The 52,385-nt window shown below is 64.4% G+C and carries 55 protein-coding genes; 30 read left to right on the forward strand and 25 right to left on the reverse strand.

The genetic code is table 11. The features are described 5' to 3' along the window. The first annotated feature begins 339 nt into the window (after nucleotides 1-339). A complete protein-coding gene (locus ACODS1_RS20640; RefSeq protein WP_489087135.1) occupies nucleotides 340-681 on the forward strand; it encodes a PilZ domain-containing protein in 342 nt (113 codons plus the stop codon). An 83-nt stretch (nucleotides 682-764) separates the two neighbouring features. On the opposite strand, the gene flhA is transcribed toward ACODS1_RS20640, so the two are convergent. From flhA to ACODS1_RS20675, 7 genes are read right to left on the reverse strand one after another with little or no spacing between them, the layout of a single operon-like run. Further along, nucleotides 765-2,861 (reverse strand): flagellar biosynthesis protein FlhA, encoded by a 2,097-nt coding sequence (gene flhA, locus ACODS1_RS20645; protein WP_322981731.1) that lies wholly within the window; start codon nucleotides 2,859-2,861, stop codon nucleotides 765-767. 3 nt (nucleotides 2,862-2,864) lie between these two features. Next, entirely contained in the window at nucleotides 2,865-3,995 is a 1,131-nt protein-coding gene (flhB, locus tag ACODS1_RS20650; RefSeq protein WP_489087136.1) for a flagellar biosynthesis protein FlhB, read from the reverse strand. After that, nucleotides 3,988-4,782, reverse strand: coding sequence for a flagellar biosynthetic protein FliR (gene fliR / locus ACODS1_RS20655; protein ID WP_489087137.1), 795 nt, complete (start codon nucleotides 4,780-4,782; stop codon nucleotides 3,988-3,990). The genes flhB and fliR overlap by 8 nt, the downstream gene beginning before the upstream one ends. A gap of 3 nt (nucleotides 4,783-4,785) precedes the next feature. Continuing rightward, nucleotides 4,786-5,058: a flagellar biosynthetic protein FliQ gene (locus tag ACODS1_RS20660; RefSeq protein ID WP_322981734.1), complete on the reverse strand. Its 273-nt coding sequence runs from the start codon at nucleotides 5,056-5,058 to the stop codon at nucleotides 4,786-4,788. 13 nt (nucleotides 5,059-5,071) lie between these two features. After that, nucleotides 5,072-5,827 (reverse strand): flagellar type III secretion system pore protein FliP, encoded by a 756-nt coding sequence (gene fliP / locus ACODS1_RS20665; RefSeq protein ID WP_489087138.1) that lies wholly within the window; start codon nucleotides 5,825-5,827, stop codon nucleotides 5,072-5,074. Then, nucleotides 5,824-6,192 (reverse strand): flagellar motor switch protein FliN, encoded by a 369-nt coding sequence (gene fliN, locus ACODS1_RS20670; RefSeq protein WP_322981736.1) that lies wholly within the window; start codon nucleotides 6,190-6,192, stop codon nucleotides 5,824-5,826. Before fliN ends, fliP begins: the two co-directional genes overlap by 4 nt. Continuing rightward, nucleotides 6,189-7,028, reverse strand: a complete 840-nt coding sequence (locus tag ACODS1_RS20675) for a FliM/FliN family flagellar motor switch protein (protein WP_489087139.1) — start codon at nucleotides 7,026-7,028, stop codon at nucleotides 6,189-6,191. Before ACODS1_RS20675 ends, fliN begins: the two co-directional genes overlap by 4 nt. Nucleotides 7,029-7,501: 473 nt before the next feature. Between ACODS1_RS20675 and ACODS1_RS20680 the strand changes: the two genes are divergently transcribed. The 15 genes from ACODS1_RS20680 to ACODS1_RS20750 all read left to right on the forward strand — a co-directional run bounded on the left by ACODS1_RS20680 (nucleotide 7,502) and on the right by ACODS1_RS20750 (nucleotide 21,653). Then, nucleotides 7,502-8,911: a sigma-54 interaction domain-containing protein gene (locus ACODS1_RS20680; RefSeq protein ID WP_489087140.1), complete on the forward strand. Its 1,410-nt coding sequence runs from the start codon at nucleotides 7,502-7,504 to the stop codon at nucleotides 8,909-8,911. A 12-nt stretch (nucleotides 8,912-8,923) separates the two neighbouring features. Further along, nucleotides 8,924-9,259 carry a flagellar hook-basal body complex protein FliE gene (gene fliE / locus ACODS1_RS20685; protein WP_489087141.1) on the forward strand — a complete coding sequence of 112 codons (336 nt, stop codon included), beginning with the start codon at nucleotides 8,924-8,926 and terminating at the stop codon, nucleotides 9,257-9,259. A gap of 19 nt (nucleotides 9,260-9,278) precedes the next feature. After that, the gene (gene fliF / locus ACODS1_RS20690; RefSeq protein WP_489087142.1) at nucleotides 9,279-10,994 is read left to right on the forward strand and encodes a flagellar basal-body MS-ring/collar protein FliF; all 1,716 of its coding nucleotides are present in this window, start codon (nucleotides 9,279-9,281) and stop codon (nucleotides 10,992-10,994) included. Further along, nucleotides 10,969-12,039 (forward strand): FliG C-terminal domain-containing protein, encoded by a 1,071-nt coding sequence (locus ACODS1_RS20695; protein ID WP_489087143.1) that lies wholly within the window; start codon nucleotides 10,969-10,971, stop codon nucleotides 12,037-12,039. The genes fliF and ACODS1_RS20695 overlap by 26 nt, the downstream gene beginning before the upstream one ends. Nucleotide 12,040: 1 nt before the next feature. Next, a complete protein-coding gene (gene fliH / locus ACODS1_RS20700; protein ID WP_489087144.1) occupies nucleotides 12,041-12,733 on the forward strand; it encodes a flagellar assembly protein FliH in 693 nt (230 codons plus the stop codon). Nucleotides 12,734-12,749: 16 nt separating this feature from the next. After that, entirely contained in the window at nucleotides 12,750-14,066 is a 1,317-nt protein-coding gene (gene fliI / locus ACODS1_RS20705) for a flagellar protein export ATPase FliI (RefSeq protein ID WP_489087145.1), read from the forward strand. Continuing rightward, nucleotides 14,063-14,488: a flagellar FliJ family protein gene (locus ACODS1_RS20710; RefSeq protein ID WP_489087146.1), complete on the forward strand. Its 426-nt coding sequence runs from the start codon at nucleotides 14,063-14,065 to the stop codon at nucleotides 14,486-14,488. Before fliI ends, ACODS1_RS20710 begins: the two co-directional genes overlap by 4 nt. A 76-nt stretch (nucleotides 14,489-14,564) precedes the next feature. Next, complete coding sequence (gene flgM / locus ACODS1_RS20715; protein ID WP_322981745.1) at nucleotides 14,565-14,846, forward strand: flagellar biosynthesis anti-sigma factor FlgM; 282 nt, start codon at nucleotides 14,565-14,567, stop codon at nucleotides 14,844-14,846. Further along, complete coding sequence (gene flgN / locus ACODS1_RS20720; protein ID WP_322981746.1) at nucleotides 14,843-15,289, forward strand: flagellar export chaperone FlgN; 447 nt, start codon at nucleotides 14,843-14,845, stop codon at nucleotides 15,287-15,289. The genes flgM and flgN overlap by 4 nt, the downstream gene beginning before the upstream one ends. 245 nt (nucleotides 15,290-15,534) lie before the next feature. Next, nucleotides 15,535-16,086 carry a chorismate--pyruvate lyase family protein gene (locus tag ACODS1_RS20725; protein ID WP_489087147.1) on the forward strand — a complete coding sequence of 184 codons (552 nt, stop codon included), beginning with the start codon at nucleotides 15,535-15,537 and terminating at the stop codon, nucleotides 16,084-16,086. Between the two features lie 145 nt (nucleotides 16,087-16,231). Beyond that, the gene (gene ubiA / locus ACODS1_RS20730) at nucleotides 16,232-17,125 is read left to right on the forward strand and encodes a 4-hydroxybenzoate octaprenyltransferase (protein WP_489087148.1); all 894 of its coding nucleotides are present in this window, start codon (nucleotides 16,232-16,234) and stop codon (nucleotides 17,123-17,125) included. Nucleotides 17,126-17,226: 101 nt separating this feature from the next. After that, the gene (gene phoB, locus ACODS1_RS20735; protein ID WP_322981749.1) at nucleotides 17,227-17,916 is read left to right on the forward strand and encodes a phosphate regulon transcriptional regulator PhoB; all 690 of its coding nucleotides are present in this window, start codon (nucleotides 17,227-17,229) and stop codon (nucleotides 17,914-17,916) included. A 48-nt stretch (nucleotides 17,917-17,964) separates the two neighbouring features. Continuing rightward, nucleotides 17,965-19,275, forward strand: a complete 1,311-nt coding sequence (phoR, locus tag ACODS1_RS20740) for a phosphate regulon sensor histidine kinase PhoR (protein WP_489087170.1) — start codon at nucleotides 17,965-17,967, stop codon at nucleotides 19,273-19,275. Between the two features lie 62 nt (nucleotides 19,276-19,337). Continuing rightward, nucleotides 19,338-20,678 carry a hemolysin family protein gene (locus tag ACODS1_RS20745; protein WP_489087149.1) on the forward strand — a complete coding sequence of 447 codons (1,341 nt, stop codon included), beginning with the start codon at nucleotides 19,338-19,340 and terminating at the stop codon, nucleotides 20,676-20,678. 219 nt (nucleotides 20,679-20,897) lie between these two features. Next, entirely contained in the window at nucleotides 20,898-21,653 is a 756-nt protein-coding gene (locus tag ACODS1_RS20750) for an outer membrane beta-barrel protein (RefSeq protein ID WP_489087150.1), read from the forward strand. A 90-nt stretch (nucleotides 21,654-21,743) separates the two neighbouring features. On the opposite strand, the gene ACODS1_RS20755 is transcribed toward ACODS1_RS20750, so the two are convergent. After that, a complete protein-coding gene (locus ACODS1_RS20755) occupies nucleotides 21,744-22,619 on the reverse strand; it encodes a DMT family transporter (RefSeq protein ID WP_489087151.1) in 876 nt (291 codons plus the stop codon). Between the two features lie 329 nt (nucleotides 22,620-22,948). Here ACODS1_RS20755 and scpC point away from each other — a divergent pair, with 329 nt between their 5' ends. The 6 genes from scpC to ACODS1_RS20785 all read left to right on the forward strand — a co-directional run bounded on the left by scpC (nucleotide 22,949) and on the right by ACODS1_RS20785 (nucleotide 27,901). Beyond that, nucleotides 22,949-24,442 carry a succinyl-CoA:acetate CoA-transferase ScpC gene (gene scpC / locus ACODS1_RS20760; RefSeq protein WP_322981752.1) on the forward strand — a complete coding sequence of 498 codons (1,494 nt, stop codon included), beginning with the start codon at nucleotides 22,949-22,951 and terminating at the stop codon, nucleotides 24,440-24,442. A gap of 96 nt (nucleotides 24,443-24,538) precedes the next feature. Beyond that, entirely contained in the window at nucleotides 24,539-24,706 is a 168-nt protein-coding gene (locus tag ACODS1_RS20765; RefSeq protein ID WP_489087152.1) for a rubredoxin, read from the forward strand. 226 nt (nucleotides 24,707-24,932) lie between these two features. Beyond that, on the forward strand, nucleotides 24,933-26,081 hold the full coding sequence (locus ACODS1_RS20770) for an NAD(P)/FAD-dependent oxidoreductase (RefSeq protein ID WP_489087153.1): 1,149 nt from the start codon (nucleotides 24,933-24,935) through the stop codon (nucleotides 26,079-26,081). Between the two features lie 187 nt (nucleotides 26,082-26,268). Next, nucleotides 26,269-26,541, forward strand: a complete 273-nt coding sequence (locus ACODS1_RS20775; RefSeq protein WP_322981755.1) for an HU family DNA-binding protein — start codon at nucleotides 26,269-26,271, stop codon at nucleotides 26,539-26,541. A 152-nt stretch (nucleotides 26,542-26,693) separates the two neighbouring features. Next, a complete protein-coding gene (locus ACODS1_RS20780) occupies nucleotides 26,694-27,089 on the forward strand; it encodes a helicase (RefSeq protein ID WP_489087154.1) in 396 nt (131 codons plus the stop codon). A 59-nt stretch (nucleotides 27,090-27,148) separates the two neighbouring features. After that, the gene (locus tag ACODS1_RS20785) at nucleotides 27,149-27,901 is read left to right on the forward strand and encodes a hypothetical protein (RefSeq protein WP_489087155.1); all 753 of its coding nucleotides are present in this window, start codon (nucleotides 27,149-27,151) and stop codon (nucleotides 27,899-27,901) included. Nucleotides 27,902-27,996: 95 nt separating this feature from the next. On the opposite strand, the gene ACODS1_RS20790 is transcribed toward ACODS1_RS20785, so the two are convergent. From ACODS1_RS20790 to exbB, 6 genes are all read right to left on the reverse strand, one after another. Continuing rightward, on the reverse strand, nucleotides 27,997-29,403 hold the full coding sequence (locus tag ACODS1_RS20790; protein WP_489087156.1) for an aminoacyl-tRNA deacylase and HDOD domain-containing protein: 1,407 nt from the start codon (nucleotides 29,401-29,403) through the stop codon (nucleotides 27,997-27,999). Nucleotides 29,404-29,494: 91 nt separating this feature from the next. Then, nucleotides 29,495-31,570, reverse strand: a complete 2,076-nt coding sequence (gene recG, locus ACODS1_RS20795; protein ID WP_489087157.1) for an ATP-dependent DNA helicase RecG — start codon at nucleotides 31,568-31,570, stop codon at nucleotides 29,495-29,497. Nucleotides 31,571-31,577: 7 nt separating this feature from the next. Then, the gene (locus tag ACODS1_RS20800) at nucleotides 31,578-32,504 is read right to left on the reverse strand and encodes a hydrogen peroxide-inducible genes activator (protein ID WP_074918722.1); all 927 of its coding nucleotides are present in this window, start codon (nucleotides 32,502-32,504) and stop codon (nucleotides 31,578-31,580) included. Nucleotides 32,505-32,618: 114 nt separating this feature from the next. Next, a complete protein-coding gene (locus ACODS1_RS20805; protein ID WP_322981760.1) occupies nucleotides 32,619-33,338 on the reverse strand; it encodes an energy transducer TonB family protein in 720 nt (239 codons plus the stop codon). Continuing rightward, nucleotides 33,335-33,757: a TonB system transport protein ExbD gene (exbD, locus tag ACODS1_RS20810; RefSeq protein WP_489087158.1), complete on the reverse strand. Its 423-nt coding sequence runs from the start codon at nucleotides 33,755-33,757 to the stop codon at nucleotides 33,335-33,337. Before exbD ends, ACODS1_RS20805 begins: the two co-directional genes overlap by 4 nt. A 3-nt stretch (nucleotides 33,758-33,760) precedes the next feature. Next, nucleotides 33,761-34,861, reverse strand: a complete 1,101-nt coding sequence (gene exbB, locus ACODS1_RS20815; RefSeq protein WP_489087159.1) for a tonB-system energizer ExbB — start codon at nucleotides 34,859-34,861, stop codon at nucleotides 33,761-33,763. Between the two features lie 187 nt (nucleotides 34,862-35,048). On the opposite strand from exbB, the gene ACODS1_RS20820 reads away from it, so the two are divergent. From ACODS1_RS20820 to ACODS1_RS20830, 3 genes are all read left to right on the forward strand, one after another. Beyond that, nucleotides 35,049-35,906 (forward strand): NAD-dependent epimerase/dehydratase family protein, encoded by an 858-nt coding sequence (locus ACODS1_RS20820; RefSeq protein WP_489087160.1) that lies wholly within the window; start codon nucleotides 35,049-35,051, stop codon nucleotides 35,904-35,906. Nucleotides 35,907-35,908: 2 nt separating this feature from the next. Beyond that, entirely contained in the window at nucleotides 35,909-36,709 is an 801-nt protein-coding gene (locus ACODS1_RS20825) for a helix-turn-helix transcriptional regulator (protein WP_489087161.1), read from the forward strand. A 68-nt stretch (nucleotides 36,710-36,777) separates the two neighbouring features. After that, nucleotides 36,778-37,398 carry a LysE family translocator gene (locus tag ACODS1_RS20830; RefSeq protein WP_489087162.1) on the forward strand — a complete coding sequence of 207 codons (621 nt, stop codon included), beginning with the start codon at nucleotides 36,778-36,780 and terminating at the stop codon, nucleotides 37,396-37,398. Nucleotides 37,399-37,415: 17 nt separating this feature from the next. Here the strand turns inward: ACODS1_RS20830 and ACODS1_RS20835 are convergent, their stop codons facing one another. The 6 genes from ACODS1_RS20835 to ACODS1_RS20860 form a co-directional block, all read right to left on the reverse strand. Then, nucleotides 37,416-38,147, reverse strand: coding sequence for a hypothetical protein (locus tag ACODS1_RS20835; protein WP_489087163.1), 732 nt, complete (start codon nucleotides 38,145-38,147; stop codon nucleotides 37,416-37,418). A 59-nt stretch (nucleotides 38,148-38,206) separates the two neighbouring features. Then, the gene (locus ACODS1_RS20840) at nucleotides 38,207-38,587 is read right to left on the reverse strand and encodes a RidA family protein (protein WP_322981767.1); all 381 of its coding nucleotides are present in this window, start codon (nucleotides 38,585-38,587) and stop codon (nucleotides 38,207-38,209) included. Nucleotides 38,588-38,656: 69 nt separating this feature from the next. After that, nucleotides 38,657-40,768, reverse strand: coding sequence for a bifunctional GTP diphosphokinase/guanosine-3',5'-bis pyrophosphate 3'-pyrophosphohydrolase (spoT, locus tag ACODS1_RS20845; RefSeq protein ID WP_489087164.1), 2,112 nt, complete (start codon nucleotides 40,766-40,768; stop codon nucleotides 38,657-38,659). A gap of 63 nt (nucleotides 40,769-40,831) precedes the next feature. Then, on the reverse strand, nucleotides 40,832-41,095 hold the full coding sequence (gene rpoZ, locus ACODS1_RS20850; protein WP_036998775.1) for a DNA-directed RNA polymerase subunit omega: 264 nt from the start codon (nucleotides 41,093-41,095) through the stop codon (nucleotides 40,832-40,834). A 94-nt stretch (nucleotides 41,096-41,189) separates the two neighbouring features. Continuing rightward, a complete protein-coding gene (gene gmk / locus ACODS1_RS20855; protein ID WP_489087165.1) occupies nucleotides 41,190-41,810 on the reverse strand; it encodes a guanylate kinase in 621 nt (206 codons plus the stop codon). A gap of 52 nt (nucleotides 41,811-41,862) precedes the next feature. After that, nucleotides 41,863-42,726 carry a YicC/YloC family endoribonuclease gene (locus ACODS1_RS20860; protein WP_322981769.1) on the reverse strand — a complete coding sequence of 288 codons (864 nt, stop codon included), beginning with the start codon at nucleotides 42,724-42,726 and terminating at the stop codon, nucleotides 41,863-41,865. Nucleotides 42,727-42,901: 175 nt separating this feature from the next. On the opposite strand from ACODS1_RS20860, the gene rph reads away from it, so the two are divergent. Continuing rightward, nucleotides 42,902-43,621: a ribonuclease PH gene (gene rph, locus ACODS1_RS20865; RefSeq protein WP_489087166.1), complete on the forward strand. Its 720-nt coding sequence runs from the start codon at nucleotides 42,902-42,904 to the stop codon at nucleotides 43,619-43,621. A 28-nt stretch (nucleotides 43,622-43,649) separates the two neighbouring features. Then, complete coding sequence (locus ACODS1_RS20870; protein WP_322981771.1) at nucleotides 43,650-44,021, forward strand: DUF4870 domain-containing protein; 372 nt, start codon at nucleotides 43,650-43,652, stop codon at nucleotides 44,019-44,021. A gap of 52 nt (nucleotides 44,022-44,073) precedes the next feature. On the opposite strand, the gene crc is transcribed toward ACODS1_RS20870, so the two are convergent. After that, on the reverse strand, nucleotides 44,074-44,853 hold the full coding sequence (crc, locus tag ACODS1_RS20875; RefSeq protein ID WP_489087167.1) for a catabolite repression control protein Crc: 780 nt from the start codon (nucleotides 44,851-44,853) through the stop codon (nucleotides 44,074-44,076). A gap of 80 nt (nucleotides 44,854-44,933) precedes the next feature. Here crc and pyrE point away from each other — a divergent pair, with 80 nt between their 5' ends. Together pyrE and ACODS1_RS20885 are read left to right on the forward strand one after the other, a co-directional pair. After that, nucleotides 44,934-45,575: an orotate phosphoribosyltransferase gene (pyrE, locus tag ACODS1_RS20880; RefSeq protein WP_013717752.1), complete on the forward strand. Its 642-nt coding sequence runs from the start codon at nucleotides 44,934-44,936 to the stop codon at nucleotides 45,573-45,575. Between the two features lie 21 nt (nucleotides 45,576-45,596). Further along, nucleotides 45,597-46,193, forward strand: a complete 597-nt coding sequence (locus ACODS1_RS20885) for a DUF4124 domain-containing protein (protein ID WP_489087168.1) — start codon at nucleotides 45,597-45,599, stop codon at nucleotides 46,191-46,193. Nucleotides 46,194-46,316: 123 nt separating this feature from the next. Here ACODS1_RS20885 and argB read toward each other — a convergent pair whose 3' ends face one another. From argB to coaBC, 4 genes are all read right to left on the reverse strand, one after another. After that, the gene (gene argB / locus ACODS1_RS20890) at nucleotides 46,317-47,222 is read right to left on the reverse strand and encodes an acetylglutamate kinase (protein WP_322981775.1); all 906 of its coding nucleotides are present in this window, start codon (nucleotides 47,220-47,222) and stop codon (nucleotides 46,317-46,319) included. Between the two features lie 24 nt (nucleotides 47,223-47,246). Next, nucleotides 47,247-48,641, reverse strand: coding sequence for a phosphomannomutase/phosphoglucomutase (gene algC, locus ACODS1_RS20895; protein WP_322981807.1), 1,395 nt, complete (start codon nucleotides 48,639-48,641; stop codon nucleotides 47,247-47,249). Between the two features lie 1,236 nt (nucleotides 48,642-49,877). Continuing rightward, nucleotides 49,878-50,333, reverse strand: a complete 456-nt coding sequence (dut, locus tag ACODS1_RS20900) for a dUTP diphosphatase (RefSeq protein WP_322981776.1) — start codon at nucleotides 50,331-50,333, stop codon at nucleotides 49,878-49,880. 2 nt (nucleotides 50,334-50,335) lie between these two features. After that, on the reverse strand, nucleotides 50,336-51,544 hold the full coding sequence (gene coaBC / locus ACODS1_RS20905; RefSeq protein ID WP_489087171.1) for a bifunctional phosphopantothenoylcysteine decarboxylase/phosphopantothenate--cysteine ligase CoaBC: 1,209 nt from the start codon (nucleotides 51,542-51,544) through the stop codon (nucleotides 50,336-50,338). 140 nt (nucleotides 51,545-51,684) lie between these two features. Between coaBC and radC the strand changes: the two genes are divergently transcribed. Next, nucleotides 51,685-52,359: a RadC family protein gene (gene radC / locus ACODS1_RS20910; RefSeq protein ID WP_489087169.1), complete on the forward strand. Its 675-nt coding sequence runs from the start codon at nucleotides 51,685-51,687 to the stop codon at nucleotides 52,357-52,359. Nucleotides 52,360-52,385: the final 26 nt, after the last annotated feature.

Genomic DNA, 52,385 nt, shown 5'->3' on the forward strand with positions numbered 1-52,385 from the left:
GTCAAGCTCCTATACGAAACCCCAGATCGCCTAGCGGTCTGGGGTTTCTTCTTTGGGCACGAAAAAAACACGCTGCGCGCACCGTACCGCACAGGATGCGCTCATGGCGTTACGCGGCGTCGCACCTTGGGTTGAGTGGATAGGCTTCGCGAGCAGAGCTCGCTCCTACAACTTCTCCGCGTCAGCATTGGCTTTGGATTTAAGTACCTGATCGCTATGGTCGTCCTGTTCTGATGAATCACAGGTCATCAATGCGCGACTTCCTTCTGAACGATCTCGATTGATGAGTCCTGATCCTTGCGATCCAATCAGGCGTGGCGAGCACTAAGGCATTCTCCTATGCGTCAATCGAGTCGTATCACCTTCCGCTCCACTTTCCGCATCAAGATCAGTGATCGCGAGCGCGACACCTTGATCGGTTACGCCGGCGACGTTTCCGAGTGCGGGATGAAGTTGCTTGGGGACGAGCCCATTGAACCTGGGAGCGAGCTGAAGCTGCGGGTCAGGATGCGTGATCGTGACGGTGAGATGCGCCAGGTGGACGTCGATATGATCTGCCAGTGGTCGCAAGAGAATGTGCGTACCGGTTTCTTCGAGGCCGGGTTGGCGTTGCTGGGTGAGTCGGCCGACTACATCGACCTTATCGAGGGTATGCGCAAGGGGCGCAAGGAGCAGGCATAGCTGCCGCTCCAGGTATTTGCCGGGAGGTGTAGTGCGGCACGCTGAGTCAGCGCAGCCCTGCCGCTTTACTTACGGAATTTCCTTTAGCCCAGCGTGCCGAGGATATTCACCCCAACGCGATCCGGTATCTCGTTCTGCGACAGCACATGCAACCCCGGGCTGAAGACGCGCGCATAGCGGGCCAGTAACGGGCGCAACTGTGGCATCACGGTAAGGATCGGCGGGTGGCCGTCCTTGCGCAGTTTTTCCTTCACCACTGGCATGGTGTTCTGCAACTGATTGAGCAGACTGGGTTCGACCGGGATATTGTCCAGGCTTACCGGGCCAGCTTGCTGCGCGATGGCCAGGGCATTGAGTAGCGTGTTCTCCAGTGCATTCTCGAGGATGAACACCGACAGCTCCTGGCGCTCTCCGGCAATCATGCTGACGATGCTACGACGCAGGGCATAGCGCACGTCCGATGCCAGCAGCACGGGATCCTTGGTCGATTCGCTGGCTTCCAGCAGGGTCGTGGCGATGGTGACGATGTCCTTGAGTGGCACCTGCTCCTGCAGCAATTGACGATAGACGCGATGCTGCTGGGTGTAGCTGAGCTGGCTCTTCAGGCTTTCGGCCAGCTTCGGTGCCTGAACCTGCAGGCGTTGCATCAGGTGGTCGACATCGTCGTGCTTGAACACGTCGGGCAGGTGTTCGCGGATGACTTTGTTCAGGTGCGTGGCGATCACGCTGGCGCAATCGATCACCTGATAACCGAGGTTGAGCGCGCGCGACTTGTCCTCCGGGTGAATCCACACCACCTGCATGCGGTACGCCGGGTCGATGCCGAGGATGCCATCGATTTCGCCATACAGCTCCGGTGACGGAATGGCCATCATGCGGTCGGCGTGCAACTCGGCGCCGTCGATCTTCTCACCGTTGATCTGGATGCTGTATTGCGATGCTTTCAGGCGCAGGCTGTCGCGGATGTGCACCTCCGGCAGGAGGAAGCCGAGGCTCTCTGACAGGGTCTGGCGCACGCCGCGCACGCGCTGGGTCAGCGGTGCACCGGCTGCTTCATTGACCAGCCCGACCAATTTGTAGCCCAGCGACACCGAGAGCCGCTCGACCAGAGGGATGTCCTCCCACAGCAGGTTCTGCGCGCGCTCCTGCTCCATCGCCTTGCCCAGGGCTTCCACCTGTTGCAGGTCGGCTGCCTCCTTGGGTGGGCCGTTGCGCGCGACCGTCCAGCCGATGAAGGCGACCAGCGCGGCGAAGCTGATGAACGCCAGATGCGGCATGCCCGGCACCAGGGCCAGGGTGAACAGAATGCCGGCCACCGTGTAGAGCAGAGCGGGCTGGGCCAGCAGTTGGCGATGCACCTGGTCGGTGATCTCCGACGACTCGTTGACCCGGGTGACGATGATCGCCGCTGCTGTGGACAGCAGCAGCGCCGGAATCTGCGCCACCAGGCCATCACCGATGGTGAGCAGGGCGTATTGCTTGAAGGCGTGGCTGGCATCGAGGTCATAGATGAACATGCCGATGGCGAAGCCGCCGAACAGGTTGATCAGCAGTACCAGAATGCCGGCGATGGCATCGCCGCGGACGAACTTCGAGGCGCCGTCCATGGCGCCGTAGAAGTCGGCTTCCTTGGCCACTTCCGAGCGGCGGCGCTTGGCTTCGTTCTGGTCGATCAGGCCGGCGTTGAGGTCGGCGTCGATGGCCATCTGTTTGCCGGGTAGGGCGTCCAGGGTGAAACGCGCGGTGACCTCGGAAATACGCTCGCCGCCCTTGGTGATGACGATGAAGTTGATGATCATCAGGATCACGAATACCACCAGACCGACGATGAAGTTACCGCCGATCACCACCTCGCCGAAGGACTCGATCACCTTGCCCGCCGCACCGGTGCCGGTATGGCCCTCGAGCAGCACCACGCGCGTGGAGGCCACGTTCAGGCACAGGCGCAGCAGGGTGGTGATCAGGATCACCGTAGGGAACAGGGAGAAATCCAGCGGGCTCTTCGACGACACGCTGACCAGTAGCACCAGGATGGCCATGGCGATGTTGAAGGTGAACAGGGCATCGAGCAGCACGGGTGGCAACGGCAGGATGACCATGGCCAGGATCGACAGGATCATCACCGGAATGCCGATGCGGCCGCTGCGGAAGGTGGGCGCGAGTTGCTGCAGAAGGTTCATGAATCAGCCCCTGTTGGCCAAGCTGTCGGGAATCGGAAGGTTGCTCGCCAGTTGTGGCTTGCTTCTGCGGCCCTGGCGCCAGGCCTTGAGCTGCAGGATGTAAGTCAGTACGTGGGCCACGGCGGTATACAGCGGTGCCGGGATCTGCTGGTTGACCTGGGTGGTGAAATAGATGGCACGCGCCAGTGGCGGAATCTCCACCACTTCGAGTTCGTGCTTCTGCGCCATCTGGCGCATGTACAGGGCGGTTTCGTCGACGCCCTTGGCCAGTACGAAAGGTGCCTGGGCCTTCTTGCTGTCGTACTTGAGGGCCACGGCGTAGTGCATCGGGTTGGTGATGATCACGTCGGCTTTCTTGATCACCCGGCTGATCTGTCGTTGCAGCATCTGCCGCTGCAACTGCTTGATGCGCGCCTTGACCTCCGGGCGGCCCTCCTGGTTCTTGTGCTCCTCCTTGCGCTCCTGCTTGGTCATGCGCATTTTCTTGAGGAAGAAGAAGCGCTGCAGCGGGATGTCGATGAAGGAGAACAGGACGAAGATCAGCAGCAGCCAAAGGATCAGATTGAAGGTCAGATCCAGCGCCGCGCTGATCGCCTCGACCACGCTGGTGCGCTGCAAGGCCATCAGCTCGGGCATGGCGCTGCGCACCAGCAGGTAGCCCACGCCCAGCAGCACCAGCACCTTGAGGATCGACTTGAGCAGCTCGCTCCAGTTCTGCGCGGAGAAGATCCGCCCCAGGCCGGTGATGGGATTGAGCTTGCTCGGCTTGGGCGCGAAGTTCTTCGCGGAGAACACCCAGCCGCCGGGGATCAGCGACAGCACCACGACCAGCAGCGAGGTGAGCAGCAGCGGCGCGAGCAGCTTGATGAATACCAGCATGTTGTAGCCGAGCAGGGTATCCAGATCATCCAGGCCGATCTCGCTGTGGCCGAACTGGATGTAGGACAGGCGGAAGCTGTCGTGCAGGCCTTCCATGAACATCCCGGCGCACAGTTTGAGGATGAACAGCGTGGCCAGCAGGGAAATGGTGGTCGCCAGATCCTTGGAGCGCGCGACCTGGCCGTCCTCCTTGCTCTTCTTGAGCTTGTGCGCGGAGGCCTCTTCGGTCTTTTCCTGGCTGCTGTGCTCAGACATTGCCGCCCTCGCGCAGGATCACGCCGATGCCGTTGAGCAGCTCGCGGGTCAGATGCAGATAGTTGTCGGGCAAGTCCGGCAGCGTCAGGTATACGCACAGCAGGCCCATCAGGATGCTGATGGGAAAGCCCAGCGAGAACAGGTTCATCGCTGGCGAGATGCGGTTGAGCAGACCGAAGCAGAACTGCACCAGGGTCAGGCAGAAGACGATGGGCAGGGTCACCAGCACCGCGGCGGCCAGTACCCAGGCGAAGGCCTGCACGAAGCTCTGTGCGCCCAGGTAATGCAGGCCGCTGCCCACCGGCCAGAACAGAAAGCTCTGGTACAGCACGCTGACCGTCACCAGGTGGCCGTCGATGGCGAAGAACAGCAGCACCAGTGCGATGAAATACAGCTGGTAGAGGATGGACGAGGACGACACGCCGTTCACCGGGTCGTTGTAGCGCGCCATGCTCATGCCCATCTGCGTCGACACCACCTCGCCGACCAGCATGAAGATGGTGAACACCAGTTGCAGGGTCAGCCCCAGCAGCACGCCGAAGCTGATCTGCTCCAGGGCGGTGAGCAGCCCCTTGAGCGACAGCGGATCGATCAGCGGCATGTCCGGCAACGACGCGCCGAGTGCGACGGTCAGCGCCAGGGCGAGCAGGATGCGTACGCGCACCGAGACCGCGCGGTGATTGAACAGCGGCGCCATGCTGAACAGCGCCAGGATGCGGCAGAACGGCCACCAGTAGGCCTGCAGGCTGGTGAGGTAGCTGGTGGCGTGCAGCACGGGTTCGGACATGGCTCAGCCCACCAGATGCCCGGCCTGCCTGAAGGTCTCGATGAACAGGTCGCTGAGGGTACGCAGAATCCAGTGCCCGGCGAAGATCAGCATGCCCAGGGTGATCAGCAGGCGTGGCAGGAAGCTGAGCATCTGTTCGTTGATCTGCGTAGCCGCCTGGAAAATGCTCACCAGCAGGCCACCGAGCAGGCTCGGCACCACCAGCACACAGACGATCAGCCCAGTGATATAGACGGCATGAGCCACCAGCTCGGCGGCGTGTTCGGGCGTGAGCATCGCGCGGGCCTCGCTAATAGGGCTGGATACTGGTGGTAAGGGTGCCAATCAGCAGCGTCCAGCCATCGACTAGCACGAACACCATCAGCTTGAAGGGCAGCGAGATCATCATCGGCGACAGCATCATCATGCCCATCGCCATCAGCACGCTGGCCACCACCAGGTCGATGACCAGGAAGGGCACGAAGATCATGAACCCGAGCTGGAAAGCGGTCTTCAGCTCGCTGAGGACGAAGGCCGGCAGCAGCAGGGCGAAATCCAGTTGGGCCAGATCCTCGGGCATTTTCTCGCCGGCCAGGCTGACCATGGTTTCCAGCGAGTTCTTGTTGGTCTGCGCCAGCATGAACCGGCTGATGATCCGCTTGCCTTCGCCCAGACCCTGCTCGAGGCTGATCTCGTCGGCCTCGAAGGGCACGTAGGCCTGGGTGTACATCTCCTGCCACACCGGGCGCATCACCAGCAGCGTCAGGCACAGGGCGATGCCGATGAGGATCGGGTTGGGCGGGCTCTGCTGCAGGCCGATGGCTTGACGCAGGATGGCCAGGACGATGATGAAGCGGGTGAAGCAGGTCATCATCATCAACATCGCCGGGAGGAAGCCCAGCAGCGTCATCATCAGCAGGATCTGCAGCTTGACGCTCAGGGTCTGGCCGTTCTCGGTGTCGTTGAAGTTGAACAGGGTGATGTCGCCACCGGCGGCCTGGGCCAGCAGCGGGCAGCCCAGGGCTACCAGCAGCAGGGCCGTGTGCAGCAGGCGGCGAGCGATCATGCGCCGATCCCGTTCAGGCCGGTACCGGACAGCTCGACGATGCGCAGGCCGTAGTTGCCGTTCATCACCACCACTTCGGCCTTGGCGAACAGCGCGCCGTTGACCTTCACGTCCAGCGGCTCGCCGGCCAGCTTGTCCAGCGCGATGACGCTGCCGGCATCGACGTCCATCAGCTCCTTGAGGGAGATCTCGGTGGAGGCCACTTCCAGCGTGACGTTGACCGGGATCTTGCCGAAGAAGCTCAGATCCTGATGCGGCAGGGTCGCTGCGGGCTCGGCGGCGGGCTCGCTGAAGGACTCGTCGCCGCTGAGGCCTGCGTCGTTGATCAGGCTGTCGAAATCGTTATCGGAAATGGAGCTGCTCATGGGGTCTTCACGCTCTCAAGAGATGTCAGGAACAGGGAGCCGTCCTCTTCGAAGATGACGCCGCGAAACAACTTCTGCTGGTTGATCTGCACCTCGCAGCGCTCCAGCAGGCGCATGCTCAGCACGTCGCCCGGACGCAGGGCGAGCACCTGCGACAGCGGCATCTGCAGGTTGGCCACCACGCAGTCGAGGCGTACCGGCAGTTCGCGGATCTGGTTCAGCGAGTTACCGGTCTGCGACGAAGGCGCCGGAGGGGTCAGGCGGCTGGTCAGTTCGTCGACCAGTTGGGTGTCCAGATAAATGAAGATCGACGCCTGGCTGCCGGTGATGTGGCTGGTGAAGTGGAACTGCGCCACGTATTCCCAGACCGCCTCGTCGTAGGCGTTGTCATGAGGTTCCAGCTTGCCGAAGGTGCTGCCGGCGAGGATCGAGCGGGCGAACAGCTGGGTCACGTCCATGCCCAGGCGCGTGCGCATGCGTTGCTCGGAGGTGCTGATCGGCGGCGCTTCGTGGTTCGGCAGGCAGGTGCCACCGTAGTAGCACTCCAGCGCTTCGGTCAGCAGAGGACGGTCGATGGAGAAACCGACCTTGCCATACGGCGAGCGATAGACGCATTCGGCGTCCAGTTCTACCGCTTCGTGAACGTCGACCTTGAGCAACTCCAGATTGATTCGGTAGTTGCGCAGGAAATAGTCGCTGATGATCCGCGGATACTTGCTGGAAAGCTCGCGAATATAGTGAGGAATCTTGTGGTAGTGCCGGCCGAGTTTCTGCGGTTTCAACCGGGTCAGACTGTCGGCGGGCACGCCATGATGGACTTTTTTAATGCCAGTCATGTTGTGGGCTGTATTCCTGGTTGTAACGGCGTGGGCCACCGAAGATGCCCAGCGGGCAGCGCAGGCGACATTGACAGGCAACCAAGCGGGTGTCGTGAACGTGACGACCCAGGCGCCAGAATCATCCTGGCAGCAGCGCGCAGGCCAGTGATGACGAGGGGGAGTCTAGGGGGCGAGGGGGCGGGAAATTAAATCAATAGATATCAAATGCTGTTTTTGATGGCAGCTGGGGCGCATTGACAGCAATTAACGCAAAGTAATTCGGCGGTTTTCTGTGCGCTTGTTAACGTCCGCGCCGTGACTTGCCGCGCAGAAACGAAGAGGGTCGCCGAGGTGCCCCTGTTGACCATCAAGAGCGACGGAAAGTTTCGAAAGATTAAGGGGCCGAGTGAAAAAAATCTGTCACCGAGTTGGCAGTTTCAAACGCTGGTCGAATGAATCGACTGGCAGATAAAGACAACGGGTGATTTACCTTGAAGCACTCAACTCAAACGGTAAGTTACGCCTGCGAGGAACTGTTCGTACAACAGTTGCAGCAGCCACATATTGTCGTGATCGGTCAGGCCGACGCTGCCAGCGAGCGCCTGTTGACCGGTGGTCTGCAGCGTCAGGGCTTTCCGGTACGGCGCTTTGCCAGTTGCCTGGAACTCGACCCGTCGGCACTGGAGGGGGCCAGCCTGGTGCTGGTGTTCGTCAGCAGCCTGGCGGGCAACACCTTGTATGCCCAGGTCGGGGCGATCCTGCGCCAGTCCGGACGCGTGGGCGTGGTGCCTGTCGTCGAGTATGCCGACCAGGAAAAGGCTGCTGCCCTGCTAGAACTGGGCTGCGTCGATTACCTGCTGGCGCCGTTCAGCGAAGCGCAATTGAACGCGCTGCTGCGCCGCCAGGAGTCGGCCAGTACGGGCGAGGAGGGCTTCGTCTCCTGTTCGCAGGCCGGTCGCCGCCTGCTGGCGATGGCCCAGCGCGTCGCCATGACCCGCGCGCCCATTCTCATCACTGGCGAAACCGGTACGGGCAAGGAGCTGATGGCGCGCTATATCCATCGCTTCTCGGCACAGGACGGTGCGCCCTTCATCGCCGTGAACTGCGCGGCGATTCCCGAACAGATGCTCGAGTCCATTCTTTTCGGCCATGAAAAAGGCGCCTTTACCGGCGCGGTGAGTGCCCAGCCGGGCAAGTTCGAGCTGGCCAATGGCGGCACCCTGCTGCTCGACGAGATTGGCGAACTGCCGCTCGCGCTCCAGGCCAAGCTGCTGCGCGTGTTGCAGGAGCAGCGCGTCGAGCGCCTGGGCGGGCGTCGGGAAATCACCCTGGACGTACGCATCATTGCCGCCACCAACCGTGATTTGCAGCAGGAAGTGGCCGAGGGGCGGTTTCGCGCCGACCTGATGTTCCGCCTCGATGTGCTGCCGCTGCACATCAGCCCGCTGCGCGAGCGCAAGGACGACGTGCTGCCGCTGGCGCGCCGCTTCATCCGTCAGTACGCCCCACATGATGCTGGCCAGGAATTGCTCACCGAGGACGCTTGCCGCGCGCTGTTGGCGCATGACTGGCCGGGCAACGTACGCGAGCTGGAGAACTGCCTGCAGCGTGCCCTGGTGCTGCGCAACGGCCTGTACATCCAGGCGCAGGATCTCGGCCTGGCCGTGCCGCCAGCTGCCAGCCTGGAGCCGACCCTGCGTATGCAGCCGCAGGCGCTAGAGGGTGGCAAGGCGGCGTTGCGCGCCAGTGGCAAGTGGGCCGAATACCAGCATGTCATCGACACCATCCGCCGTTTCGGCGGGCACAAGACCAAGGCTGCCGAAAGCCTGGGCATGACCCCGCGCGCATTGCGCTACCGCCTCAACGCCATGCGCGAGCAGGGCGTACAGATTCCCGTCTAGGAGAAGCGAAGGATGAACTCGATCAGCCAGGTACAGCAGGATCTGCTGGGCCGCATGGAACAGCTCAAGAGCCTGAGCGATGCGGCGGTCATCAAGCCGGCGCAGGACTTCGCCACCCAGCCGGGGCATTCCGGTTTCGCGGTGGCCTTCGATGAGGTGGTGCGCGCTGTCGACAGCCAGCAGCACGCTTCCAGTGCCGCCATGGCGGCGGTGGACAGTGGCAAGAGCGATGACCTGGTCGGCGCCATGATCCAGAGCCAGACGGCCAGCGTTTCCTTCAGTGCCCTGATGCAGGTGCGCAACAAGTTGGCCACGGCCTTCGACGACATCATGAAGTTGCCGCTGTAAGCGGTTCGGGGAGCCTCGCGTGCTGCAGACCATCAAGAGCAAGCTGCCCGTCGGCGGCCTGAAAATCGATCCGCGCATCGCCCTGTTCGGCCTGGCCGCCGTCGCCGCCTTGCTGGCGGTCAGCGTGGTGTTCTACCTCTGGCGTGACTCGGGCAGTTTCCGCCCGCTCTATGGTGCCGGCGAAGCCTATCCGGCGGCCGAGGTGATGCAGGTGCTCGATGGCGACGCCATCAGCTACCGCCTGCACCCGCAGAGCGGCCAGGTGCTGGTGCGTGAGGATCAGCTCGGTCGCGCACGCATGCTGCTGGCGGCCAAGGGCGTGCAGGTCAAGGTGCCGGCTGGTTATGAACTGTTCGACAAGGACGAGCCGCTGGGCACCAGCCAGTTCGTCCAGGACGTGCGCCTCAAGCGCAGCCTGGAGGGCGAGCTGGCGCGCACGGTGATGGCGCTCAAGGGCGTGCAGGGCGCGCGCGTACACTTGGCGCTGCAGGAAAGCAGTTCCTTCGTGGTCGGCAAGCGCGAACCGGGCAAGGCCTCGGTGATGCTGCAACTGGCGCCGGGCTACAAGCTGGCGCCGGAGCAGGTCAGCGCCATCGTCAATCTGGTGGCTGGCAGCGTGCCGCAGTTGGACGCCGCCAATGTGCAGGTGGTCGACCAGTACGGCGCGCTGCTCTCGCGCGGCATCGACACCCTGGGCGGGCCGCTGCAGAACTGGCAGGTGGTCGACGATTACCAGAGCAAGGCCGTGGCCAATGCCGAGTCGGTGCTGGCGCCGATCGTCGGTGGCGGCAACTACCGCATCAGCGTGTCCGCCGATATCGATTTCAGCCAGAAGGAAGAGACCTTCCAGGCCTATGGCGAGAACCCGCGCCTGCGCAACGAAGTGCTGCGTGACGAAAGCGTACTCGACCAACTGGCGCTCGGCGTGCCCGGCTCCCTGGCCAACCGCCCGCCGCCCGCTGCCAATGCCCAGGGCAACCAGGGCGCCAACGCCGCCAATGCAGCCAATCAGCAGCAGGGCCAGGCCGGCGCGCAGGGCAATAACGCCAACCAGGCCGCGACCTCGTTGCGCAAGGAATCCAATCGCCAGCTGGACTACGACCAGAGCGTCACCCACGTCAAATACGCCCCTTTCAGCCTGCGTCAGCAGAGCATCGCCGTGGTGCTCAATGCCGCTGCCGCCCCCGAGGGCGGCTGGACACCGGAGGCGCGCACCGAGATGGAGGCGATGATCAAGACGGCAGTCGGTTTCAACCAGGCCCGTGGCGATCTGCTCACCCTCAGCGTATTCCCCTTCACCGCCGACAGCATGGGCGAGTTCGGCGCCGATGGCCTGGCCTGGTGGGAAAACCCCAAGGTGCATGACCTGGCCAAGCTGGTCGTGTTCGCCCTGATCAGCGTGCTGTTGCTGCTGATGGTGGTGCGCCCGGCCGTGCGCAGCCTCAGCCAGCGCAGCCTGGCCACGCCGGTGGCGGCCACGGATGACGATGCGCTGGCGCTTCAGGGCGAACGCAGTGGTGAGCGTCTGCTGACCCGCGTGGGCGACGACGCCCCGGGCGCGCGCATGCTGAGCGAGCTCAGCCCGCTGTCGGAAATTCGCCTGCCAGCCCCGGGTTCGGGTCTGGAAATGCAGATCGAACACCTGCAGATGCTGGCCAAGAACGATCCCGAGCGCGTCTCGGAAGTCATCAAGCAATGGATAGGGCGCAATGAAAGAGACCTCAAACCAGCCTGAAGGCCGTAGCGGCACGGCGTCCACCGCCAAGGAAATGCGACTGCGCGTGCAGAATCGCTCGCTCAGCTCGTCCGAGCAGGCGGCCATCCTCATGCTGAGCATGGGTGACGAGATCTCCGCCGGCGTGCTCAAGCATTTCTCGCGTGAGGAGATCGTCGCCATCAGCCAGGCCATGGCGCGCCTGTCCAACGTCAAGCAGCCGATGGTTTCCGACGTCATCGGCCGCTTCTTCGAGGACTACAAGGAGCAGAGCAGCATCAAGGGCGCCTCGCGTGGCTACCTCGATGGCATGCTCAGCAAGGCGCTGGGCAGCGAGATCACTCGCTCGCTGCTCGACAGCATCTACGGCGAGGAAATCCGCGCCAAGATGGCCAAGATGGAATGGCTCGACCCGAAGCAGTTCGCCGCGCTGATCGCCAAGGAGCACGCACAGATGCAGGCGGTGTTCCTCGCCTTCCTGCCGCCGGGCATGGCCAGTGAGGTGCTCGAATGCATGCCCAAGGAGCGCCAGGACGAGCTGCTCTATCGAATCGCCAACCTCAGCGAGGTGAACAGCGACGTCATCGCCGAGCTGGAGCAGTTGATCGAACGCAGCCTGGCGGTGCTCAGCACCCAGGGCTCGCAGGTGCGCGGCATCAAGCAGGCGGCGGATATCATGAACCGCTTCAAGGGCGACCGGACGCAGATGTTCGAGCTGTTGCGTGCCCACGACGATCAGCTGGTCGAGCGCATCGAAGACGAAATGTACGACTTCTTCATCCTCTCGCGGCAGAACCAGGACGTGCTGCAGGCGCTGCTCGAAGCCGTGCCGCTGGAAGAGTGGGTGGTCGCCCTCAAGGGCGCCGAGCCCGAGCTGGTGCGCGCCATCCAGGGCGCCATGCCCAAGCGCCAGGCGCAGCAGATGGAGTCGATCAACCGGCGCCAGGGCCCGGTGCCGCTGAGCCGCGTCGAGCAGGTACGCAAGGACATCATGGCCGTGGTGCGCGAGATGTCGGCCAACGGCGAACTGCAGGTGCAACTGTTCCGCGAACAGACGGTGGAATGACATGACGGTCAAGATGATCAAGGGTGATACCCGCCACTGGCGCCCCTACCGCTTCCCACCGCGCATCAGCCAGGCATCCGCGGACTGGAGCGCCGACCCCGCCGGCCTGCAGCGGGCCATCGCCGATGGCTTTCAAGAGGGCATCGAGAAGGGCTACCAGGACGGCCTGCAGCAGGGCGAAGAAGCCGGGCGCCAGGCCGGCTTCGAACAGGGCCGTGACGAGGGCCTGCGTCAGGGGCGCGAGGAAGGTCGCAGCGAAGGCCGACGCGAATTCGAACAGGCCGCGCAGCCGTTGCAGCAGATCAGCGAGAATGTCGAGCAATACCTCGGTGAGCTGGAGCACAAGCGCCGTCAGGAGCTGCTGGAGCTGGTGAAGAAGGTGGCGCAGCAGGTCATCCGCTGCGAACTTACCCTGCACCCGACGCAGTTGCTGGCGCTGGTCGAGGAGGCCCTGGCCAGCATGCCGGGCGAGCCCGAAGACGTGCAGGTACTGCTCAGCCCCGAGGAATACGCGCGGATCAAGGCGGTGGCGCCGGAGCGTGCGGCGAACTGGAAGCTGGTCGCCGACGAGCGCCTGGCGCTGGGCGAGTGCCGCGTGGTCACGCCGCAGGCCGAGGCCGATGTGGGTTGCCAGCAGCGCCTGGATGCCTGCATCGACACCCTGTCCGAACACCTGCATTTGACCGAAGCCTGAGCCGGGGCCGCGCACGATGCTCGACTACAAACTCGACGAAGCGCTGCGCTCGCTCGATGGCGTGCAACTGGCCAAGGTGGCCGGACGCCTGGTGCGGGTCTCCGGCCTGCTGCTGGAAAGCCTCGGCTGCCAGCGCAGCACCGGCCAGCGTTGCCGTGTCGAGCAGGCCGATGGCAGTCTGCTCGATGCCCAGGTGGTCGGCTTCAACCGCGATATCACTTATCTGATGCCGTTCAAGAAGCCGATTGGCCTGGCCGCCGGCTCGCGGGTATTTCCGGCCAAGGACGAAGCCGTGCTGCAGATCGACGAGTCCTGGCTTGGTCGCGTGGTCAACGGCCTCGGCGAGCCGCTGGACGAGCGCGGCAAGCTCAATGGCCGCGACCCGCTGCCGGTCGAGCTGCCCACGGTCAATCCGCTCAAGCGGCGCCCGGTGGAAGAGGCGCTGGACGTTGGCGTACGCGCCATCAATGGCCTGCTGACCCTCGGCAAGGGCCAGCGTGTCGGCCTGTTCGCCGGCTCCGGGGTGGGCAAGAGCGTGCTGCTGGGGATGATCACCCGGCAGACCAAGGCCGATGTGGTGGTGGTCGGCCTGATCGGCGAGCGCGGCCGTGAGGTGCAGGAATTCATTCTTCATTCGCTTGGCGAGGAAGGCTTGCGCAAGGCGGTGGTGGTAGTGGCGCCGGCCAACGAGTCGCCGCTGATGCGTCTGAAGGCCACCGAGCTGTGCCACAGCATCGCCGCCTACTTCCGCGATCAGGGCCAGGACGTGCTGCTGCTGGTCGACTCGCTGACCCGCTACGCCATGGCCCAGCGCGAGATCGCCCTGGCCCTTGGCGAGCCGCCCGCGACCAAAGGCTATCCGCCGTCGGTGTTCGGCATGCTGCCGGAATTGGTGGAAAGTGCCGGCAACGGCGAGAGCGGCCGTGGCAGCCTCAGCGCCATCTACACCGTGCTGGCCGAGGGCGACGACCACCAGGATCCGATCGTCGATTGCGCCCGCGCCATCCTCGATGGCCATATCGTGCTGTCACGGCGCCTGGCCGATGTCGGCCACTACCCGGCCATCGACATTGCCGCCTCGGTCAGCCGTTGCATGAGCCAGGTCGGCCAGCCCGCGCACCTCGGCGCGGCGCGGCAGTTCAAGGAGTTCTACAGCACCTTCGAGAAGATCAAGGAGCTGATCCCGCTGGGCGGCTATACGCCCGGCATGGACGCCAAGACCGACCGCTCGGTGCAGCTGGCGCCGAGCCTCGAACGCTTCCTGCGCCAGGAGGTCGGTGCCAGTGCCGAGCTCGGCGCCAGCATCGCCACCTTGCAGAGCATCATCAAATGAAGCAGCAGATCGAGGTACTCGGACGCCTGGCCAGCCTGCGTGGCAACAAGGTGCAGCAGATGCTTGGCCGCGTCGCCTATCAGCAGAACCTGTGCCAGCGCTATCGCAACAACATTGCCGGCCTCAGCCGCCTGTGCGGTTTTACCGTACCGATGACTACGCCGCTGCAGCGTGACAACCAGCAGCGCTACAAGGCCACGCTGTACAAGATGGTCGAGCTGCAGCGCCGCGAGCTGGCGCTGGCCGAGGAGAACCTGGCGCGCATCCAGCGCGAGCTGCTGGCGGCGATGCGCAGCGAGAAGGTCATCACCCAGTTTCTCGAGAGCAAGATGGGGCAATGGCAGGATGAACTTGCCCGCCAGGAGCAGAAGATTCAGGATGGTCTGGCCGCGCAGGCCTGGTGGCGTAGCCAGGTCGGCTAATTTTTTCATCGCGGCGCTTAAGTGCAGACGCGGCGCGGTCGCTCTTAGGCCATAACCCCACGAGTTGGATGCAATCATGGAAATCAGCCGGCACCTCAAGCCCAGCCTCAACCTGCCCAGCGACGCGCCGGCGCAGGTACAGAGCGTCAGCGCGCAGCCGAGCGCCAGTTCCGCACGCGCTGCCGCCAGCGCCGAGCCCCGTCTGGAAGAGCTGCAATCGGCCCTGCGCAGCCTGCCGGAAGTCGATATGGACAAGGTCGCCACGCTCAAGGCTGCCCTCGCCCGTGGCGAGCTGCTCAGCGATCCGCAGGCCCTGGCCGGCAGCATGCTCACCTACCACAGCGGTAGCGATGCGTGACCAACGCGCGTGAGCAACAGTTGCTGCAGGTGGTCGAGCAGGATCTGCACCAGGACTGCTCGGACTACCTGACCCTGCGTGGCCTCATGCAGGAGCTTTATCAGCAGTTGCTCAAGCGTGACAGCCAGCAGATCGACCTGCTCAACGAGCAGATCCTGCCTTTGGTGGATCAGGCCAAGCAACGCGCCGAGCGGCGCAGCAAGGTGCTCATGGCCTTGCGCCTGGGCGCTGGCCATAGCGGCATGCACAAGCTGCTGGCGCGTTACCCACAGGCGCAGCGCAACAACCTCGAACTCACCTGGCAGCAACTCGGCCAACTGGCCGGACAGTGCAAGCGCCTCAATGAGCGCAACGGCAAGTTGCTGGCGATGCATCACGAGATTCTCGAACAGCTGCTTGGCGAGCCGGGCGCCGGTCAGCTGTATTCGCCACAGCCGTATTGAGTGGCTTGGCCTTTTAGGGGCGGTGATCCGCATGAGACCAAGCTGAACGCCGTTGGTGGGCTGAACATCATTGGTGGGCTGAAGCCCACCCTACCGGTTTCAGCCTTGTAGGGTGGGCTTTAGCCCACGCGGATCCGGGTCGTTGCCCGGCCCACGCAAGGCCTCTGACGCTCATGTCCCGGCCTCAAAGCGCCTGCCGCGCCGTGCTAGACTCGCCCGCTTCCGATCTGTGGTGATTTCTCTTCGTGCCTCACGCCGCCCTTGCTCATCCGCCGCGCTGGCTGACCCATGCTCAGCTGCATCCACAGCCTGTTGCCGGTGTGCGCGAGTGGCTGTTCAACGAGGATTCGCTGACCCGACGCCTGACGGACTTGTCCCGCAATGGCTTTTCCGTTGTGCCGTTGGACGAGGGTTGGCAACGCCTGCGCCTCGATGAATGTGCCGCGCTCGGCGTGGCCGATGGCAGCCAGGGCTGGGTGCGCGAGGTGTACCTGCGTGGTCATGAGCAGCGCTGGGTATTCGCCCGCAGCGTCGCGGCACGTAGCGCCCTGGAGGGTTCCGGGCTGAACCTGGCCGAGCTGGGCAGCCGTTCGCTTGGTGAGTTGTTGTTCAGTGATCGCGCCTTCGACCGGGGCGAACTGCAGGCCTGCCGTTATCCCGCCGCCTGGCTGCCGGATGCGGTGCGCGAAGAGCGCCTGTGGGCGCGGCGTTCCTGCTTCAGCCGGGGCGCGTTGGGGGTGCTGGTGGCCGAGGTGTTCCTGCCGGACTTCTGGCGGGCGGCGGGTATCGAGGCGTAGGGGCGCAGACTGCACCTGTTGGTTGTTGGGGCATGGTGTACTGCTTCGCGGCTTTGAGTCGTTTGTGGCGGTGAGCATCGCCGCTAAAGCGCCTCCCACATCCGCTTCCCCGTATAATCCGCGCAACCTGCACGGAGACGCCGCGATGTACACCCGCCTGCTGCAATCGACCACCCGCCTGCACCCGCGCGCCTGGGACTTCATCCAGCTGATGCGCCTGGAAAAGCCCATCGGCATCTACCTGCTGCTGTGGCCGACGCTGTGGGCGTTGTGGGTGGCGGCAGAGGGGATGCCGAGCGCGAAGAACCTGTTCATCTTCGTCGCCGGGGTGATCCTCATGCGCGCCGCCGGCTGCGTGATCAACGACTACGCTGACCGCAATTTCGATGGACATGTCAGCCGCACCAAGGCTCGCCCGCTGGCCAGCGGCAAGATCAAACCGCGCGAGGCGCTGGTGCTGTTCGCCGTGCTGGTGGTGCTGAGCTTCGTGCTGGTGTTGTTCACCAATGCCACCACCATCTGGCTGTCGTTCGGCGGCTTGGCCCTGGCCGCCTGCTACCCCTTCATGAAGCGCTACACCTTCTACCCGCAGGTGGTGCTCGGTGCGGCCTTTTCCTGGGGTATGCCGATGGCCTTCAGCGCGGTGACCGGTGAGCTGCCACCGCCCGAGGCCTGGCTGCTGTACATCGCCAACCTGCTGTGGACGGTGGCCTACGACACCTACTACGCCATGGCCGACCGCGAGGACGACCTGAAGATCGGGGTGAAATCCACCGCCATCCTGTTCGGCGACGCCGACCGCCTGATCATCGCCACCCTGCAGGGCCTGACGCTGCTCTGCCTGCTGCTGGCCGGTGCGCGTTTCGAGCTCGGCATGTGGTTCCAGCTTGGCCTGCTCGGCGCCGTTGGCTGCTTCGTCTGGGAGTTCATCAAGACCCGCCAGCGCGAGCCGCTGGTGTGCTTCCAGGCGTTTCTGCACAACCACTGGGCGGGCCTGTCGATCTTCATCGGTATCGTGCTGGACTACGCCCTGCGCTGAGCGGCCCGAGGCTTGGGGGCGCCGCCGCTCTGTCACATCGCTGCAATAATTTCGTTATCTAATGCGGCGCAGACAGATGAACGTATAGAGGCTAAGGCCCCATGGTTGGCAAGAACATCCTGATCGTCGATGACGAAGCACCGATCCGCGAGATGATCGCGGTGGCCCTGGAGATGGCCGGATACGAGTGCCTGGAGGCGGAGAATGCCCAGCAGGCCCATGCCGTCATCGTCGACCGCAAGCCCGATCTGATCCTGCTCGACTGGATGCTGCCCGGCACCAGCGGCATCGAGCTGGCGCGCCGGCTCAAGCGCGACGAGCTGACCGGCGACATCCCGATCATCATGCTCACCGCCAAGGGCGAAGAGGACAACAAGATCCAGGGCCTGGAAGTCGGCGCCGACGACTACATCACCAAGCCGTTCTCGCCACGTGAGCTGGTCGCCCGTCTCAAGGCCGTGTTGCGCCGCGCCGGCCCCAGCGACAGCGAGGCGCCGATCGAAGTCGGTGGCCTGCTGCTCGACCCCATCAGCCATCGCGTCACCATCGACGGCAAACCGGCCGAGATGGGGCCGACCGAATACCGCCTGCTGCAATTCTTCATGACCCATCAGGAGCGTGCCTACACCCGTGGCCAGTTGCTCGATCAGGTCTGGGGCGGCAACGTCTACGTCGAGGAACGCACCGTCGACGTGCACATCCGCCGCCTGCGCAAAGCACTCGGTGAGGCCTACGAAAACCTGGTGCAAACCGTGCGTGGCACCGGCTATCGTTTCTCCACCAAAGGTTGACCGCCCGGCCGTATTTCTCATGCCTGCCGTACGACAAGGAAGCGCCGCATCGTGAACCAAAACTGGCGTGGTGCCGTGGTGCGCCGCCTGCTGCTGCTGATCGGCGCCTGCCTGCTGCTCGGCTTCCTCACCGGTCAATACGCCTGGGTGCTGGCCATCGGTCTGGGCATCCACCTCGCCTGGACACTGAGCCAACTGCTGCGTCTGCACAAATGGCTGCGTGAGCACCGGCCGGACGAGCCGCCGCCGGATGGCTACGGCCTGTGGGGCGAAGTCTTCGACAGCATCTACCACCTGCAACGGCGCAACCAGAAGGCGCGTGGGCGTTTGCAGGCGGTGATCGACCGCGTGCAGGAGTCCACTGCCGCGCTCAAGGACGCCGTGGTGATGCTTGACAGCCAGGGCAACCTGGAGTGGTGGAACCTGGCTGCGGAAACCCTGCTGGGCCTGAAGACCCCTCAGGACAGCGGTCAGCCGCTGGCCAACCTGCTGCGTGACCCGCGCTTCAAGGACTACTTCGAGCGTGGCAACTACGCCGATGCGCTGGAGATTCCGTCGCCGGTCAACGACCGCCGTCGTCTGCAGATCCATATCACCCAATACGGCAACCGCGAGCACCTGCTGCTGGTGCGCGATGTCACCCGGCTGTATCAGCTGGAACAGATGCGTAAGGACTTCGTCGCCAACGTTTCCCACGAGCTGCGCACGCCACTGACGGTGATCGCCGGCTACTTGGAAACCCTGCTGGACAACGTCGAGACGCTCAACCCGCGCTGGTTGCGAGCCCTGCAGCAGATGCAGCAGCAAGGCGCGCGTATGCAGACACTGCTCAATGATCTGCTGTTGCTGGCCAAGCTGGAGGCCACCGATTACCCCTCGGACAACCAGCCGGTGGCCGTCGACTTGATGCTGCTGTCGATCAAGAACGACGCCCAGGCCCTGTCCGGCGAGCAGCATCACCGCATCAGCCTGGAGGCCGATGCGCACCTCAAGCTCAAGGGCAGCGAGGCGGAGCTGCGCAGCGCCTTCTCCAACCTGGTGTTCAACGCGGTCAAGTACACTCCGGCCGGCGGGGAGATTCGCATCCGCTGGTGGGAAGACGAGCAGGGCGCGCACCTGTCGGTGCAGGACAGTGGCGTCGGCATCGAGGCCAAGCACCTGCCGCGCCTGACCGAGCGTTTCTACCGGGTCGATTCCAGCCGCGCCAGCACCACCGGCGGCACCGGCCTTGGCCTGGCGATCGTCAAGCACGTGCTGCTGCGTCATCGTGCCCGGCTCGATATCAGCAGCGTGGTGGGACGTGGCAGTACCTTCACCTGCCACTTCGCTCCAGCCCAGGTGGTGCGGCGCGCCCGTTGATGGCTTGCAATCGCTGCGCGCTGCCCCCAACCTAAGGCGATCATTGGCCAACCCTGATCTCCATGGACCCCTCCACGAGCCTTTCCGCTTCCACCTATCTGGCCGATTTCGGCCTCATGCTGTTCGCCCTCTTCCTGGTTCTGCTCAACGGCTTCTTCGTTGCCGCCGAGTTCGCCATCGTCCGTCTGCGCGCCACCAAGGTCGACAGCCTGGCCGAAGCCCATGGCTGGCGCGGGCGCATCCTGCGTACCGTGCACAACCAGATGGACGCCTACCTCTCGGCCTGCCAGCTGGGCATCACCCTGGCTTCGCTGGGGCTGGGCTGGGTCGGCGAGCCGGCCTTCGCCGAGCTGCTCACGCCGCTGCTTGGCGCGCTGGGTGTCGAGTCGCCGCAACTGGTGCATGGCATCGCCTTCTTCGCTGCGTTCTCGATCATTTCCTACCTGCACATCGTCATCGGTGAGCTGGCGCCCAAGTCCTGGGCGATCCGCAAGCCGGAGATGCTCTCGCTGTGGACGGCGGCGCCGCTGTACGCCTTCTACTGGCTGATGTACCCGGCGATCTTCGTGCTCAACGCCAGCGCCAACGCCATTCTGCGCATCGCCGGGCAGGGCGAGCCGGGGCCGCACCACGAGCACCACTACAGCCGCGACGAGCTGAAGCTGATCCTCCATTCCAGCCGCGCCAGTAGCGACAACGACCAGGATCTGCGCGTGCTGGCCTCAGCCGTGGAGCTGGGTGAGCTGGAGGTGGTGGACTGGGCCAACTCGCGCGAAGACCTGGTCTTCCTCGAACTCCACGCCAGCCTGGATCAGGTGTTCACCACCTTCCGCCGGCACAAGTACAGCCGCTACCCGATCTTCGACGAGCGCAAGGGTGAGTTCGTCGGCGTTCTGCACATCAAGGATCTGCTGCTGCACCTGTCGTTGCTGGAGATGCTGCCCTCGGCGCTCAAACTCGGCGAGCTGATGCACCCGCTGGAGCGGGTCAGCCGCCATCTGCCGCTGTCGCAGTTGCTCGAACGCTTCCGCCAGGGCGGTGCGCACTTCGCCCTGGTCGAGGAAGCCGACGGCAAGGTGATCGGCTACCTGACCATGGAAGACGTGCTCGAAGCCCTGGTTGGCGACATCCAGGATGAACACCGCAAGGCCGAGCGCGGCATCCTCGCCTACCAGCCGGGCAAGCTGCTGGTGCGTGGCGACACGCCGCTGGCGAAGATTGAGCGCCTGCTCGGCGTCGATCTCGACCACATCGAGGCCGAGACCCTCGCCGGGCTGATCTACGACAGCTTGAAGCGCATGCCCGAGGAAGAAGAGGTGCTGGAAACCGACGGCCTGCGCATCATCGTCAAGAAGATGAAGGGGCCGAAGGTGGTGCTGGCCAAGGTGCTCAAGCTCGACTGACGGCTGCCTGCCAGCGCCCGTGCTTGCCATGAGCCGGGCGATGGCAGGTGACTTCCATTTGCGCGAATCCTCCCATGCGAAGCGTCTGGCGTCAGCCTTCGTTCAGTTTCGCAACCACTCATCCGGTTTACCGAATCGCAGTTGCCAGGGGCAGTCTAGGAACGTGCGTCGCACCATTTTGGTGAACGGCGTTGTTCATTCATTGCCAAGGATCTAGCCATGCAACTGACCAGAATGACCCCGAAAGCGACACTTGCCCTGTGCCTGGCGGGCGCCTCGCAGGCCTATGCCGATGCAGTCACCGACCCGATCTCCACCTTCGGCGTGATCGCCTCGCACAACCAGTACAAGCTCACCGTTGACGACGACAGCGACAAGGAGCGGCTCAACCAGGGCGGCCTGTTCTACCACTTCGGCAACAAGCTGACCGGGCAGGAAGGCTTCATCTACCAGGCCGGCATCGAAGGCCAGTACCGCGACAAGGACGATGTCGAATACAAGTCCGCACGGGCCGACATCGACCTCGGTCTGCGTGCCGCGCTGAGCACCAACAACTACGTCGACGTGATCGTCGGCGGTGGCTATGACTGGGGGCGTATCGAGCAGGACGACGTCGGCCCGTTCGACAGCAACGTCAAACTCACCAGCAAGTCGCCCTTCGCCAAGGCCGGGCTCGGCTACAACTACCTGACGCCGGACTACACCCTCCGCCTGGAGGTCGGCGCGCGCTACTCGATCGATTCCGAGGCGCGCCTGAAGATCGACGGCGACAGCGATTCGGTGGATCTGAAGAACAAGGTCAACCCCTATGGTGAGCTGACCATGCTGTGGAACAAGGGCATCAACAACCTGCCGATCAGCACCAGCCTGTACTACACCCAGACGCGCTACGAGCTCGATAGCAACAGCGAACTGGCCGAGCGCAGCAAGCTCAAGCAGGAGCAGGTCGGTCTGCGCGTCGGCCTGGCGTTCTAGACCTCTGCACCCTTTGCCAGCGTGCCCGGTTGATCCGGACACGCTGCGTTCAGGGCCCTGTCGCAGTCGGCGATTCTCAGACCATGATGGTCATGGCTTGGCCGCGCAACTGATGGCCGAAGCCGCGCGCGACGGCCGCTCGGCGAGCAGCGCCGCGGTTAGTACCAGAGCACCGCCGAACCATTCCCCGGGGCCTAGCTGGCGATCACCAAAGGCGGCTGCCGTGAGTACGGCGACCACCAGTTCGATCAGCACCAGCACGGCTGCGCGGCTCGCGTCGACGTGGCTGAAGCCATACTGCGCGGCGCTCATGGCGGTGAGCCAGAACAACCCGAACAGGCCCAATTGCAGCCATTGCATCGGCGCAACGGTGGGCAGGGCGATCTCCTGTTGCAGGCAGAACAGGCCACCAGTGAGCGCTGCACCGATGAAGGCGGCGAGCGCCTTGCTGGCCAGCGGCACCTGCTCGGCGGCGCGGGTGGCCAGGTTGTTGGCGGCGAAAGCGATGCCCGCCGACAGTGCCAGCCAGTCGCTACCCTGCAACGGACGGAAGGTGTCGGCATCGATACCCAGGGTCAGGGCGATGCCGAGCATGGCCAGCAGTACGGCGCCGATACGACTGGCATTGAGCTGCTCGCCGAGCAGCAGGCGGCTGCCCAGCAGGCTCCAGACCGGCGCCAGGTAGAACAGCAGCATGGCGCGCACCACATCGCCTTCGGACAACGCACCGACCAGCCCAGCGGTGGCCCAGCCGCCACACAGACACACCACCGCCAGGGCGCGGCGCTGCAGCCACCAGGCGCGCCGCTGAACCAGCAACACCGGTATGGCGAGCAGGCACAGCAGGCTGTAGGTGTAGACCACCACGGGCATGCCGGACAGGCCCTGTGCGGCCAGGTGTTCCAGGGGTATCCAGCCCAGGCCCCAGAAACTGGCGCCCAGTAGCAGAATGACTTCCGGTCGCATCCCAATCTCCCATCCAGGCGCCGTCAGTGGCGGCCTGGCATCAGTTCATCGATGAGGCCCGAGGTGCCATCAGATGTCCGAGCCGAATGACTGCGGGCAGCAAGTCCGATGCCAGCCGCGCTCAAGCGCCTGGAGTGGGGCGTGTCGGCACGTGGCCGTATTTCCCTGCACCAAAGGCAGGCGGGTGCCTGGCTTTGGTGCAGGGAACAGAAAAATCCGACGAAAGGCCCGCCCTAGAGCCATCAATGCGACCTTGGTCGAGCATGCGAAGCGGGCGCGCAGGCCTAGACTGCCGCTCCTCCGTGACCCTGCCTTTCGAGGTTTTCCCGATGCATTCTGATCGCGTGCGGCTGCCTGCGCTGCTGGACAAGGTGATGACGGCGGCCGACGCGGCCGCATTGATCGAGGACGGCATGACCGTCGGCATGAGCGGCTTCACCCGCGCCGGCGAGGCCAAGGCGGTGCCGCTGGCGCTGGCCGAGCGCGCGCGCCAGCAGCCGCTGAGCATCAGCCTGATGACCGGCGCTAGCCTGGGCAACGACCTCGACAAGCAGCTCACCGAAGCCGGCGTGCTGGCCCGGCGCATGCCATTTCAGGTCGACGCCACGCTGCGCAAGGCGATCAACGACGGCCGCGTGATGTTCATCGACCAGCACCTGTCGGAAACCGTCGAGCAACTGCGCAACCACCAGTTGAAGAAGCCCGATATCGCGGTGATCGAGGCGGTGGCCATCACCGAACAGGGGCATATCGTGCCGACCACCTCGGTGGGCAACTCGGCCAGCTTCGCCATCTTCGCCGAGCGGGTGATCGTCGAGATCAACCTGGCGCACAACCCGAACCTCGAAGGTCTGCACGACATCTATATCCCCACTTACCGGCCGACGCGCACGCCGATCCCGCTGACCCGCGTGGACGATCGCATTGGCGCCACGGCGATTCCGATTCCGGCAGAGAAGATCGTCGCCATCGTCATCAGCGAGCAGCCGGACTCACCCTCCACCGTGCTGCCGCCGGACGCCGAAACTCAGGCCATCGCTGACCACCTGATCGCCTTCTTCAAGCGCGAAGTGGACGCCGGGCGCATGAGCAACAGCCTCGGCCCGCTGCAGGCCGGCATCGGCTCCATCGCCAACGCGGTGATGTGCGGCCTGATCGACTCGCCGTTCGAGGGCCTGAGCATGTACTCCGAGGTGCTGCAGGACTCCACCTTCGACCTGTTCGACGCCGGTAAGCTGGCCTTTGCCTCGGGCAGTTCGATTACCCTCTCGGCGCGGCGCAATGCCGACGTATTCGGCAATCTGGAACGCTACAAGGATCGGCTGGTGCTGCGCCCGCAGGAAATTTCCAACCACCCCGAGGTGGTGCGGCGTCTGGGCATCATCGGCATCAATACGGCGCTGGAGTTCGACCTGTACGGCAACGTCAACTCCACTCACGTGGGCGGCACCAGGATGATGAACGGCATCGGCGGCAGCGGCGATTTTGCCCGCAATGCCCACCTGGCGATCTTCGTCACCAAGTCCATGGCCAAGGGCGGGGCGATTTCCAGCGTGGTGCCGATGGTCAGCCACGTCGACCACAGCGAGCATGACGTCGACATCCTCGTCACCGAGCAGGGCCTGGCCGATCTGCGTGGCCTAGCGCCGCGCGAGCGGGCGCGGGTGATCATCGACAATTGCGTGCACCCGGATTTCCGCGCTGCGCTGAACGACTACTTCGAGCGTGCCTGTCAGCGTGGCGGCCACACGCCGCACATCCTGCGCGAAGCGCTGCAATGGCACATCAACCTGGAAGAGACCGGGCGCATGCTTGCCGGCTGATGCCCAACCTCCGACTGGCTGGCCGGCGCTCGTCTGGCCAGCCGGCCTGCGATCCAGTAGGGTGTGTTCCCGCCAGCTTCCCCGGAGGTTCGATCCATGCGCAAGTGGCAATGCATCGTCTGCGGGTTCATCTACGACGAGGCCCTGGGCCTGCCCGAGGAGGGCATCGCCCCAGGCACGGTCTGGGAAGACGTGCCGCCTGACTGGGTCTGCCCGGACTGTGGCGTGGGCAAGGTTGATTTCGAGATGATCGAGATCGTCTGAGAACCTGTTCAGAATCTGCTGCGCGTCGGCCATGCTGCGTTGAAACCAGCCTCAAAATGCTCATTTACAACTAGTAAACTGCGCTTTTTCGCCTGGTTTCGCCTTGCCTGGCTCTAGCTCGGGAGATCCTGAACAGGTTCTGAGCACGGCGAGTTGGCATGAACAACGGATCAATGGCGACAGCTTTTAGGCCGTCGCGTCGTTTTCGCAGTGAGGAATCATCCCCATGAGTGCACCTGTCGTCATCGTCGGCACCGGCCTGGCCGGCTACAACCTGGCCAAAGAGTGGCGCAAGCTCGACAGCGAGACGCCGCTGCTGCTGATCAGCGCCGATGACGGTCGCTCCTACTCCAAGCCGATGCTGTCCACCGGCTTTGGCAAGAACAAGGACGCCGCCGGCCTGGTGATGGCCGAGGTCGGTGCCATGGCCGAGCAGCTCAAGGCGGAAATCCGCACCCATACCCGCATCACCGGCATCGACCCGGGCCACAAGCGCCTGTGGATCGGCGAAGAGGCCGTGCCCTACCGCGACCTGGTGCTGGCCTGGGGCGCCGAGCCGATCCGCGTGCCGGTGGCCGGCGATGCCGAGGACGCGATCTTCCCGATCAACGACCTCGAGGATTACGCCCGCTTCCGTGCGGCTGCTGCTGGCAAACGCCGGGTGCTGATTCTCGGTGCCGGCCTGATTGGCTGCGAATTCGCCAACGACCTGCGCCTGGGTGGTCTGGAGGTCGATGTGGTGGCGCCGTGCGAGCAAGTGATGCCGGGGCTGCTGCCAGCGGCTGCTGCGGCTGCAGTGCAGGCCGGTCTGGAAGGCCTGGGCGCGCGCTTTCACCTCGGCCCGACCCTGGCCAGCCTGCAGCACCAGGGGGAAGCGCTGCAGGCGCACCTGTCCGATGGCACGCTGATCGACTGCGATCTGGTGGTGTCCGCCGTCGGCCTGCGCCCGCGCACCGCACTGGCTGCCGCGGCGGGGCTGGATATCAACCGGGGCGTCATGGTCGACCGGCAGTTGCGCACGTCCCACGCCAATATCTTCGCCCTCGGCGACTGCGCCGAGGTCGATGGCCTCAACCTGCTCTACGTCATGCCGCTGATGAGCTGCGCACGCGCCCTGGCCAAGACCCTGGCCGGCGAGCCGACGGCAGTGGCCTACGGCCCCATGCCGGTGACGGTGAAAACCCCGGCCTGCCCGCTGGTGGTGTCGCCGCCTCCCCTCGGCCGCCACGGCGAATGGACGGTCGAAGGTGCGGGGGCCGATATCAAGGCCCTGTGCCGCGATGCCGATGGTGCCTTGCTTGGCTACGCCCTGACCGGCACGGCAGTGCAGGAAAAACTGGCCCTGAACAAGGAATTGCCAGCGCTCTTGGCGTGATTGCCTGGCGTTCTGTCGGAAACGCCACGAAAAACTCCCTGCAAAGCGCGCTGTGGCACTGGCGCAGTACCAGCGAGCGTGCCATTCTGCCTGGGTCTGCCGCAGCGCAGAGCTGTTGCGGCGCCTTGGGCGCTGTTCTGGAAGAACAGCACGGACACAACAACAAAAAACCGTCACAGAGGCATCTATGCGTAAACCGGAACTCGCCGCCGCCATCGCCGAAAAGGCTGATCTGACCAAGGATCAGGCCAATCGTGTACTCAACGCCGTGCTCGAAGAAATCACCAATGCGCTGAACCGCAAGGACAGCGTGACCCTGGTGGGCTTCGGCACTTTCGTCCAGCGTCATCGCGGTGCCCGCACGGGCAAGAACCCGCAAACCGGTCAGCCGGTCAAGATCAAGGCCAGCAACACCGTTGCCTTCAAGCCGGGCAAGGCCCTGAAAGACGCCGTCAACTAAGCGCCGTTCACTGCACGCCCCGCAATCGCCCTCTGTTTCGCAGGGAGCGCTTGCGGGGCGTGTCGTTTCAGGGCCGTGCTTTTGACAGGCTGTAGTCTTGCGAGAAAACCACTACAATGCGCGCCCATCCTCTTCGATCATGAGGCCTGTGCATGAAATTTCGTTTCCTTCTGTGGATGCTGGGCCGGCTGATGGCCAAGGCCAGCCGTGAGAATCCGGCGTTCCAGCAGCAGCTGGAAGGGCGTGATCTGGTCTTTCAGTTGCACACCCTGGACGGCAAACTGGCGCGACACTTCATCGTCAAGAACCAGCGAGTCACCAGCAAGCGTGGCCCGGCCGAAGCCCCGGCCTTCGCCATCGGTTTCAAGGATGCCGCCTACGGTTTCGCCACCATGACCGCCAAGAACAAACAGCTGGCATTCATGCAGGGCATTCAGGACAAGGCCATCCAGATCCAGGGCAACCCGGCGCTGGTCATGTGGTTCCAGGGCCTGACCAAGTACCTGATGCCGAAAAAGAAGCGCGATTCGGCGAAAAAGGCCGCCTGACTGGCTGTAAGCCGGCGCATTGATTAGGCTGCCAGCACGTCTCTGCGGAAAGCCCGATCATGCGCCTGTATCTGTTGCCCTGCCTGCTGCTGTCGACTGCCTTGGCACGTGCCGAGCCCGTTGCACCGTCTGCCCTGCCGCCGTTGTTCGAATTGGCGGGTATCCAGTTGCTGTGCGAACAGACGGTGCCGATGCTGCAGCAGGGCCAGGAGCAGAAGCAGCAGGCACTGCTGGGCGAATTGTTCGAAGGGCAGTTGTTTTGCCAGCAACTCGCCGAACGTGTCGCGCCGCAGCTCGATCACGCTCAGGTAGCGGAAATTCAGCGCTTGCTCCAGGGTGAGCTGGCGCAGCGCTTCACTGCCGCCGAGCGATCGGTTGGCGAGCAGCCCGAAGCATTGGCCGAGTACCGCGAGCGGCTGCAGCAGCAGCCGGTACGTGGCGCACGTCTGGAATTGGTGCGGCGGCTCGACCAGGCTGCCCACACCACCGACCTGGCCAGCCTGCTGCGTTACGAGGTGGGCAAGACCCAGGCGCTGCTGGCGCTGAGGGCGCGTGGCGATACCCTGGATGAGCAGCCCCTGCAGGAACAGACCCAGACGCAAGCCCAAGCCATCCGCCGCTCCAGCGAGCAGGCGGTGGAATCCTTCATGCTCTATGCCTATCGGCAGATGCCCAGCGATCAGCTCGCGGAATATGCCAGCCTCTACGAACAGCCCAGCGTGCGCCTGCTGTTCAGCGCCAGCCTGGAGGTAGTGCCGCAGCTGTTCGCCGAGCGCCGCGAGCGGATTCGTCAGAAGGCAGGCAAGCCGTAGGGCGGCCTAGAGAGCGAAGCGAACAGCCCGCCACAGCATGCTGCTTCGCAACACCTGCATGACGGCAGTAGCGCGAAGCAGGGGCGGGCCGTCACTCAGTGCGCAGGCTGAAACTGCGCAGCCAGTTCGCGCAGGGCGGCTTCGGCGCTGAGCACCTTGCTCACGGCGTCTTCGGCTTTTTCCCGGCTCAGGCCCAATGCCTCGAACAGCTCCTCGGGAATCTCGCCTTGCGGCCCAGCACCGATGCCGCGGTTGCGCAGCAGGCTGACGGCCAGGCACACCAGATTAGCGAAGGCGGCATTGTCACCGGCATAGCTCGGGTCATGCTGGAAGCGCAGCGCGCAGGCCAGTTCCTCGGGCATGTCCCAGTGGCGCATCAGCCAGGCACCGATCTGTTCGCGGGTGATACCCAGCAGATGCTGCTCGATATGACTGTGGGACAGGTGCGGGTTGACCTCCAGGTGCCGGCAGATCAGCGAGAAATGCGGTGGGAAGACGTGCGCCAGCACCAGATAACCGAAGTTGTGCAGCAGCCCGGCGAGATAGGTCAGGCCCGCTTCCGGACGCTGTGCGCGCGGCATGGCGCGGGTCAGGCCCTCGATCACCGCGGCAGTGTAGATCGCCTGCTGCCAGTAGGGCGTGGCGTGTTGCGGCTGATCCTTGGGCAGGCTCAGGGTCTTGCCCAGCGCCAGGCCGAGGGCCAGGTTGATTACCAGGTCGAAGCCCAGCACGCGGACGATGGCATCTTCCACCGAGCGAATCTTGCCGGGCGCGGCGTAGTAGGGCGATGCCGCCCAGCTGACCACCTGGGCAGCCAGCGCCGGGTCGGTCTCGACCACGCCGGTGATGTCATCGACCGTGGCATTGGGATCGACCCGCAGCTTGATGATCTTTTGCGCGGTTTCCGGTAGCGGCGGGATCTCGATGGTTTCTTCCAGGCGCTGCTGAATGCGGCGTGCGGTAAAGGCCTGCACGGCCTGGGTGATCTCCGCGCGGTCATCGTCGGGGCGGTCGAGGTTCAGGCGGATGGCGCTGACCGGCTCGCCGAAGCGTGCCGCGCTGGCCTTGCTGAGCAGGGACTTGAAGGCATCCGTGGGGATTTCCAGAAGCACGCCGGGCTGACCGGAGTCGATCAGCAACTGCGGTACCTGCAGCAGGCGCTCCTCGTACAGGCAGGGCGAACTGGTCAGCGGCGGCAGGGCGGGCAGGCTACCGAGGTTGTGCTTGCCGAGCATGCGCTCCAGGCGTTCCGGCTTGACGGCGGTCAGCTGGCGTCCGGTGAGTTCGGCCAGACGCGCCAGGTCGAGCAGGTGGCTGCGTGGGTATAGCACCAGCAGGGCGCCGACGGCATCGTCCAGCAGCACGGCCTGGACGCGCGCTTCGGCAGGCAGGCCGGGGCGCTCTGCGCAGACGCGGTAGGGCAGGTTGAGTTTCTCCAGCAACTGCAGGATGACCGCAGGTGGCTGCGGGGCGGCGTCGGGGGCGAGGGCGGCTTCGGTCATATCGATATCCAGCGTTGGCGCATCTGACCCGGAGTATAACCAGTGAGTCGTTACGCATTGGTTCGTGGCGACGGTTGTCCTGTGATTTTGTTCACACTTGACCGTATTGCTGGCCGTGACGCAACCAGCGTTCCAACAGTGGGGCCACATGTTGCGGCCAATGTTCCATGAGTGCCTGCGCAGCATCGCGCACCGCCGGCAGCAGGTCGGCATCGCGCATCAGGTCGGCGACCTTGAACTGCAGCAGACCGGTCTGCCGGGTGCCGAGCATTTCACCCGGGCCGCGCAGCTCCAGATCCTTCTCGGCGATGACGAAGCCATCGGTGGTTTCGCGCATGATCGCCAGGCGCTCGCGACCGAGCTGCGACAGCGGCGCGTGGTAGAGCAGCACGCAGTGGCTGGCGGCGCTGCCACGGCCGACTCGGCCGCGCAGCTGGTGCAACTGGGCCAGGCCCAGACGTTCGGGGTTCTCGATGATCATCAGGCTGGCGTTGGGCACGTCGACACCGACTTCGATCACCGTGGTCGCCACCAGCAACTGCAGCTGGCCCTGCTTGAATTCGTCCATCACCGCGGCCTTCTCGGCCGGTTTCATGCGTCCATGGATCAGGCCTACGCGCAGCTCGCCGAGGGCGGCAGAGAGTTCCTCGAAACTGGTTTCGGCAGCCTGGCAGGTCAGTTCTTCGGACTCTTCGATCAGGGTGCACACCCAGTAGGCCTGGCGTCCCTGCTGGCAGGCATTGCGCACGCGCTCGACCACTTCATCGCGGCGGCTGTCGGCGATCACCAGGGTATTCACCGGTGTGCGGCCGGGCGGCAGTTCGTCGAGGATCGAGGTGTCCAGATCGGCGTAGGCGCTCATCGCCAGGGTGCGCGGGATGGGCGTGGCGGTCATGATCAGTTGGTGCGGGCAGAGGCGCCCGTCGATGCCCTTCTGGCGCAGGGCCAGGCGCTGTTGCACGCCGAAGCGGTGCTGCTCGTCGATGATCACCAGGGCCAGGCGCTGGAACTTCACCTCGTCCTGGAACAGCGCATGGGTGCCGACCACCATCGGGCAGCCGCCCGCGATTTGCTCAAGCGCCGCTGTGCGGGCCTTGCCCTTGAGCTTGCCGGCCAGCCAGGCGACATCCAGGCCGAGTGGTGCCAGCCATTTGCTGAAGTTGAGGAAGTGTTGCTCGGCGAGAATCTCGGTCGGCGCCATCAGCGCTACCTGATAGCCGGCCTCCAGCGCCTGCAGCGCGGCCAGGGCGGCGACCACCGTCTTGCCGGCGCCGACATCACCCTGCACCAGGCGCAGCATGGGTTCGCTCTGCGCGAGATCGTAGGCGATCTCGGCGCCGACGCGTTGCTGCGCGCCGGTCGGGGCGAAGCCGAGATTCTGCAGGTACAGCTGCGGCAGCCTCTGCGCCGGTGGCAGGGCCGGCGCCTGCTGGCGCCGTACCTGCTCGCGCAGGCGCTGCAGGGAGAGCTGATGCGTCAGCAGCTCCTCGAAGGCCAGGCGGTGCTGCGCCCAATGGCGGCCCTCGGCAAGTTCTTCGACATCGGCATCCGGCGGCGGTCGATGCAGGTAGCGGATGGCCTCATCCAGCGGCGCCAGGCGGTAGTCGCGGGCCAACTGGTCGGGCAGCCAGTCCGGCAGGCTGTGCGGGCCCAAGCGCGCCAGGGTCTGCTGGCTGAGCTGGCGCAGACGTTGCTGGGTCAGACCCTCGGTGGTCGGGTAGATGGGGGTCAGGCTCTGCTCGACCGGCGCGGGTTCGTCACCGTTCTGCGCGCGGTATTCCGGATGGTAGATCTCCAGGCCGGTGGCGCCGGGGCGTACCTCGCCGTAGCAGCGCAGGGCAGTGCCGCGCTTGAGGCCGTCCTTCTGCGCCTGGCTGAAGTGGAAGAAGCGCAGGCTCAGGGTGCCGCTGCCGTCCTGCAGGCGTACCAGCAGGCTGCGCCGCCGGCCCATGACCACGTCGGCACCGGCGACGATGCCTTCGACCACCGCATCCTGCCCCGGCCGCAGCGCGCCGATGGGGGTGATGCGGGTGCGATCCTGGTAGCGCAGCGGCAGGTGGAACAGCACGTCCTGCAGGTTTTCCAGGCCGACCTTGGCGAGTTTTTCCGCCAGTGCGGCGCCCACGCCCTTGAGCGCGGTGACCGGGACTGTCGCCAGCTCGCCCACGCTGACCTCAGGCGCTCTTGGCCTGCGGGCGGGCCACCGAGCACAGGCGGATGGAGTCGGCCAGCACCTCGATGGCGTTGGGGCGCGGGAAGCTGGCGCGCCAGGCGATGGCCACGGTACGGAATGGCGTCGGCGCAGTGAGCGGACGCACCTCGATCACGCCCGGCGCGTAGTGATGGCTGTCCACCGCCGAGAACGGCAGGATCGACACACCAAGACCCGAGGCAACCATGTGACGAATGGTTTCCAGCGAGCTGGATTCCACCGTGGTGTGCTTGGCATTGTCCTCACCGCCCTTGCGCAGCGACGGGCAGGCTTCGAGCACCTGATCGCGGAAGCAGTGGCCTTCGCCGAGCAGCAGCAGGCTCTTGTCGTTGAGCAGCTTGGCATCGATGCTCTCCAGCGCCGCCCAGGGGTGGCCGGCCGGCAGGAGCGCGTAGAAGGGCTCGTCGTACAGAGGCTTGGTCAGCACATCGGCTTCCTGGAAGGGCAGGGCGATGATGATGGCGTCCAACTCGCCGGTGCGCAGCTTGTCGCGCAGCACGTGAGTGAAGTTCTCTTCGATGTACAGCGGCATGTCCGGCGCGACCCGGTGCAGTTGCGGAATCAGGTGCGGGAACAGGTAAGGGCCGACGGTGTAGATCGCGCCGATCTTCAGTGGCGCGGCCAGCTGGTTCTTGCCGGCCTGAGCCAGTTCGCGAATGCCCTGGGCCTGCTCCAGCACCTTCTGTGCCTGGGTGACGATGCCTTCACCGACCGGGGTCAGGCGTACGGCGCTCTTGCTGCGTTCGAAGATCAGTACGCCGAGCTCGTCCTCCAGCTTCTTCACGCCCACCGACAGGGTCGGCTGGCTGACGTGGCAGCGCTCGGCCGCGCGGCCGAAATGCTGTTCCTGAGCGAGGGTGACGATGTAACGCAGTTCGGTGAGGGTCATAGTCTTTTTCCATTGAACTGCGGCAAGCATAGCGGGTGTAGTCAATGGAACCAACCGGGCCGCTAGAAACAAGCGGCCCGTCTGCGACCCTGCCCATGCCGGGCGCGATGGCGTTCAGCGATCCAGCTTGAAGTTCAGCGGGAATTTGATCGCGATCCTGCCGTCGCTCAACACCTTGGCGGGCGGCGCTGGTACCGGGCTGTGGCGGCGCAGCTGGCGCTGCACGTCCTGGTCGAAGGCGCGACGAGCGGTGGAGCTCTGAATCTCGCTGTCGACGATGCGCCCCTGGCTATCGATGGTGAAGTTGACCACCAGCGCGTGCTGGCTGCCCGGACGATTGAGGCGTCGCTCACGCTCCGGATACTGCAGGCGCTTGCTCAGGTAGGCCTGTAGCTTGGCCAGCCACAGGGCCTTTTCGCGGTCGATCTCGTTTTGCTCGACTTGCTGCGACCTGACCGGGGCATTCACCGGCGCAGGGGCTTTTTCCTGCGTGGCGACCTTGGGCGCTTCAGGTTGCGGCTTGACCTCAGGCTTGGGCGGCTGAGGTTTGACCACCGGCTTGGGTTTCGGCTTGGCGATGACGATCTTCGGCTTCGGCGCTTCGACGACTTCGGGGATCGGTTCTGGCTCCGGCTCGACCACCGGCTGTGGTGGCGTTGGCTCAGGCGTGGGCTCGGGAATCGGCTCCAGCTCGATGAGCATGGCGGCGGGCTCCAGCGTGATCGTCGGCACCTCTGGCTTCCAGTGCGAAGCCAGGAGGTAGAGGCCGATATGCAGGCCGAGCGCGACGAGCAGGCAGATGGCCCATAACGGCAGGCGGCGCGTTTGGCTCATTTCTGTCCGACCGTTTCCAGGCCGACCAGGCCAATCTTCAGGTAGCCGGCGCCGCGCAGTTGATCCAGCACGCTCATCAGGTCGGAGTACTCCACGCCCTTGTCACCTCGGACGAAGATGGTCTTTTCCTTGTCGCCGCCGGTCATGCGATCCAGCGACGCCTTGAGTTGGGTCGGGTCGATCTGCTGGTTGTCCAGGTACAGGCTGGTGTCGTCCTTGATGCTCAGGTACACCGGCTTGTCCGGGCGTGGCACGGGCTTGGCGGTGGAGGCGGGCAGGTCGATCTTGACGTCCACGGTGGCCAGCGGTGCGGCGACCATGAAGATGATCAGCAGCACCAGCATCACGTCGATGAACGGCGTGACGTTGATCTCGTGCGTTTCCTGCAGGTCGTCGCTTTCTTGCAGATGGATGCCCATGGCTCAGCCCGCCTTGACCATGTGCGGAGCCTGGCGCTCGGCCGGCAGGTGGTCGAGGTCGCGGCTGACCAGCAGCAGCACCTGAGCGGAAGCATCGGCCACCTGGGCTTTGTAGGCGGCGATGGAGCGGGCGAAGGCGTTGTAGATGATCACGGCCGGGATCGCCGCGACCAGGCCCAGTGCGGTGGCCAGCAGGGCTTCGGCGATACCCGGTGCGACCACGGCGAGGTTGGTGGTCTGCGATTTGGCGATGCCGATGAAGCTGTTCATGATGCCCCAGACGGTGCCGAACAGGCCGACGAAGGGCGCAGTCGAGCCGATGGTGGCGAGAATGCCGGTACCCAGGCTCATCTGCCGGCCAGTGGCGGCGACCATACGCTCGAGGCGGAAGCTGACGCGCTCCTTGATGCCGTCGGTCTCGCGCACGCTGCCGGAGAGTTTCACTTCCTCCAGCGCATCCTGTACCAGGCGGTGAGAAATGCAGGCCTCGCCATTCATGCTGCTGCCGGCTTCCTTGAGGGTGCGCGCGGCCTTCAGCACCGGCAGTTCACGACGCAGGCGGCGTTTGGCGCGGATCAGTTCGAAGCTCTTGGCCAGCCACACGGTCCAGGTCAGCACCGAGGCCAGCAGCAGGCCGATCATCACCGACTTCACCACGATGTCGGCGTTCTGGTACATGCCCCAGGGCGACAGGTCGTGCCCGGCCAGCATGCCGTCGTCTTCGGCCGCCGCGTCCAGGTCATCGCCCGGGTTCAGGGCCTGATCGACAGCCGCCAGGGTTTCCTCGATCTTTTCAGCGGGAGCGCCCTGTGCAGTCAGGGTCTGGCGCGTCGTCTCGCGAATCTGCTCCGGCGTGGCCTGCGGGCCAAGCGCTTGCAGCTTGCTGCTCAGCTCGTCGTTGCCGGCTGGCAGGGCCGCTTGCAGCGGCGCCTGAGGCGCGGCTGCGGCAGGGGCCGCTTCGGTCGCCGCCGCGGGGGCTTTGGCGGGCTCGTCGGCGAATACCTGGGTAGCAGGCAGCAGCGTCAGGCCAAACAGGAGTGCGGCCAGTGCTGGAGCGCGACGGAAGAGCGAGGAGAGCTGGGCGGTGCGGGCAATAGGTTTCATGGTCGGACCTGAACGATGAATTGCGGTATCACCCGTCCTTGAGCGGCGGCGGGTAAAGAGCTGCATTATTGCAATTAATTCTTGTTTGTGAAAGTGATACTGTAACGTTTAGCCGAGGTCTCCGACCGGCGTTTGCCGTCGCGGGGTGCGCCCTCTATCCTCGACTCTTTTTGCGGAGGCCCAGACCATGTCCGAATTTCCTCGTGTGCTGATCGCCGGTTGTGGCGACGTCGGCACTCGCCTGGCTCTGCGTCTGCAGGCCCGCGGCTGGACGGTGTACGGCCTGCGTCGCAACGTGGCGGCCTTGCCCGAGACGATCCATGCGGTGGCGGGCGATCTGCACGCCGATGCCTGTCCTGCCGCCTGGCCGCAGGGGCAACTGGATTACCTGGTGTATTGCGCAGCGGCTACCACGCATGACGAAGCCGGTTACCGCGCCGCCTATGTCGAAGGGCTGCGGCGTGTGCTGGGCTGGCTGGCGCAGCACGGGCAACGGCCACGTCGCATACTGTTCGCCTCCAGCAGCGGCGTATATGGCCAGCAGCAGGGCGAGTGGGTCGACGAGGATTCGCCGGCCGAAGCGCAGAGTTACTCGGCGCGGATCATGCGCGAGGCGGAGAGCCTTGCCCTGAACAGTGGCCTGCCGGCGACCACGGTGCGCCTGACCGGGCTCTACGGCCCTGGCCGCCAGTGGTTGCTGAACCAGGTACGCAATGGCTATCGGGTGAGCGAGAACCCACCGCTGTTTGGCAATCGCATCCATGTCGATGATGCCGCCGGGCTGATGGCTCATCTGCTGGAAGCCGACCACAGTGGCGTTGCCCTGGATAACTGCTACCTGGGCGTGGACGACGAGCCCGCGCCGCTGCATGAGGTGGTGGCCTGGTTGCGTGAGCAACTGGGGGTCAGCCATTGGAGCGACGAAGCGCAGGTACGGCGTGCTGGCAGCAAGCGCTGTCGCAACGCCCGCGCCCGCAGCCTGGGCTGGGCACCGCAATACCCCAGTTATCGCGAGGGCTACAGCGCGATCCTGCAGGACGTCTGAACGTGGCCGGTAACCGCCTGCTGGCCAAGCCCTGGTTGCCCGGTGTGGAGCTCTTCCATGCCGACTTTTCCGGCCAGCCTTTCGGGCGTCATAGCCATGATGCCTTCGCCATCGGAGCCATCGTTGAGGGCGTCGGTGGCTATCAGTGCCGAGGCGAGCGCCATGCCCTGCCGGCCGGCACCCTGTCGCTGATGAATCCCGAGGAACCGCACACCGGCCATGCCGAGTCGCCGCGACTGATCTACCGCATGCTCTATGTCGAGGAGGCGCGCCTGCCGGCGCTGCTCGGGCGCAAGCGTCTGCCCGACGGTTTCCGCCAGCTCAATCCGCAGGACGATGGCCAGGTGGCGGCCGGTCTGCTGCGTCTGGCCGGCGAGTTCGAGCGCAGCGATGCGCTGGTGCTGGAGAGCGAACTGCTGGCGCTTTTGGAACTGGTCTTCATCCGGCACGGCGGTTTGCGCGCCGCGCGCCCGGCCAGCCGTGATGGCGGCGTCACGCTGCAAGTCCGTGATTATCTGGAGGCGCACTATGCCGATGCGATCAGCCTGGAGCAGTTGGCTGACCTGGTGCAGCGTCATCCACGCCATCTGATCGACGCTTTTCGTCGTGCCTACGGCGTGCCACCCCATACCTACCTGCTGCAGCGCCGGGTGCGTGAGGCCAAGCGCCTGCTGCTCGGCGATCAATCGCCGCTGACGGTGGCCTTGAGCCTGGGGTTCTACGATCAGGCGCACTTCTCCGGTACGTTCAAGCGCTTCACCGGCGTCACGCCCGGGCAGTTCCGCCGCGCCGCCCAGGCCTGAGTTTTCTCCAAGACCGAGAGCCTTGGCTCTGGCGAGACTGGCTTCCTTTGCCGAGGAGGTCGCTTGCGATGGTCGCGTTGTTCCTGTTGGTTGCCAGCACCCATTTCGCGGCGCTGTTGTCGCCGGGGCCGGATTTCTTCCTGCTGATCCGTACTGCACTCGGCGAGGGGCGTCGTCAGGCCGATGGCTGTGCAGCGGGCATTGCCCTGGCCAATCTCTCGAGCATGCAGCTGGTGTTGCTTCTGCTCGGCGCATTGCCGGCTCAGGGCGGCCTGTTCTGGCGCGTGCTACAGGCTCTGGGGGGCGCCTACTTCATCTGGATCGGTTGGCAGGCGCTGCTCGCCGGACGCGACCTGCAGTTGCCAGCCGGTGAACAACGCCAGGACGGCAGCTGGTGGCGCGGCCTGCGTCAGGGGCTGCTGGCCAGCAGCTGCAACCCCAAGCTGCCGCTGTTCTATGCCGGGCTGTTCGGCGTGCTGCGTGACGCCGCGATGCCAGGCTGGGGCCTGGCATTGGCCATGCTGTGGATGACCCTGGTGGTCTGGGGCTGGGATCTGGCCCTGGTGCGCCTGCTGGGCCGCCAGCGCTGGCGGGCCTGGCTGCAGCGCCAGGTGCGCTGGCTGGATCGAGTGTGCGGGGCGTTGTTGCTGGCGATGGGGCTCTGGCTGGTGCTCGGCAGCGCACTATGAGGCGCTGCCGGCATTGGCTATTTGCGCTTGAGCAGCCAGCGCTGTGGGCCAGGTTGGTACTCGGGCATCTCGTCGAACTGGGCGCGGTTCTGGGCATCGAAGATGCGCAGCTGATTGCCCTCATGCACGAAGATCCAGGGGCTGCCCTGTTCGCCCAATTGCAGCCAGATGCTGTCGTTGTCTCCGCTCATGGCGGCGCAATCACCCGCCAGGCACAGAGCGTAGCGTTCTGCACCGGGCAGGCCCTCTACCGTGCCATCGGCCGCGAAACGCACCAGGCCGCCACGGCCGGGCCCCTTCTCGATCAGCCAGTCGCCACCCAGGTAGGCGCGATACAGGGCGCGCTCGAAGTTGCTGCCGGGGGTGGTTTGAGCTTCTGCGGCGGGAACGCGGGTGAACTGCTGCTCGGGCCAGTAATCGCTGGCGTCCTGGGTCAACTGGTCGTGAGACAGGCTCAGGCGTTCGCGATAGTCGCCATAGAAGGTGACCTGCCAGTGCTGCGGGTCGATACGCTGCAGGCGGCCCTCGGCGACCTCGAAACCGTTGCTGTAGGTGGCTTCCTGCTTGGCGGCGTCGATCTGCCATTCGAGGTTGGGGCCGTAGGCCGCCAGTGCTTCGCGCAGGTGACCGCTCTCGCGTGCGGCATCGATGGCGGACTGGTTGATCCAGGTACCGCTGGGGTCGTCGTTCGACTTGCTGGCGCATCCTGCCAGGACGGAGCTGCACAGCAGCAGGGCGATCAGGCGCATGACGGTCTCCACACGGGGAGAAAGAAGGAACAGGCGGGGCCAGAGCCCCGCCGCCGGACTTACTCGATGACCAGGATGGCGTCCATCTCTACCTGCGCGCCGCGCGGCAGAGCGGCCACGCCGATGGCGGCACGCGCCGGGTAGGGCTGCTCGAAGTAACGGCCCATGACTTCGTTGACCTTGGCGAAGTGCGACAGGTCGGTAAGGAAGATGTTCAGCTTGACGATGTCCTTGAACGAACCGCCGGCTGCTTCGGCCACGGCCTTGAGGTTCTCGAACACTTGTACGGTCTGCGCTTCGAAGCCTTCGACCAGCTCCATGCTCACCGGATCCAGCGGGATCTGCCCGGACATGTAGACGGTGTTGCCGGCCTTGATCGCCTGAGAGTAGGTGCCGATGGCGGCAGGGGCCTTGTCGCTGCTGATGACGGTCTTGCTCATGAATCGCTCCTTGTGAGGACTGACTGGGTCGAGCGCCCAGCCTACAGACTGGAAATTAGGGAAATTGTGTCAGGCGCGTACTCGAGTGATGCGGGTCACGCCCTTGAGCGCGCGCAGTTTCTTGATCACGCGGGCCAAATGCACGCGGTCATGCACGCTGACCACCAGTTGCACCACGCTGATGCGGCCGTCGCGTTCGTCCATGCTGATCTTCTCGATGTTGCCATCGGCAGCGTTGACGCTGCTGGCCAACAGGGCGATCAGGCCGCGCTGGTGTTCCAGCTCGACGCGCAATTCGACGTTGAACTCGCCAGTGACGTCCTTGGCCCAGTTGAGCTGGATGCATTTTTCCGGGTTGTGGCGGATGTCGACGATGTTCCGGCAGCTCTCCATGTGTACCACCATGCCCTTGCCAGCGGACAGGTAGCCGACGATGGGGTCGCCCGGAATCGGTGTGCAGCACTTGGCGTAGCTCATCACCAGGCCTTCAGTACCACGGATCGCCAGCGGCCCTTCGCTGCTCGGCAGGGTGTCGTCGCCACTTTCGGCGACCAGACGGCGGGCGACGACGTAGGCCATGCGATTGCCCAGGCCGATGTCTTCGAGCAGGTCTTCGATGACTTCCTGGCGATATTCGCCCAGCACGGCCTGTACACGCTCGGGGGCGATCTTCTCCAGGTGCGTGTCGAAGCTGGCCAGCACCTTGTTCAGAAGGCGCTCGCCGAGGCTGATGGATTCCGAACGGCGCTGCTGCTTGAGGGCGTGGCGGATGTGCGTGCGCGCCTTGCCGGTGACCACGAAGTTGAGCCAGGCCGGATTGGGGCGTGCGCCCGGTGCGGTGACGATTTCCACTGTCGAGCCGCTTTCCAGCGCCTGCGACAGCGGCGCCAGGCGGCGGTTGATACGGCAGGCGATGCAGGTGTTGCCGACGTCGGTGTGCACCGCGTAGGCGAAATCGACCGCAGTGGAGCCTTTGGGCAGCTCCATGATGCGGCCCTTGGGCGTGAACACGTAGACCTCGTCCGGGAACAGGTCGATCTTCACGCTCTCGATGAATTCCAGCGAGTTACCGGCGCGTTGCTGCAGCTCCAGCACGCCCTTGACCCACTGCCGCGCGCGGGCGTGGTTGCCCTTCGGTACTTCGTCGTCGTTGGACTTGTACAGCCAGTGCGCGGCGATGCCGTTGTTGGCCATCTCTTCCATTTCGCGGGTGCGGATCTGGATCTCGATGGGCACGCCGTGCATGCCGAACAGCGTGGTGTGCAGCGATTGGTAGCCGTTGGCCTTGGGAATCGCGATGTAATCCTTGAAGCGTCCAGGCAGCGGCTTGTACAGGTTGTGCACGGCGCCGAGCACGCGGTAGCAGGTGTCGACCTTGTCGACGATGATGCGGAAGGCGTAGACGTCCATGATCTCGTTGAACGCCTTACGTTTGCCGCGCATCTTCTGGTAGATGCTGTAGAGGTGCTTCTCGCGGCCGATCACTTCGCCTTCCATGCCCTCGCGCTGCAGGCACATCTGGATCGATTCCTCGATCTTGGCGACGATTTCCTTGCGGTTGCCCCGAGCGCGGCGCACAGCGGCGCGGATGCGCTCGGAGCGCATCGGGTGCATGGCCTTGAAGCCCAGGTCTTCGAACTCCACGCGCATGTTGTGCATGCCCAGCCGGTTGGCGATGGGGGCGTAGATTTCCAGGGTTTCCTTGGCGATGCGCCGGCTCTTCTCGTGCGGCATGGCATCGAGGGTGCGCATGTTGTGCAGGCGGTCGGCGAGCTTGACCAGAATCACGCGGATGTCGCGGGCCATGGCCATGGCCATCTTCTGGAAATTCTCGGCCTGCGCCTCGGCCTTGGTCTCGAAGTTCATCTGAGTCAGCTTGCTGACCCCGTCGACCAGTTCGGCCACGGTTTCGCCGAACTGCGCGTTGAGCGCTTCCTTGGCGATGCCGGTGTCTTCGATCACGTCGTGCAGCATGGCGGCCATCAGGCTCTGATGATCCATGTGCATTTCGGCGAGGATGCTGGCCACGGCCAGCGGATGGGTCACGTAGGCTTCGCCACTGCGGCGGCGTTGGCCATCGTGCGCCTGTTCGGCGTAGAAGTAGGCTCGGCGTACCAGGTTGACCTGGTCATGGCCGAGGTAGGCCGAAAGTCGGTCGGCGAGAGCGTCTATGCCAGCCATGGGGTATTCCCTTCAGGGCTGGCTTGGCTACACGCCGCGCGACTTCGACCCGGCATCATCGACTTACAGAGGCTCGTTGGCCTCTTCCTCGAAGGCAGCGAACAGCGGCTCTTCCTCGACGATGTCTTCCTGGGCGATCACTTCATAGTCCACCAGGCCAGCCGCGATTTCGCGCAGGGCCACGACGGTGGGCTTGTCGTTTTCCCAAGCCACTTTCGGCTCTTTGCCGCCGGTGGCCAGCTGGCGCGAACGCTTGGTCGCGAGCATGACCAGTTCGAAGCGGTTATCAACGTTGTCCAGGCAATCTTCGACGGTAACGCGAGCCATGGTGTTCCTCGTAACGTGTGCGGATAAGCTTGGCCCGAGCGGGCGAGCGGACTGGATAGTCTAAAAAATCACCAGCGACAATGGAAGCGCTGTTTTACGCCAGCAGTTCGCTGAGCAGGCCGGCATGGCGCTGCTGTTGCTGAGTTTGCGACAACTGGTTGCTGCGGAAGATGGCTTTCAGATCGCTCAGGGCGTGGTTGAAGTCATCGTTGATCACTAGGTAGTCGTACTCGACGTAGTGGCTCATCTCGCTGACGGCTTCGCGCATGCGCCGCTCGATGATCTCGCCGCTGTCCTGGCCGCGATTGGTCAGGCGGTGGCGCAGGGCTTCCTGGGTCGGCGGCAGGATGAAGATGGACTTGGCCTGCGGCATCAGCTTGCGCACCTGCTGCGCGCCCTGCCAATCGATCTCCAGGATCAGGTCGAAGCCTTCGGCCAGGGTCTGCTCGACCCAGGTTTGCGAGGTGCCGTAGAAGTTGTCGAAGACCTGCGCATGTTCGAGGAACTCGCTGCGCTCGATCATGGCGCTGAACTGCGCATGGTCGACGAAGTGGTAGTTCACCCCGTTTTCTTCGCCTGGGCGCATGGCGCGAGTGGTGTGTGACACCGAGACGCGAATCTGCGGTTCGCTGTCGATCAACGCCTTGACCAGGCTGGTCTTGCCGGCGCCGGACGGTGCGGAAACGATATAGAGGGTGCCGGTGGTGATGGCCATGAAAATGTCCTGATGAATCGGTGAGCGAAAGATAGCAGCCGTCTGGCTGGTGTTACTCGATGTTCTGCACCTGCTCGCGCATCTGCTCGATCAATACCTTGAGGTTGACCGCAGCTTGCGTGCTGCGCGGGTCGAATGCCTTGGACCCGAGCGTGTTGGCCTCGCGGTTGAGCTCCTGCATCAGGAAGTCCAGACGACGACCGGCAGCACCGCCGGCCTTGAGCACGCGACGCACTTCGCTGACGTGGGTGCTGAGGCGATCCAGCTCTTCGGCCACGTCACTCTTCTGCGCCAGCAGCACGAGTTCCTGCTCCAGGCGTTGCGGGTCGAGCTCGGCCTGCATCTCGGCGAAGCGGGTTTCGATCTTCTGGCGTTGGCCGGCGAGCATCTGCGGCACCAGTTCGCGCAGGGCGGCGACTTCGTCGAGGATGCTGTCGAGGCGTTCATTGAGCAGCTTGGCCAGCTCGGCGCCTTCGCGGGCACGGCCGGCCTTGAGCTCGCCCAGTGCCTGGTCGAACAGCTTCAGCGCAGCGGCGTTGAGTGCTTGCGGATCGGCCGAGTCGGCCACCAGCACGCCGGGCCAGGCCAGCACTTCCAGGGGGTTGAGCGGCGCCGGTTGTTTGATCAGTGCGGCGACCTGTTCGGCGGCAGTGATCAACTGGCGCGCACGCTCGCTGTCGACCTGCAGTTGCTGGCCAGCACTCTCTTCGGCGAAGCGCAGGGTGCATTCCACCTTGCCGCGCGACAGCCCCTGGCGCAGCGCTTCGCGCACCGCGCCTTCGAGGTCGCGGAAGGCATCGGGCAGGCGCAGGTGCGGTTCCAGGTAGCGGTGATTGACCGAGCGCAGTTCCCAGCTCAGGGTGCCGTGGGCGGTTGCCTGCTCGTTGCGGGCAAAGGCCGTCATGCTGTGAACCATGGGATACCTCGTGGTGGTCGGCTCGAAAAACGCAGGATTGTAGCCCACGCGGCTGGCTCATTTCATGTGCAGGCGGTCGGGCCTGTGGTCTGCTCGCGCCAATTCGACGTGTCGTGCGGGTCGAGCGCCCCCTATAATGCGTGCTGTTTTCACTTAACGAAGTAGGTATCGCTCGATGAAACGTCCCAGTGGCCGCGCCGCCGATCAGTTGCGCTCGATTCGCATCACCCGCAACTACACCAAGCACGCCGAGGGTTCGGTGCTCGTCGAGTTCGGCGATACCAAGGTGATCTGCACCGTCAGTGTCGAGTCCGGCGTGCCGCGCTTCCTCAAAGGCCAGGGCCAGGGCTGGCTGACCGCCGAATACGGCATGCTGCCGCGTGCCACTGGCGAGCGTAACCAGCGTGAAGCCAGCCGCGGCAAGCAGGGTGGTCGTACCCTGGAAATCCAGCGCCTGATCGGCCGTTCGCTGCGCGCCGCACTGGACATGAGCAAGCTGGGCGAGAACACCCTGTACGTCGACTGCGACGTGATCCAGGCCGACGGCGGTACCCGTACCGCCTCGATCACCGGCTCGATGGTGGCGCTGATCGATGCGCTGAAAGTGCTGAAGAAGCGTGGCGGGCTCAAGGGTGAGCCACTCAAGCAGATGATTGCTGCCGTATCGGTTGGTATCTATCAGGGCGAGCCGGTGCTGGATCTGGACTACCTGGAAGATTCCGCTGCCGAGACCGATCTCAACGTGGTGATGACCAACGCGGGTGGTTTCATCGAGGTGCAGGGCACCGCCGAGGGCGCGCCGTTCCAGCCCGAGGAGTTCAATGCCATGCTGGCGTTGGCGCAGAAGGGCATGAACGAGATATTCGAACTGCAGAAAGCTGCGTTGGTCGACTGAGCCCACGCGCATCGCAAGGAGACGCCGCATGAGTGAAGAGTTCCAGGTACCGCAACCCGTTCCTAGCCAGGAAGCGCGTCAGTGGGCGATGTTCTGCCACTTTGCGGCCTTTCTCGGGCTGGTGTTTCCCTTCGGCAGCCTGCTGGGACCGCTGATCGTCTGGCAGGTGAAGAAGGACATGGATCCGTTCGTCGACGCGCAGGGCAAGGAGGCGCTGAACTTTCAGATCAGCGTCGCGCTGGCGGCGGCTGTGTGCGTCCTGCTGATGGTCGTGGTGATCGGCTTTCCGTTGCTCATGCTGCTGGGCCTGGCCGCGCTGGTGCTGACCATCATCGCCGGGATCAAGGCCAACGAGGGCAAGGCTTATCGCTATCCCTTCAGCTGGCGCTTGGTGAAGTAAACGAGCGAGCAACAAAAAGCCGGCGATCAGCCGGCTTTTTCATGTCTGCAGATCAGATGCTGAGGATCCAGTCGTAATCGACGATCAGCGGCGCATGCTGGGAGAAGCGCGGCTGGCGCGGCAGGCGAGCGCTGCGTACGGTGCGACGCATGCCTGGCGTGAGAATCTGATAGTCGAAGCGGTAGCCCAGGTTGAGCATTTCCGCCTGCTCGCTGTCTGGCCACCAGCTGAACTGGTCGCCTTCGCGGCTGACTTCGCGCAGGGCATCCACGTAGCCCATGCTGCCGACCACTTCATCCATCCAGGCGCGCTCGGGCGCGAGGAAGCCTGGCGATTGCTGGCAGTCGCGCCAGTTCTTCACGTCCAGCTTCTGGTGCGCGACATGCAGCGAGCCGCAGTAGATGTACTCGCGGCGCTTGCGCCGTTGCTTGTCCAGATAATGGGTGAAGTCGTCCATGAACTTGAATTTCTGATTCAAGCTCTCGTCCCCGTCTCGGCCCGTAGGCAGAAGCAGGGTGGCAATACTGACTTTGTCGAAATCTGCCTGCAGGTAGCGCCCGTAGCGATCGGCCATTTCAAAGCCGAGGCCGCTGATCACCGCCTTGGGTTGCAACCGCGAGTAAAGGGCCACGCCACCTTGGCTGGGCACTTCACCGTCGCATGCATAGAGGAAATAGCCATCCAGCTGGAAGGCCTGGTCGTCCATTTCAAAGGCGGAGGCACGGGTGTCTTGCAGGCAGATCACGTCGGCATTCTGAGCTTGCAGCCAACTGAGCAAACCTCGCTCGGCCGCAGCCTGAATACCATTCACGTTCACACTGATGATCCGCATAAATGGCCCCCAAAAACACGTGCGTGTATGATACCCGAGCTCACCTCATTTAGCTAAATCCGTGCCGTCCGGGGCTTTTCATGCAAGCGTACCAGCGCGATTTCATTCGCTTTGCCATCGAACGTGGGGTTCTGCGTTTCGGTCAGTTCACCCTCAAATCCGGGCGCACCAGCCCTTATTTCTTCAATGCCGGTCTGTTCGACAGCGGTCTGGCGCTGGCCCAGCTGGGGCGTTTCTACGCCGCTGCCATCGTCGACAGTGGCATCGACTTCGATGTGCTGTTCGGTCCGGCCTACAAGGGCATTCCGCTGGCGGCGACCACCGCCGTGGCGCTGGCCGAGCATCATCAGCGCGATCTGCCCTGGTGCTTCAACCGCAAGGAAGCCAAGGATCATGGCGAAGGCGGCACCCTGGTCGGCGCGCCGCTCAAGGGCCGTGTGCTGATCGTCGATGACGTGATCACTGCCGGCACTGCCATCCGCGAGGTCATGCAGATCATCCAGGGCCAGGGCGCTCAGGCTGCCGGCACGCTGATCGCGCTGAACCGCCAGGAGCGTGGTCAGGGTGAGTTGTCTGCCATCCAGGAAGTCGAGCGCGACTTCGGCATGCCCGTAGTGAGCATCGTGTCACTCGAGCAGGTACTGGAATATCTGGCAGGGGATGCTGAACTGAAGCAATATCTGCCGGCTGTCGAAGCCTACCGCGCCGAGTACGGAATCTAGCCCTAGCACAAGGTCTTCCCTATGCCTGCACCGCTCCTGACCCGCTGTACGCTGCTGCTTGGCCTACTGCTACCGTTGTCCGGAGTGGCTGCCGAGCTGTATCGCTATGTCGATGCCAAGGGTGTCACCGTGCTCAGTCGGCAGGGCGTGCCGCCCGAGCTGATCGGCAAGGGCTATGAGGTGCTCAACGACCAGGGGCGCGTGGTGCGCGTGGTGCCGCCGGCGCCTACGCCTGAGGAATACGCGCGCATGCAGGCGCAGAAGGCGCGTGCCAGCAATGACGCGCAGCTGTTGCGCTTGTACTCCAATCTCGATGATGTCGATCGTGCGCGTGGGCGCAAGCTGGCGGAGCTGGATGGGGTGATAGGAGTGGCGCGCGGTAATCTGCAGTCGGTGCGTACCCAGCAGGCCAACCTGCAGAGTCAGGCCGCCGATCACGAGCGGGCGGGGCGCCAGGTGCCGGAGCCCTTGCTGGTTCAGATCAACAATCTCAAGGACGAGCAGCAGCGTCTGCAGCGCGATATCGCCCGTTACAAGGAAGCGCGCAATCAGGCCGAGGCCGATTTCGCTGCGGATCGTGCACGGCTGGCCGAACTGTTCGGCGGCAAACGCCAGTAAACCCCACTGTCCTCAAGCCTGCTCTCGCTACCGGATTACCGTTGATGGCGCGCTGTGCGTCGCGCCGCGAGAGGCATGCCACGCATCGCTGCTCAGGCAGTCGATGCGTGGTGTGCTTGAGTCTTACGGGCGTTTGCGGTTGCTGATCATGGTGCCGTTGCCGATATCGGTGAAGATCTCCAGCAGCACGGCATTGGGCACGCGGCCATCGATGATGTGCGAGCTGGTGACGCCACCCTGCACCGCTTCCAGTGCACATTTGATCTTCGGCAGCATGCCGCCGTAGATGGTGCCGTCGGCGATCAGGCCATTAACCTGTTCGGTGGTCAGGCCGGTGAGCACTTCGCCCTGCTTGTTCATCAGGCCGGCGATGTTGGTCAGCAGCATCAGCTTCTCGGCTTTCAGTGCTTCGGCCACCTTGCCGGCGACCAGATCGGCGTTGATGTTGTAGGACTCACCATCCGGACCGACGCCGATGGGCGCGATGACCGGAATGAAGTCGCCCTTGACCAGCATGTTGAGCAGGTCGGTGTTGACCCCGGTGACCTCGCCGACATGGCCGATGTCGATGATTTCCGGCTGGGTCATCTCCGGCGTCTGGCGGCTGACCTTGAGCTTCTTCGCGCGGATCAGGCCGGCGTCCTTGCCAGTCAGGCCGATGGCGCTGCCGCCATGCTGGTTGATCAGGTTGACGATGCTCTTGTTGACCTGGCCGCCGAGCACCATTTCCACCACATCCATGGTGGCGGTATCGGTGACGCGCATGCCGTCGATGAAGTGGCTTTCGATGCTCAGGCGTTTGAGCAGATCACCGATCTGCGGGCCGCCACCATGCACCACCACCGGGTTGATGCCGACCGCTTTCATCAGCACGATGTCGCGGGCGAAGCCCTGCTTGAGTTCCTCGCTTTCCATGGCGTTGCCGCCGTACTTGATCACCAGGGTCTTGCCGACGAAGCGGCGGATATAGGGCAGGGCTTCGGACAGTACCTTGGCAACCTGGGCAGCGGCGTCACGCTCGAGGGTCATGCAGGGGCTCCTGGGGCAAATGGGTTAAAAGGGCAGTTGCAGGTCGGGGGCGACCTTGAGCAGTTGTGCGCGGAACACGTCCTGGATGCGCGCCAGCTCTTCCTGGGTTTCGGCTTCGAAGCGCAGCACCAGCACCGGCGTGGTGTTGGAGGCGCGGATCAGGCCCCAGCCCTTGGGATAGTCGACGCGTACGCCGTCGATGCTGGTGATGTTCGCCTCGCCCCACTGGCCTTCACGCTGCAGGCGCTCGATCATGCCGAACTTGGTCTGCTCGGTGACCTTGATGTTGATTTCCGGCGTGGAAATGTCGTTGGGGAATGCGTTGAACACCTGCTCGGCGTTGCGCTTCTCCAGGCTGATGATTTCCAGCAGACGGGCAGCGCTGTAGATGCCGTCGTCGAAACCGTACCAGCGTTCCTTGAAGAAAATGTGGCCGCTCATTTCGCCGGCCAGCAGGGCGCCGGTTTCCTTCATTTTCTTCTTGATCAGCGAGTGACCGGTTTTCCACATCACCGGGCGGCCACCGTAGCCGCTGATCAGCGGGGTCAGGCGACGGGTGCATTTGACGTCGAAGATGATGTCGGCGCCCGGGTTGCGCGAGACCACGTCTTTGGCGAACAGCATCAGCAGGCGATCCGGGTAGACGATGGTGCCGGTGTTGGTCACCACGCCGACGCGGTCGCCGTCGCCGTCGAAGGCCAGGCCCAGGTCGGCGTTCTCGGATTTCACGCGGGCGATCAGGTCGACCAGGTTCTCCGGCTTGCCCGGATCCGGGTGGTGGTTGGGGAAGGTGCCGTCGACATCGCAGAACAACGGAATCACGCTGCAGCCGAGGGCTTCGATCAGTTGCGGGGCGATCACGCCTGCGGCGCCGTTGCCGCAGTCCACCACCACTTTGAGCGGCTTGGCCAGGGCGATGTCGTCGCGGATAGTCTTGAAGTACTGCGGCAGGACGTCGACCTGCTGCACGCTGCCGACGCCGCTGGCCAGGTCGTTGTTGTCCAGGCGGGTCTTCAGCGCGAGGATCTGCTCGTTGGCCAGGGTGTCGCCGGCGATGATGATCTTGAAGCCGTTGTAGTCCGGCGGGTTGTGGCTGCCGGTGAGCATGACTGCCGAGCGGCCTTCCAGCACGTTGGCGGCGAAGTACACCACCGGGGTCGGTACCATGCCGATGTCGGTGACTTCGCAGCCGCAGTCGAGCAGGCCCTGCACCAGCTGTTGCAGCAGTTCCGGGCCGGACAGGCGGCCGTCACGGCCGACGATGACCTTGGGTTCGCCCTGGGCCAGGCTTTGCGAGCCGATGGCGCGGCCGATCCAGTAGGCGTATTCGGCGGTCAGGGTGTCACCGACCACGCCACGGATGTCGTAGGCGCGGAAGATGTCGGCGGGAAGTTTCGGGGCGCTTTGGCGAGTGGTCATTGCGGGGCTCTGCTCCAGTCCCAGGAGATCCTGGTCTTCATCGAGAATGTCGATATCGAGGATATCGGTGTCCTGAAATAGCGGGTCGACCAGCTCGGCCTGCTTGGCAGCGGGCGGAACGGCAGGCGCCGCGTTGGTTTCTTTCTTGGCCGTGGCGCTACCGGTCGCCGAATCGTGGCTGCGGCGTGGCAGACGGGCCAGGCTCCGAGCCAGGGCGTCGAGGGCTGGCAGGCTCAGGCTGAATGCTTTGACGTTTTTGCCCTCGGAGAGTTCTTTGAGCATTTGCCCAAGCTGCTGCGCATCGCTGTTGATGCGTCGGTGCAGCCCGCCATGCAGCAGGATCAGGCCGATCAGTGCGCCACCGAGGGCGAGCAGGGCGGCCAGGCCGAGCATCAGCGGGGGAACGCCACCCTGAGCCAGTGCCGGCCCCGGGGTGAACACCAATTTCCAGTTCGGATTGCCGGTGGCGAACGTCTGGGCGCTGGCATCACCGGCTTCGCCGCGTTGCAGCAGCGGTTGTGCCGGGGCATTGCCGAATTGCTGCAGCAATTGCACCTGGCCCAGTTCGGGCGGCAATGCCGGTACGCTGGCGAGCAGGCGTTCCAGGTCGACTGCCAGCATCAGGGTGCCTTCTGCTGGCTGGCTTTCGCTTTGGCGCAGGGCCACGGCGCTATAGGCCAGCCAACGCTGGCCAACGCGGTAGGCTTCGACAGCGGGCGGCTGGCCGCTTTCGGCGCGGCGCAGCATGTCCAGGCCGGCGAAGTTCATCGGTGCGGCGCGATCCGGGTTCTGTACCGCCTCGCCGCGCCGATTGAGCTGGGCATCGATGACGCCATCCCAATAGCCCAGACGACGCTCGGTTTCCGTGATGCGCAGGCTGTCGCCGCTTTGCAGAGCCTGCAGCAGCTCCGGGTTGCGTGCCGCTGCCTGACTGTCGGCCTGTAGGCGCTTGAGTGCCTGTTGCACGGCACTGGCCTGATTGCTGCCGATGGCCTGGGCCAATTGGCTTTGCTGCGTCTGGCTGCTGTCGTTCTGGACGACCCAGAGCAGGGCGCCACCGGCGCCGATGCCGATGGCGGTCGCCAGCACGCCTGGCAGCAGTGCGCCGAGCGATGGGCTGGAGCCCTTGCTACCCTTCGCCGCCGGTTTGGGGCTGATGGGTGTCTCGGCTTCCTTGGCGTTGCGCTTGAAGAGTTTCACGCAGATGCTCCTCCGCGGATCGTCCTGTTGAGTGCGTCAGTGGCTGCCGGAGTGGCCGAAGCCGCCTGCGCCGCGTTGGGTCTGGTCGAACTCGTCGACCAGTTCGAAGCGTGCCTGCACCACGGGTACCAGCACCAATTGCGCGATGCGCTCGCCAATGGCGATGCGGAAACTGTCCTGGCCGCGGTTCCAGCACGACACCATCAGCTCGCCCTGGTAGTCCGAGTCGATCAGGCCGACCAGGTTGCCGAGGACGATGCCGTGTTTGTGGCCGAGGCCCGAGCGCGGCAGGATCAGCGCCGCCAGGCCGGGGTCGGCGACGAAGATCGACAGGCCGGTCGGAATCAGCACGGTCTGCCCGGGTTCGAGGACGATGTCCTCTTTGAGCATGGCGCGCAGATCGAGGCCGGCAGAACCGGGCGTGGCGTATTGCGGCAGGGGGAATTCCTGGCCGAGGCGGGGATCGAGGATCTTGGCTTGCAGAGCGTGCATGGTCAGTTCTTGTTCAGTCGTTCGGCGATGAGGGTGATCAACTGGCGGGCGATCTTGCCCTTGCTGGTCTGGGCGAAGCTGATCTGTTGCAGCCCACGGTCGATCACGGTGATGGCGTTCTCTTCACTATTGAAGCCGATGCTGGGGTTGGCCACATCGTTGGCGACGATCAGATCGAGATTCTTGTCGCGTAGCTTGCGCGAGGCGTATTCGAGCAGGTTCTCGGTTTCGGCGGCGAAGCCTACGCTGAACGGACGATCCTCGCGGCCGGCAATGGTGGCGAGGATATCCGGGTTGCGCACCATTTGCAGGAGCATGCCCTCGCCACTGGTGGGGTCTTTCTTCAATTTGTGCTGCGCGACCACTTCCGGGCGGTAGTCGGCCACGGCGGCAGCGGCGATCAGCACATCGCAGGGCATGGCGGCTTCGCAGGCGGCGAGCATGTCGCGCGCGCTGACCACATCGATGCGGCTGACCCGATCCGGCGTCGGCAGGTGCACCGGGCCGCTGACCAGGGTCACGCGCGCTCCCGCCTCGGCAGCGGCTTCGGCCAGGGCGAAGCCCATCTTGCCGGAGCTGTGGTTGGTGATGTAGCGCACCGGATCGATGTTTTCCTGGGTCGGCCCTGCGGTAATCAGTACGTGCAGGCCATCCAGCGCCTGGCGCTGGAAGCAGTCGGCGGCCAATTGGGCGAGGTCGGTGGGTTCGAGCATGCGCCCCAGGCCGACGTCGCCGCAGGCCTGGCTGCCAGAGGCCGGGCCGAACAGGCGCATGCCGCGCTGTTGCAGCAGGTCGAGGTTGGCCTGGGTGGCGGCGTCGCGCCACATCGCCTGGTTCATCGCCGGAGCCAGTGCAATCGGCGCATCGGTGGCCAGCACCAGGGTGGTCAGCAGATCGTTGGCGATGCCCTGAGCCAGGCGCGCGATGAGATCGGCGGTGGCCGGGGCGATGAGGATCAGATCGGCCCAGCGGGCCAGCTCGATATGGCCCATCGCCGCTTCGGCGGCCGGGTCGAGCAGGTCGAGGTGTACAGGATGGCCGGAGAGGGCCTGCAGGGTCAGCGGAGTAATGAACTCGCGGCCGCCCTGGGTCATCACCACGCGCACTTCGGCGCCTTGATCCTTGAGCCGGCGAACCAGTTCGGCGCTCTTGTAGGCCGCGATGCCGCCCCCTACGCCGACGATGATGCGTTTGCGATACAGCCGCTGCATAGGCCTGCCTTTCATGGACGGATTGATGTGCGCCATGCGGCCAACGCCTCCCCAGGCCGACCGCAGGCAAAAAGATGGGCTACGATAGCACAGCGCCCGCAGCGGATCAGCGGGTGCTTGGCTCGATAGGGAGGGGTTCGATGAGCATTCGCGATTGGCCTGCGGCAGAGCGCCCGCGGGAAAAACTGCTGGCTCAGGGCGCTGCTGCGCTGACCGATGCCGAACTGCTGGCGATCTTTCTGCGCACCGGCGTCACCGGCAAGAGTGCGGTGGATCTGGCGCGGTATCTGCTGAGCGAGTTCGGTAGCCTGAGGGCATTGCTGGAAGCCGACCTGGCCGGTTTCAGCCAGCACCTCGGCCTGGGCCCGGCCAAGTACGCGCAGTTGCAGGCTGTGCTGGAAATGGCCCGGCGCCATCTGGCCGAGCGCCTGCGCCGTGATTCGGCGCTGGAGAGCCCGCAGGCGGTGCGCGATTACCTCAAGGCGCAACTGCGCCATGAGCCGCATGAGGTGTTCGGTTGCCTGTTCCTCGACGCCAAGCACCGCGTATTGGCCTTCGAGGTGCTGTTTCGCGGCAGCATCGACAGCGCCAGCGTCTATCCCCGGCAGGTGGTCAAGCGCTCGCTGGCCAACAATGCCGCCGCAGTCATCCTGACTCACAACCATCCCTCGGGCGTTTCCGAACCGAGCCAGGCGGATCGCGTGCTGACCAAGCGCCTCAAGGATGCGCTGGCGCTGGTGGAAGTGCGCGTGCTCGATCACTTCATCGTCGGCGATGGCGAACCGTTGTCGATGGCCGAGTTGGGCTGGATGTAGCGGGGCGTAGGGCGGGTGCAACCCGC

The organism is Pseudomonas sp. FG29 (assembly GCF_057809355.1).

Coding starts and splice junctions, on each gene's coding strand:
- ACODS1_RS20640 (WP_489087135.1), top strand. CDS start 340: ATGCGTCAATCGAGTCGTATCACCTTCCGCTCCACTTTCCGCATCAAG.
- flhA (WP_322981731.1), bottom strand. CDS start 2,861: ATGAACCTTCTGCAGCAACTCGCGCCCACCTTCCGCAGCGGCCGCATC.
- flhB (WP_489087136.1), bottom strand. CDS start 3,995: ATGTCTGAGCACAGCAGCCAGGAAAAGACCGAAGAGGCCTCCGCGCAC.
- fliR (WP_489087137.1), bottom strand. CDS start 4,782: ATGTCCGAACCCGTGCTGCACGCCACCAGCTACCTCACCAGCCTGCAG.
- ACODS1_RS20660 (WP_322981734.1), bottom strand. CDS start 5,058: ATGCTCACGCCCGAACACGCCGCCGAGCTGGTGGCTCATGCCGTCTAT.
- fliP (WP_489087138.1), bottom strand. CDS start 5,827: ATGATCGCTCGCCGCCTGCTGCACACGGCCCTGCTGCTGGTAGCCCTG.
- fliN (WP_322981736.1), bottom strand. CDS start 6,192: ATGAGCAGCTCCATTTCCGATAACGATTTCGACAGCCTGATCAACGAC.
- ACODS1_RS20675 (WP_489087139.1), bottom strand. CDS start 7,028: ATGACTGGCATTAAAAAAGTCCATCATGGCGTGCCCGCCGACAGTCTG.
- fliE (WP_489087141.1), top strand. CDS start 8,924: ATGAACTCGATCAGCCAGGTACAGCAGGATCTGCTGGGCCGCATGGAA.
- ACODS1_RS20695 (WP_489087143.1), top strand. CDS start 10,969: ATGAAAGAGACCTCAAACCAGCCTGAAGGCCGTAGCGGCACGGCGTCC.
- fliH (WP_489087144.1), top strand. CDS start 12,041: ATGACGGTCAAGATGATCAAGGGTGATACCCGCCACTGGCGCCCCTAC.
- fliI (WP_489087145.1), top strand. CDS start 12,750: ATGCTCGACTACAAACTCGACGAAGCGCTGCGCTCGCTCGATGGCGTG.
- ACODS1_RS20710 (WP_489087146.1), top strand. CDS start 14,063: ATGAAGCAGCAGATCGAGGTACTCGGACGCCTGGCCAGCCTGCGTGGC.
- flgM (WP_322981745.1), top strand. CDS start 14,565: ATGGAAATCAGCCGGCACCTCAAGCCCAGCCTCAACCTGCCCAGCGAC.
- ubiA (WP_489087148.1), top strand. CDS start 16,232: ATGTACACCCGCCTGCTGCAATCGACCACCCGCCTGCACCCGCGCGCC.
- phoB (WP_322981749.1), top strand. CDS start 17,227: ATGGTTGGCAAGAACATCCTGATCGTCGATGACGAAGCACCGATCCGC.
- ACODS1_RS20745 (WP_489087149.1), top strand. CDS start 19,338: ATGGACCCCTCCACGAGCCTTTCCGCTTCCACCTATCTGGCCGATTTC.
- ACODS1_RS20750 (WP_489087150.1), top strand. CDS start 20,898: ATGCAACTGACCAGAATGACCCCGAAAGCGACACTTGCCCTGTGCCTG.
- ACODS1_RS20755 (WP_489087151.1), bottom strand. CDS start 22,619: ATGCGACCGGAAGTCATTCTGCTACTGGGCGCCAGTTTCTGGGGCCTG.
- scpC (WP_322981752.1), top strand. CDS start 22,949: ATGCATTCTGATCGCGTGCGGCTGCCTGCGCTGCTGGACAAGGTGATG.
- ACODS1_RS20765 (WP_489087152.1), top strand. CDS start 24,539: ATGCGCAAGTGGCAATGCATCGTCTGCGGGTTCATCTACGACGAGGCC.
- ACODS1_RS20770 (WP_489087153.1), top strand. CDS start 24,933: ATGAGTGCACCTGTCGTCATCGTCGGCACCGGCCTGGCCGGCTACAAC.
- ACODS1_RS20775 (WP_322981755.1), top strand. CDS start 26,269: ATGCGTAAACCGGAACTCGCCGCCGCCATCGCCGAAAAGGCTGATCTG.
- ACODS1_RS20780 (WP_489087154.1), top strand. CDS start 26,694: ATGAAATTTCGTTTCCTTCTGTGGATGCTGGGCCGGCTGATGGCCAAG.
- ACODS1_RS20785 (WP_489087155.1), top strand. CDS start 27,149: ATGCGCCTGTATCTGTTGCCCTGCCTGCTGCTGTCGACTGCCTTGGCA.
- ACODS1_RS20790 (WP_489087156.1), bottom strand. CDS start 29,403: ATGACCGAAGCCGCCCTCGCCCCCGACGCCGCCCCGCAGCCACCTGCG.
- ACODS1_RS20800 (WP_074918722.1), bottom strand. CDS start 32,504: ATGACCCTCACCGAACTGCGTTACATCGTCACCCTCGCTCAGGAACAG.
- ACODS1_RS20805 (WP_322981760.1), bottom strand. CDS start 33,338: ATGAGCCAAACGCGCCGCCTGCCGTTATGGGCCATCTGCCTGCTCGTC.
- exbD (WP_489087158.1), bottom strand. CDS start 33,757: ATGGGCATCCATCTGCAAGAAAGCGACGACCTGCAGGAAACGCACGAG.
- exbB (WP_489087159.1), bottom strand. CDS start 34,861: ATGAAACCTATTGCCCGCACCGCCCAGCTCTCCTCGCTCTTCCGTCGC.
- ACODS1_RS20820 (WP_489087160.1), top strand. CDS start 35,049: ATGTCCGAATTTCCTCGTGTGCTGATCGCCGGTTGTGGCGACGTCGGC.
- ACODS1_RS20830 (WP_489087162.1), top strand. CDS start 36,778: ATGGTCGCGTTGTTCCTGTTGGTTGCCAGCACCCATTTCGCGGCGCTG.
- ACODS1_RS20835 (WP_489087163.1), bottom strand. CDS start 38,147: ATGCGCCTGATCGCCCTGCTGCTGTGCAGCTCCGTCCTGGCAGGATGC.
- ACODS1_RS20840 (WP_322981767.1), bottom strand. CDS start 38,587: ATGAGCAAGACCGTCATCAGCAGCGACAAGGCCCCTGCCGCCATCGGC.
- spoT (WP_489087164.1), bottom strand. CDS start 40,768: ATGGCTGGCATAGACGCTCTCGCCGACCGACTTTCGGCCTACCTCGGC.
- rpoZ (WP_036998775.1), bottom strand. CDS start 41,095: ATGGCTCGCGTTACCGTCGAAGATTGCCTGGACAACGTTGATAACCGC.
- gmk (WP_489087165.1), bottom strand. CDS start 41,810: ATGGCCATCACCACCGGCACCCTCTATATCGTTTCCGCACCGTCCGGC.
- ACODS1_RS20860 (WP_322981769.1), bottom strand. CDS start 42,726: ATGGTTCACAGCATGACGGCCTTTGCCCGCAACGAGCAGGCAACCGCC.
- rph (WP_489087166.1), top strand. CDS start 42,902: ATGAAACGTCCCAGTGGCCGCGCCGCCGATCAGTTGCGCTCGATTCGC.
- ACODS1_RS20870 (WP_322981771.1), top strand. CDS start 43,650: ATGAGTGAAGAGTTCCAGGTACCGCAACCCGTTCCTAGCCAGGAAGCG.
- crc (WP_489087167.1), bottom strand. CDS start 44,853: ATGCGGATCATCAGTGTGAACGTGAATGGTATTCAGGCTGCGGCCGAG.
- pyrE (WP_013717752.1), top strand. CDS start 44,934: ATGCAAGCGTACCAGCGCGATTTCATTCGCTTTGCCATCGAACGTGGG.
- ACODS1_RS20885 (WP_489087168.1), top strand. CDS start 45,597: ATGCCTGCACCGCTCCTGACCCGCTGTACGCTGCTGCTTGGCCTACTG.
- argB (WP_322981775.1), bottom strand. CDS start 47,222: ATGACCCTCGAGCGTGACGCCGCTGCCCAGGTTGCCAAGGTACTGTCC.
- algC (WP_322981807.1), bottom strand. CDS start 48,641: ATGACCACTCGCCAAAGCGCCCCGAAACTTCCCGCCGACATCTTCCGC.
- dut (WP_322981776.1), bottom strand. CDS start 50,333: ATGCACGCTCTGCAAGCCAAGATCCTCGATCCCCGCCTCGGCCAGGAA.
- coaBC (WP_489087171.1), bottom strand. CDS start 51,544: ATGCAGCGGCTGTATCGCAAACGCATCATCGTCGGCGTAGGGGGCGGC.
- radC (WP_489087169.1), top strand. CDS start 51,685: ATGAGCATTCGCGATTGGCCTGCGGCAGAGCGCCCGCGGGAAAAACTG.